The 57,671-nt window shown below is 50.6% G+C and carries 51 protein-coding genes and 1 other RNA gene (2 of these 52 cut by a window edge); 34 read left to right on the top strand and 18 right to left on the bottom strand.

Translation table 11 applies throughout. The features are described from left to right. Positions 1–726: the 5' portion of an MBL fold metallo-hydrolase gene (locus tag FHP88_RS15220; RefSeq protein WP_260843331.1), read on the bottom strand. 228 nt of this gene lie to the left of the window's left edge; only the first 726 of its 954 coding nucleotides appear in the window; its start codon is at positions 724–726; its stop codon lies off the left edge, out of view. 130 nt (positions 727–856) lie between these two features. Here FHP88_RS15220 and FHP88_RS15215 point away from each other — a divergent pair, with 130 nt between their 5' ends. Beyond that, on the top strand, positions 857–1,066 hold the full coding sequence (locus FHP88_RS15215) for a dodecin (protein ID WP_144359944.1): 210 nt from the start codon (positions 857–859) through the stop codon (positions 1,064–1,066). 58 nt (positions 1,067–1,124) lie between these two features. Here FHP88_RS15215 and argF read toward each other — a convergent pair whose 3' ends face one another. Beyond that, on the bottom strand, positions 1,125–2,048 hold the full coding sequence (gene argF / locus FHP88_RS15210; protein ID WP_144359943.1) for an ornithine carbamoyltransferase: 924 nt from the start codon (positions 2,046–2,048) through the stop codon (positions 1,125–1,127). Positions 2,049–2,075: 27 nt separating this feature from the next. Continuing rightward, a complete protein-coding gene (locus FHP88_RS15205; RefSeq protein WP_144359942.1) occupies positions 2,076–3,260 on the bottom strand; it encodes an aspartate aminotransferase family protein in 1,185 nt (394 codons plus the stop codon). Between the two features lie 165 nt (positions 3,261–3,425). On the opposite strand from FHP88_RS15205, the gene rnpB reads away from it, so the two are divergent. The 18 genes from rnpB (at position 3,426) to lpxC (ending at position 23,108) form a co-directional block, all read left to right on the top strand. After that, an RNA gene (gene rnpB, locus FHP88_RS15200) (RNase P RNA component class A) lies at positions 3,426–3,788 on the top strand. A gap of 363 nt (positions 3,789–4,151) precedes the next feature. Beyond that, positions 4,152–4,607, top strand: coding sequence for a division/cell wall cluster transcriptional repressor MraZ (mraZ, locus tag FHP88_RS15195; protein WP_144359941.1), 456 nt, complete (start codon positions 4,152–4,154; stop codon positions 4,605–4,607). Between the two features lie 2 nt (positions 4,608–4,609). Beyond that, positions 4,610–5,545, top strand: a complete 936-nt coding sequence (gene rsmH / locus FHP88_RS15190) for a 16S rRNA (cytosine(1402)-N(4))-methyltransferase RsmH (RefSeq protein ID WP_144359940.1) — start codon at positions 4,610–4,612, stop codon at positions 5,543–5,545. After that, positions 5,542–5,814, top strand: coding sequence for a cell division protein FtsL (ftsL, locus tag FHP88_RS15185; protein WP_260843330.1), 273 nt, complete (start codon positions 5,542–5,544; stop codon positions 5,812–5,814). The genes rsmH and ftsL overlap by 4 nt, the downstream gene beginning before the upstream one ends. Positions 5,815–5,816: 2 nt before the next feature. Beyond that, positions 5,817–7,580, top strand: a complete 1,764-nt coding sequence (locus FHP88_RS15180; protein ID WP_144359938.1) for a peptidoglycan D,D-transpeptidase FtsI family protein — start codon at positions 5,817–5,819, stop codon at positions 7,578–7,580. Then, the gene (locus tag FHP88_RS15175; RefSeq protein ID WP_144359937.1) at positions 7,580–9,103 is read left to right on the top strand and encodes a UDP-N-acetylmuramoyl-L-alanyl-D-glutamate--2,6-diaminopimelate ligase; all 1,524 of its coding nucleotides are present in this window, start codon (positions 7,580–7,582) and stop codon (positions 9,101–9,103) included. Before FHP88_RS15180 ends, FHP88_RS15175 begins: the two co-directional genes overlap by 1 nt. Next, a complete protein-coding gene (locus FHP88_RS15170; protein ID WP_144359936.1) occupies positions 9,100–10,461 on the top strand; it encodes a UDP-N-acetylmuramoyl-tripeptide--D-alanyl-D-alanine ligase in 1,362 nt (453 codons plus the stop codon). The genes FHP88_RS15175 and FHP88_RS15170 overlap by 4 nt, the downstream gene beginning before the upstream one ends. A 1-nt stretch (position 10,462) precedes the next feature. Then, on the top strand, positions 10,463–11,545 hold the full coding sequence (gene mraY / locus FHP88_RS15165; RefSeq protein WP_144359935.1) for a phospho-N-acetylmuramoyl-pentapeptide-transferase: 1,083 nt from the start codon (positions 10,463–10,465) through the stop codon (positions 11,543–11,545). A gap of 20 nt (positions 11,546–11,565) precedes the next feature. Next, complete coding sequence (gene murD / locus FHP88_RS15160; protein WP_144359934.1) at positions 11,566–12,918, top strand: UDP-N-acetylmuramoyl-L-alanine--D-glutamate ligase; 1,353 nt, start codon at positions 11,566–11,568, stop codon at positions 12,916–12,918. A gap of 5 nt (positions 12,919–12,923) precedes the next feature. Next, positions 12,924–14,084, top strand: coding sequence for a putative lipid II flippase FtsW (gene ftsW, locus FHP88_RS15155; RefSeq protein ID WP_144359933.1), 1,161 nt, complete (start codon positions 12,924–12,926; stop codon positions 14,082–14,084). Beyond that, on the top strand, positions 14,081–15,160 hold the full coding sequence (gene murG, locus FHP88_RS15150; RefSeq protein WP_186297747.1) for an undecaprenyldiphospho-muramoylpentapeptide beta-N-acetylglucosaminyltransferase: 1,080 nt from the start codon (positions 14,081–14,083) through the stop codon (positions 15,158–15,160). Before ftsW ends, murG begins: the two co-directional genes overlap by 4 nt. Further along, positions 15,157–16,602, top strand: a complete 1,446-nt coding sequence (murC, locus tag FHP88_RS15145; RefSeq protein ID WP_144359932.1) for a UDP-N-acetylmuramate--L-alanine ligase — start codon at positions 15,157–15,159, stop codon at positions 16,600–16,602. Before murG ends, murC begins: the two co-directional genes overlap by 4 nt. Before the next feature lie 157 nt (positions 16,603–16,759). Next, positions 16,760–17,665, top strand: a complete 906-nt coding sequence (gene murB / locus FHP88_RS15140; protein WP_144359931.1) for a UDP-N-acetylmuramate dehydrogenase — start codon at positions 16,760–16,762, stop codon at positions 17,663–17,665. Beyond that, positions 17,662–18,585 carry a D-alanine--D-alanine ligase gene (locus FHP88_RS15135; protein ID WP_144359930.1) on the top strand — a complete coding sequence of 308 codons (924 nt, stop codon included), beginning with the start codon at positions 17,662–17,664 and terminating at the stop codon, positions 18,583–18,585. The genes murB and FHP88_RS15135 overlap by 4 nt, the downstream gene beginning before the upstream one ends. Continuing rightward, positions 18,585–19,346 (top strand): cell division protein FtsQ/DivIB, encoded by a 762-nt coding sequence (locus tag FHP88_RS15130; RefSeq protein ID WP_144359929.1) that lies wholly within the window; start codon positions 18,585–18,587, stop codon positions 19,344–19,346. Before FHP88_RS15135 ends, FHP88_RS15130 begins: the two co-directional genes overlap by 1 nt. Positions 19,347–19,416: 70 nt before the next feature. After that, positions 19,417–20,652 carry a cell division protein FtsA gene (gene ftsA / locus FHP88_RS15125; RefSeq protein ID WP_144359928.1) on the top strand — a complete coding sequence of 412 codons (1,236 nt, stop codon included), beginning with the start codon at positions 19,417–19,419 and terminating at the stop codon, positions 20,650–20,652. Between the two features lie 68 nt (positions 20,653–20,720). Further along, positions 20,721–21,890 (top strand): cell division protein FtsZ, encoded by a 1,170-nt coding sequence (gene ftsZ, locus FHP88_RS15120; RefSeq protein ID WP_144360129.1) that lies wholly within the window; start codon positions 20,721–20,723, stop codon positions 21,888–21,890. Positions 21,891–22,196: 306 nt separating this feature from the next. Continuing rightward, positions 22,197–23,108 (top strand): UDP-3-O-acyl-N-acetylglucosamine deacetylase, encoded by a 912-nt coding sequence (gene lpxC / locus FHP88_RS15115; RefSeq protein WP_144359927.1) that lies wholly within the window; start codon positions 22,197–22,199, stop codon positions 23,106–23,108. A gap of 2 nt (positions 23,109–23,110) precedes the next feature. On the opposite strand, the gene FHP88_RS15110 is transcribed toward lpxC, so the two are convergent. Continuing rightward, positions 23,111–23,560, bottom strand: coding sequence for a DciA family protein (locus tag FHP88_RS15110; protein ID WP_144359926.1), 450 nt, complete (start codon positions 23,558–23,560; stop codon positions 23,111–23,113). 180 nt (positions 23,561–23,740) lie between these two features. Here FHP88_RS15110 and FHP88_RS15105 point away from each other — a divergent pair, with 180 nt between their 5' ends. From FHP88_RS15105 to FHP88_RS15090, 4 genes are all read left to right on the top strand, one after another. Next, a complete protein-coding gene (locus FHP88_RS15105) occupies positions 23,741–24,571 on the top strand; it encodes a M23 family metallopeptidase (protein ID WP_186297746.1) in 831 nt (276 codons plus the stop codon). Positions 24,572–24,738: 167 nt separating this feature from the next. After that, the gene (gene secA / locus FHP88_RS15100; RefSeq protein WP_144359924.1) at positions 24,739–27,555 is read left to right on the top strand and encodes a preprotein translocase subunit SecA; all 2,817 of its coding nucleotides are present in this window, start codon (positions 24,739–24,741) and stop codon (positions 27,553–27,555) included. After that, positions 27,494–28,816 carry a bifunctional glutamate N-acetyltransferase/amino-acid acetyltransferase ArgJ gene (argJ, locus tag FHP88_RS15095; protein WP_144359923.1) on the top strand — a complete coding sequence of 441 codons (1,323 nt, stop codon included), beginning with the start codon at positions 27,494–27,496 and terminating at the stop codon, positions 28,814–28,816. The genes secA and argJ overlap by 62 nt, the downstream gene beginning before the upstream one ends. Before the next feature lie 37 nt (positions 28,817–28,853). After that, positions 28,854–29,798: a Nudix family hydrolase gene (locus FHP88_RS15090; RefSeq protein WP_144359922.1), complete on the top strand. Its 945-nt coding sequence runs from the start codon at positions 28,854–28,856 to the stop codon at positions 29,796–29,798. Here FHP88_RS15090 and FHP88_RS15085 read toward each other — a convergent pair. From FHP88_RS15085 to FHP88_RS19570, 11 genes are all read right to left on the bottom strand, one after another. Continuing rightward, complete coding sequence (locus FHP88_RS15085) at positions 29,795–29,980, bottom strand: DNA gyrase inhibitor YacG (RefSeq protein WP_260843329.1); 186 nt, start codon at positions 29,978–29,980, stop codon at positions 29,795–29,797. The two genes, FHP88_RS15090 and FHP88_RS15085, sit on opposite strands and share 4 nt — an antisense overlap. Before the next feature lie 18 nt (positions 29,981–29,998). After that, positions 29,999–30,778, bottom strand: a complete 780-nt coding sequence (gene zapD / locus FHP88_RS15080; RefSeq protein WP_144359920.1) for a cell division protein ZapD — start codon at positions 30,776–30,778, stop codon at positions 29,999–30,001. Between the two features lie 98 nt (positions 30,779–30,876). Further along, positions 30,877–31,470, bottom strand: coding sequence for a dephospho-CoA kinase (coaE, locus tag FHP88_RS15075; RefSeq protein WP_144359919.1), 594 nt, complete (start codon positions 31,468–31,470; stop codon positions 30,877–30,879). 3 nt (positions 31,471–31,473) lie between these two features. Then, a complete protein-coding gene (locus FHP88_RS15070; protein ID WP_144359918.1) occupies positions 31,474–32,352 on the bottom strand; it encodes a prepilin peptidase in 879 nt (292 codons plus the stop codon). Between the two features lie 36 nt (positions 32,353–32,388). Next, on the bottom strand, positions 32,389–33,630 hold the full coding sequence (locus FHP88_RS15065; protein WP_144359917.1) for a type II secretion system F family protein: 1,242 nt from the start codon (positions 33,628–33,630) through the stop codon (positions 32,389–32,391). A gap of 5 nt (positions 33,631–33,635) precedes the next feature. Next, the gene (gene pilB, locus FHP88_RS15060) at positions 33,636–35,348 is read right to left on the bottom strand and encodes a type IV-A pilus assembly ATPase PilB (RefSeq protein WP_144359916.1); all 1,713 of its coding nucleotides are present in this window, start codon (positions 35,346–35,348) and stop codon (positions 33,636–33,638) included. Positions 35,349–35,885: 537 nt separating this feature from the next. Beyond that, a complete protein-coding gene (locus FHP88_RS15055; RefSeq protein WP_144359915.1) occupies positions 35,886–37,361 on the bottom strand; it encodes an O-antigen ligase family protein in 1,476 nt (491 codons plus the stop codon). Between the two features lie 72 nt (positions 37,362–37,433). Next, the gene (locus FHP88_RS15050; protein WP_144359914.1) at positions 37,434–37,892 is read right to left on the bottom strand and encodes a pilin; all 459 of its coding nucleotides are present in this window, start codon (positions 37,890–37,892) and stop codon (positions 37,434–37,436) included. Positions 37,893–38,191: 299 nt separating this feature from the next. Next, positions 38,192–39,553 carry a sigma-54-dependent transcriptional regulator gene (locus FHP88_RS15045; RefSeq protein WP_144359913.1) on the bottom strand — a complete coding sequence of 454 codons (1,362 nt, stop codon included), beginning with the start codon at positions 39,551–39,553 and terminating at the stop codon, positions 38,192–38,194. Continuing rightward, positions 39,553–41,202: a sensor histidine kinase gene (locus tag FHP88_RS15040; protein WP_222106675.1), complete on the bottom strand. Its 1,650-nt coding sequence runs from the start codon at positions 41,200–41,202 to the stop codon at positions 39,553–39,555. Before FHP88_RS15040 ends, FHP88_RS15045 begins: the two co-directional genes overlap by 1 nt. Before the next feature lie 41 nt (positions 41,203–41,243). Then, positions 41,244–41,477, bottom strand: coding sequence for a PP0621 family protein (locus FHP88_RS19570; protein WP_420493007.1), 234 nt, complete (start codon positions 41,475–41,477; stop codon positions 41,244–41,246). Between the two features lie 93 nt (positions 41,478–41,570). On the opposite strand from FHP88_RS19570, the gene sucC reads away from it, so the two are divergent. From sucC to FHP88_RS15020, 4 genes are all read left to right on the top strand, one after another. Next, the gene (sucC, locus tag FHP88_RS15035; RefSeq protein WP_144359912.1) at positions 41,571–42,734 is read left to right on the top strand and encodes an ADP-forming succinate--CoA ligase subunit beta; all 1,164 of its coding nucleotides are present in this window, start codon (positions 41,571–41,573) and stop codon (positions 42,732–42,734) included. 66 nt (positions 42,735–42,800) lie between these two features. Continuing rightward, complete coding sequence (sucD, locus tag FHP88_RS15030) at positions 42,801–43,670, top strand: succinate--CoA ligase subunit alpha (protein ID WP_144359911.1); 870 nt, start codon at positions 42,801–42,803, stop codon at positions 43,668–43,670. Between the two features lie 150 nt (positions 43,671–43,820). Beyond that, positions 43,821–45,434, top strand: coding sequence for an NAD+ synthase (locus FHP88_RS15025; RefSeq protein ID WP_144359910.1), 1,614 nt, complete (start codon positions 43,821–43,823; stop codon positions 45,432–45,434). 131 nt (positions 45,435–45,565) lie between these two features. Continuing rightward, positions 45,566–45,904: a P-II family nitrogen regulator gene (locus FHP88_RS15020; protein ID WP_144359909.1), complete on the top strand. Its 339-nt coding sequence runs from the start codon at positions 45,566–45,568 to the stop codon at positions 45,902–45,904. A gap of 131 nt (positions 45,905–46,035) precedes the next feature. On the opposite strand, the gene FHP88_RS15015 is transcribed toward FHP88_RS15020, so the two are convergent. Further along, positions 46,036–46,863 carry an outer membrane protein assembly factor BamD gene (locus FHP88_RS15015; protein WP_144359908.1) on the bottom strand — a complete coding sequence of 276 codons (828 nt, stop codon included), beginning with the start codon at positions 46,861–46,863 and terminating at the stop codon, positions 46,036–46,038. A 169-nt stretch (positions 46,864–47,032) separates the two neighbouring features. Between FHP88_RS15015 and rluD the strand changes: the two genes are divergently transcribed. From rluD to FHP88_RS14980, 7 genes are all read left to right on the top strand, one after another. Beyond that, the gene (gene rluD, locus FHP88_RS15010; protein WP_144359907.1) at positions 47,033–47,992 is read left to right on the top strand and encodes a 23S rRNA pseudouridine(1911/1915/1917) synthase RluD; all 960 of its coding nucleotides are present in this window, start codon (positions 47,033–47,035) and stop codon (positions 47,990–47,992) included. Further along, positions 47,985–48,728, top strand: a complete 744-nt coding sequence (gene pgeF / locus FHP88_RS15005) for a peptidoglycan editing factor PgeF (protein WP_144359906.1) — start codon at positions 47,985–47,987, stop codon at positions 48,726–48,728. The genes rluD and pgeF overlap by 8 nt, the downstream gene beginning before the upstream one ends. Before the next feature lie 74 nt (positions 48,729–48,802). Continuing rightward, complete coding sequence (locus FHP88_RS15000; RefSeq protein WP_144359905.1) at positions 48,803–49,309, top strand: glycine cleavage system protein R; 507 nt, start codon at positions 48,803–48,805, stop codon at positions 49,307–49,309. A 2-nt stretch (positions 49,310–49,311) separates the two neighbouring features. Continuing rightward, complete coding sequence (def, locus tag FHP88_RS14995; RefSeq protein ID WP_144359904.1) at positions 49,312–49,836, top strand: peptide deformylase; 525 nt, start codon at positions 49,312–49,314, stop codon at positions 49,834–49,836. A gap of 24 nt (positions 49,837–49,860) precedes the next feature. Continuing rightward, positions 49,861–50,574 carry a lysophospholipid acyltransferase family protein gene (locus FHP88_RS14990; protein ID WP_144359903.1) on the top strand — a complete coding sequence of 238 codons (714 nt, stop codon included), beginning with the start codon at positions 49,861–49,863 and terminating at the stop codon, positions 50,572–50,574. Between the two features lie 71 nt (positions 50,575–50,645). Then, positions 50,646–53,222: an ATP-dependent chaperone ClpB gene (clpB, locus tag FHP88_RS14985; protein ID WP_144359902.1), complete on the top strand. Its 2,577-nt coding sequence runs from the start codon at positions 50,646–50,648 to the stop codon at positions 53,220–53,222. A gap of 337 nt (positions 53,223–53,559) precedes the next feature. After that, positions 53,560–55,845, top strand: coding sequence for a TonB-dependent receptor plug domain-containing protein (locus tag FHP88_RS14980; RefSeq protein WP_144359901.1), 2,286 nt, complete (start codon positions 53,560–53,562; stop codon positions 55,843–55,845). A gap of 55 nt (positions 55,846–55,900) precedes the next feature. Here FHP88_RS14980 and FHP88_RS14975 read toward each other — a convergent pair whose 3' ends face one another. Together FHP88_RS14975 and FHP88_RS14970 are read right to left on the bottom strand one after the other, a co-directional pair. After that, positions 55,901–56,389, bottom strand: coding sequence for a hydrogenase maturation protease (locus FHP88_RS14975; RefSeq protein WP_144359900.1), 489 nt, complete (start codon positions 56,387–56,389; stop codon positions 55,901–55,903). After that, positions 56,386–57,671, bottom strand: the 3' portion of a protein-coding gene (locus tag FHP88_RS14970) for a Ni/Fe hydrogenase subunit alpha (RefSeq protein ID WP_144359899.1). It continues 220 nt past the right edge of the window; only the last 1,286 of its 1,506 coding nucleotides appear in the window; the start codon falls outside the window, past its right edge; the stop codon is at positions 56,386–56,388. The genes FHP88_RS14975 and FHP88_RS14970 overlap by 4 nt, the downstream gene beginning before the upstream one ends.

Here is a 57,671-nt window from a genome sequence, read left to right as displayed (position 1 = left end):
TGATTGTGCGCGTAGAGCTGGCTGATCCACTCGGCAGAAGTGGGTCAGGAAGAGCTGTTTAGGATTCAAGTCAGTGAGCCTATCAAGGGTCTGGTGCCATGCCTCTGGATCGAAATCGATCGGCGTGGAGGGCAGGAACATGAACGGACCCTGCTCTGTATCCAATTCACGATAGGATATGCCGAACGTATCGCCGGTAAACAGGCCGCGACTCTGCTCGTCCCAGATGCATAGGTGGTGTTTGGCGTGTCCGAGTGTGTGCAGACACTGCAGTCTTCGTCCAGAAAGAAAGAGTTCGAATCCGTCCTCAGCCTCGATTGTGCGCGACTCAGGAACTGGAATGATTGAACCATAGCGTTGCTTAAAGACCTCTTCGCCATAGACGGCAATGGTGCCAGCTATGATTTTTTCAGGATGAATCATGTGTTGCGCCCCAGCAGGGTGTATGACCATCTCTGCATTAGGCAGTGTCGCCATCAGTTGACCAGTCCCGCCGGCATGATCGAGATGTACGTGAGTCGGAATGATATATTTGACCTGTTCAGGTTGAAGCCCCTGTAATGCCAGCAGCTCCAGGACAGCCGGTACAACGTGTGAGGTGCCTGTGTCGATCAATGCCGCTTCATTCCCCTCTTTTATCAGGTAGCAACCGTCCAGTTTGGGTCGATAATAGAAGGTGTCGATGCAGAAGATACCCTGCCCGAGATCTTGGTATGAGAGTTTCACAGTCGTGCTCGCTTTTATGCCCTAATCAGGCGGGGGACTTTGCCACGGATGACAAAATCGGGCAAGGTTGGGTTATCCGTGCAATTATTAGGTTTATAGTGCGGTGATTGATTTGTTAAGGAGATCTTTGATGAGTTCGCATAGTTACAAGAAGATTGAATTGGTGGGTTCATCCACTGAAAGTTCAGATAAGGCCGTGGAGAACGCGCTAGCGCATGCCTCTAAAAGTATCAGGAATATGGATTGGTTTGAGGTGGTGGAGACGCGTGGTCATATTGCCGATGGCAAGGTGGCTCACTGGCAGGTGGTGATCAAGGTGGGATTTAGACTGGAAGATTAGCTCATTTTTCTGCCAGCGCATGAACCACGCTATGCGCTGGCGGGTCATATCGAAATATTCAGGAGCAGAGTAGCATCTCGAGCAGGGCCTTTTGTGAGTGCATCCGATTTTCAGCCTCGTCCCATACCACGCTGTCAGCACGATCAATAACAGAGGCCGTTACTTCCTCGCCACGATGTGCGGGGAGGCAGTGCATGAATAAGGCGTCCGCATGGGCCTCAGCCATCACTTGGTCATTGACCTGATAATCGGCAAAGGTGACTGCTCTCTGCTTCTGCTCCTCTTCCTGGCCCATGCTGGCCCAGACGTCGGTTACCACAAGATCGGACCCACTGGCGGCTTCAACCGGTTTATGAATGATCTGGCAGCGATCACCGGCTGCTTGCAATATATCGGGGTCAGGTTCGTGTCCAACAGGGCAGGCAATATTGAGTTTGAAGTCAAACTGTCGTGCGGCATTGATGTAGGAGTGGCACATATTATTGCCATCGCCTACCCAGGTGACGGTTTTTCCAGCGATATCACCGCGGTGCTCGAAATAGGTCTGCATATCCGCCAGGAGCTGACAGGGGTGCAGCAAATCGGTCAATGCATTGATTACGGGTACTCGGGAATGGGCTGCAAATAGCTGAACTTTCGCATGTTCAAAGGTGCGGATCATTACACAATCGACCATGCGCGAAATGACTCTGGCGCTGTCCTCAATCGGCTCACCACGGCCTAGCTGGGTATCACGGGAAGAGAGAAACAGTGCATGCCCGCCAAGCTGTGTAATGCCAGCCTCAAATGAGATGCGCGTGCGGGTGGAGGATTTCTCAAAGATCATCCCCAGGGTCTGATTTTTCAGTGGCTCATAGATCTCGCCTGAACGCAGAATCTGCTTTAGTTCGGTCGCACGCTTTATCAGAGTGCGCAGCTCGTCGGATGAGAAATCCAATAGCGAGAGAAAGTGTCTGACGGGCTTACTTGCAGTCGTTGTCATAATCTTTACCTTGCGTGGCTAGAGACTCTAGTCGCTGTCTTCACTCAGAAATGCTTTGATCAGTTCTGAAAGTGTGGCCACCAACTGGTCCGCCTGCTCATTTTTCATCACCAGTGGAGGGAGTAGCCTGATCACGTTGTCGGCTGTGACATTGATTAACAGTCCCTTTTCCAGTGCCAGGGTAACCAGTTCACCGCAGGGGCGGTTCAGCTCTATGCCGATCAACAGGCCTTGGCCTCGAATCTCCTCCACACCAATGACATCGGCCAGTGCGTCAGCAAAATCGGCCAATAGCTTGGCGCCCAGCATCTCTGCCCGGGCGCAAAGATCAAGTTTTTCTACGGTATCTAGTACGGTTAGTCCAACCCGGCAAGCTAATGGATTGCCGCCAAAGGTAGTGCCATGATTCCCAGGGCCAAACACATCGGCTGCTTTACCGTTGGTAAGGCAGGCACCGATCGGCATGCCATTGCCTAATGCTTTGGCAAGGGTCATGACATCAGGAACGATCTCTTGGTGCTGGTGTGAGAAGAATTTACCGCTACGTCCGATGCCTGTCTGAATTTCATCCAGCATCATCAACCACTTTCGTTCATCACAAATCTTGCGTATCTGTTTCAGATAGTCATTTGCAGGGATATTGATTCCCCCTTCGCCTTGGATTGGCTCGACTAGCACGGCAACCACATTGGGGCTGTTCTCGGCCACATTTTTCAGACTGTCGATATCACCAAACGGGATGCGCACAAAACCTTGAACCAGCGGTTCAAAGCCGGCCTGAACCTTGCGATTGCCAGTAGCCGAGAGCGTGGCGAGGGTGCGACCGTGAAAGCTTTTCTCCATTACCACAATGGCAGGATTAGTAATGCCTTTTTGGTGGCCGTGCATCCGGGCGATTTTTATCGCGGCCTCATTGGCCTCAGCGCCCGAATTTGAAAAGAAGATCTTCTGCATGCCGGCCAGGGCTACCAGCTTTTCGCCTAATTTTTCCTGCAGCGGGATTTCGTACAGGTTGGATGTGTGCAGTAACTTTCCTGCCTGATCACAAATCGCTTTTTGGATAGCCGGGTGGGCATGGCCCAGACCGCAAACGGCGATGCCGGATAGGGCATCCAGATAGCGCTTGCCTTCTGTGTCCCAAAGCCAGACACCCTCGCCCCGTTCGAAACTCACAGGCAGTCTTTTGTATGTGGCCATTAATGCACTCGACATGGTTGTTATCCTTAAGTCTCCAAACCAGGCAACTGGATATCCGGCAAATCGGCGCAAATATCCAAGAAAACCGTCAATACTATGGAGATTGGTGCTTGATGGCAAGTCCCCCTTCGGCGGTTTTACACTTGCCAATAGTGCTGTATGAGACTACCCTCCACGCCGGGAGTCGGCCGGATGGTCGCTGCTTTGCAAAAAGTGGAGGAAAGTCCGGGCTCCGATGGACAGGGTGCCAGGTAACGCCTGGGAGGTGTGAGCCTACGGAAAGTGCCACAGAAAATATACCGCCCCCGATCTTCGGATTGGGTGGTAAGGGTGAAATGGTGCGGTAAGAGCGCACCGCGCTGCTGGCAACAGCAGTGGCAGGGTAAACCCCACCCGGAGCAAGACCAAATAGGGGGGCAGGCGATTCGATCGCCACGTGTGGTCCGCACGGTCCCCGGGTAGGTCGCTTGAGGTGTACGGTGACGTGCATCCCAGATGAATGGCCATTCAAGACAGAACCCGGCTTATAGGCCGACTCCCAACTTCTTTCATCGTGTCTCGGGTAAGGATACCCCCTCCAGGTTCAGTGCTGCGTTATGTGTGTTTGAAGCATCAATTATTCCCGTTTATTCAGAAAACCTTGAAATGACAGCGATATAGTAATTAAATTCTAATTATCTTGATAAGTTACATTAACTCCACAATTTATCACGCTGTTTTTTCTTGTCTTGTCCTCTATTTTTCGCTTTGTGATGTGTATCTAACTCCCTGTCTTTAAAGGAACTTTCGCCTGTTTTGGTGGGTTGATTTCCTTGACATCCCCTTACTTCAGTACCTATTATGGTGATAAGTGGGTAAAAGTGGATTTTATTGGAAAGCTGGAATTCCAAAAGGGGGATAGGTTCTTTGTTTCGGGGTGTTAACAGACTCAATCTGGATGCCAAGGGTCGTTTGGCAGTGCCGACGCGTTATCGCGAGCGGCTGCAGGAGTGTTGTGCCTCGGAATTGGTGGTGACGATCGATCGTGATCACTGTCTATTGATCTATCCACTGCCAGAGTGGCAGGAGATTGAGCGCAAGCTGATGAAGCTACCCTCCTTTAATAAGGCAGCGCGTAATCTGCAGCGACTTCTGGTAGGGCATGCTACAGAAGTAGAAATGGATGCACAGGGGCGTGTCTTGTTGCCCCCCGCCTTACGTGATTTCGCAAAACTGGAAAAGCATACCGTACTCATCGGCCAGGGTAATAAGTTCGAACTCTGGGATGAAGAGCGCTGGAACAGTCAGCGTGATGGTTGGTTGGATGAGGTGAATCTGGATGACCTTGATCTGCCTGCTGATCTAGAAACGCTCTCAATATAGTTATGGGTAACAAGGACCAACATCTGCCAGTGCTCTTTCGAGAAGCGCTGGAGGCCCTGAATATGATTCCTGGTGGATGCTATATCGATGGCACATTCGGAAGAGGCGGCCACAGTGCGGCGATGTTAAAAGCGCTGGATAAGACAGGACGTTTGTTGGCAATAGATAAAGATCCAGATGCGATTGAGTTCGCCAGCCAGATGTTCTTGGATGATGAGCGTTTCCAGATAAAGCAGGGCTCTTTCGCATCACTTGAACAATTTGCAGAAGAGGCGGGGATTACAGGTCAAGTGAATGGTGTGTTGCTTGATTTGGGTGTCTCATCTCCGCAGCTTGATAGAGCGGAACGGGGTTTCAGTTTTCTCAATGATGGGCCCTTGGATATGCGCATGGACAACTCATCAGGTGTAAGTGCGGCTGATTGGCTGAAGATTGCTGAGGTCGATGAGATGGTTCAGGTATTTAAAACCTATGGTGAAGAGCGCTTTGCTAAGCGCATTGCCCGGGCAATCGCTGAAGCCAGGGATGAGCGCCCAATCGAAACCACCCGTCGTCTGGCAGAGATTGTCTCTGCGGCTAATCCGTCATGGGAGAAGGGTAAGCATCCAGCGACGCGCTGCTTTCAGGCAATCCGTATTCATATCAATAAAGAGCTTGAAGATCTTAAGGCGTGTCTCGATCAATCATTACGGGTGCTCGTCCCTGGTGGGCGACTGGTCGTGATCAGTTTCCACTCGTTGGAAGATCGTATTGTTAAGCGCTTCATGCGTGATGCAGCGCGGGGTGAGCAATTTCCTGTGGGTATTCCTGTGACCGAGCAGCAGCGAAATGCCACGCTTAATTTGATTGGGAAAGCGATCAAGCCGTCGCGACAAGAAGTGGATAAAAACCCTAGGGCGCGTAGTGCTGTGCTGCGTGTGGCGGAGCGGAAATTGTGACCCGGGGTCAGTTGATCGTGTTGCTGTTTTTGACCTTTGGGTTATTGGTAACGGCAACCAGTGTTGTTTATTCAAAATATGCATCAAGAAAAAATTTCGTTGCTTTGCAGTTGTTGCGTGCAGAGCGTGACGCGATGGAAGTGGATTGGGGGCGCTTGCAGCTGGAGCAGAGTACCTGGGCTACCCATGCACGCGTGGAGAAGATGGCACGTAAAAAGTTAAACATGCACATACCAACAGCAGAAGAGGTCGTGGTAGTCAAACCATAACTATGAATGGCAAGACCCGAAATAAGCGTCTGAAACAGGCTCGCAGGCTCGAGCAGGCACTGCCAAGCTATCAAGCTCGGCGGTGGACCATGCTGGGTTTGCTAATGGGTGCTGCTTCCCTGCTTATTTGGCGTGCGGTTGATCAACAGATATTTGAAACAGATTTTCTGCAGAATGAAGGGCAGCGACGTCATCTGCGTGTTGTAGAGATGTCTGCCCATCGCGGCATGATTAAAGATAGGCTGGGTGAGCCGGTTGCCATCAGTACCCCGGTTGATTCCGTCTGGGCTAATCCACGGACACTCTCGCCAGATAGCAGAATCTTAGTGCCTATCGCCAAAATTTTGCAGATGGACCTGGATAGTTTGCGTCAACTCCTGGCGCGGAGAAGCGATCGCTCTTTTGTCTATTTGAAACGTCGGATTAATCCAGATAGGGCCGCTAAGTTGACGGCGTACGTTTCAGATAACGAGATTGCCGGGGTTGGATTGCAGCGTGAATATCGTCGCTATTATCCCGATGGAGAAGTGTTTGCCCATGTAGTTGGTTTCACCAATGTGGATGATGAAGGTCAGGAAGGTTTGGAGCTGGCCTATGATGAATGGCTGCAGGGAACATCTGGGAAAAAACGGGTCATACAGGATGGTCGTGCTCGAGCGGTTAAGGATGTAGAAAATATTCTTGAGCCTGAGGCAGGGAAAGATCTGATTACGTCGATTGACCGTCGCCTGCAGTTTCTGGCCTATCGGGAGTTAAAGGGTGCGGTGCAGCGCAATAAGGCCAAGGCGGGCTCTGCGGTGATTTTGGATGCGCGTAACGGTGAGATTCTGGCGATGGTAAATCAGCCGGCATACAACCCGAATGGCAGCAAGCAAGGAAAGGTGGGGCGTTTTCGTAATCGTGCTGTAACCGATGTATTCGAGCCGGGCTCAACAGTGAAGCCCTTTACAATAGCGGCAGCATTGGAATCTGGGCGCTATACACCGGGGACGGTCATTGATACGGCGCCTGGCACGATGAAAGTAGGGCGGCATCAGGTAAAGGATCATCGGAACTACGGGGCAATTGATCTCAGTCGAGTCATTCTGAAGTCCAGTAATGTGGGTGTAAGTAAGATTGCGCTCGATCTCCCTAAAGAGAAATTTTGGGGTTTCTTTTCCAAGATGGGTTTTGGTGAGGCGACCAGTACGGGATTTCCTGGTGAGGTAACCGGGCAGTTGGCGCCTTACAGGCGTTGGGCGGAAATCGATCAGGCAACCTTGGCATTTGGGTATGGTCTGTCAGTAACGCCCCTGCAGTTAGCGCGTGCCTATGTTGTGCTGGCGAGTGATGGTATGCGTTATCCCACATCGCTGATACGCCAGGATGAGCCGGTGAAAGGTGAGCGGGTCATGAAGGCGAAAACGGCCAAGCTGGTTCGCAAGATGATGGAGGCGGTTGTCACTGAAGAGGGTACGGCCCCTGCAGCTGCAGTGCCGGGTTATCGCGTAGCGGGTAAAACAGGTACGGCTAAAAAAAGTATCTCCGGTGGTTATGCTGACGATCAGTACATCTCTGTTTTTGCCGGAATTGCGCCAGCCAGTGACCCGCGCCTCGTTATGGTTGTGATGATTGATGAGCCGAGTGCCGGCGAGTATTACGGTGGATCTGTAGCTGCCCCGGTTTTTTCATCGGTGATGGCCGGCGCACTTCGTATGCTAAATGTTGCTCCAGATGCGCTGGATGATTCAATGGTCAAGTTGGCGGGCAGTGGAGGAGTCAAGTGATGACGACTCCCGCGAAGCATGCGGACATCAAACTGCGCGAATTGTTGGCGGGTTGGATTAATGCTGAAGAAGCTGATCAAACGATCAAACACCTGACCATGGACAGTCGACAGGTGGAGGCCGATACGCTTTTTATTGCCTGCTCTGGTGTTACCCATCACGGACTTGAGTTTTTACAGCAAGCGATTGATCGCGGAGCGGTTGCCGTTGTATGTGAGCCTGATGAAAATTGGTCGGTGGCAGATATCACAACGTTGGCCGAGAGCGTTTCCATTCCGCTCTATCCACTCGCTGATCTATCCACGCATGTCAGTGCTATCGCTGGACGTTTCTATGGTGACCCGAGTCAGACAGTGTCAGTGGTCGGTATTACTGGCACCAATGGTAAAACCAGCTGTAGTCACTATCTGGCGCAAGTGTTCAGTCCTGAGCATGTATGCGGTGTGATTGGTACCGTAGGGAATGGGTTGTTGGGTTCCCTGGAAGACGCAAGTCACACCACCCCCGATGCAGTGAAACTGCAGGCCCAGTTAAAAGATCTTAAAAGTCGTGGCGCCGATATGGTGGCCATGGAAGTTTCATCTCATGCCCTGGATCAGGGGCGAGCGGCTGCTGTTAGTTTTGATGTTGCCGTGCTGACCAACTTGACACAAGACCACCTTGATTACCATCAAACTATGCAGTCTTACGCAGATGCCAAGAAGCGTTTGTTTTTTACGCCAGGATTAAACTGTGCCGTGCTTAATCTGGACGATCAGTTTAGTGCTCGCATTCTTGAGAGTTTGCCACAGAGTGTACGAAAAATTGGCTATACCGCAACCGCTGCGAACAATGATCAGTTGGATGGATGGATCAATGCGGCCGCAATCATTCCAGATTGTAAGGGCATGTCGCTGAGTATTGAAAGTAGTTGGGGTGCAGGCCATATCACGAGTCGTCTGTTAGGTCGCTTTAATGTGAGCAATATGCTGGCTGTACTCGCTGTCATGTTATATCGAGGAATTGTCTTTGAGGTAGCACTGGAAAAACTGTCTCGGCTTAAAACAGTAGCGGGAAGGATGGAGTGTTTTGGCGGTGGTAATCAGCCCCTTGTGGTGGTTGATTATGCTCATACACCCGACGCGTTGGAACAGGCATTGATTGCACTGCGCGAGCATGTAGGTGGGCGTTTGGTCTGTGTATTTGGTTGTGGTGGTGACCGGGATAGGGCTAAGCGTCCAATCATGGGTGCCATCGCGGAGCGTCTCGCTGATCAAGTGATTGTTACGGACGACAATCCGCGCAGTGAGTCAGGTGAAATGATTATCGAAGATATTCTGTCCGGCATGCAGCATTCCGGAGAGGCCTTAGTGATGAGAAATCGTGCCGATGCCATTGCTAAAAGTATTACGAAAGCGATGTCAGGTGACCTGATTCTGGTTGCAGGTAAAGGGCACGAAGCCTATCAGTTGGTAGGTGATCAGGTCCTTCACTTTAGTGATCGGGAACAGGTGCAGAAGACGCTTGCCGGGGTGAAGGCATGATCGAGCTGAAACTCTCAGAACTGGCAACGCATCTTGATGCACAGGTCGTGGGTGAAGATATTCATTTCTCATCAGTCAGCACAGATTCACGTTCATTGTCCAGCGGGGCTCTGTTTGTTGCCCTGAAAGGCCCGCGCTTTGATGGGCATGATTATCTTGGGAGTGCCGTTGAATCAGGAGCAGTGGCCGTTGTTGTCGATCATAAAACGACGCTTAATTGTCCACAGTTGATCGTTGCAGATACACGAATAGCGTTAGGGCAAATGGCTGCACTTTGGCGACAGAAGAGTGCTGCGGCTGTTGTGGCGGTAACGGGTAGTAATGGCAAGACCACAGTTAAAGAGATGATTGCAGCGATTCTCGGGAATAGGGGATCAGTATTGGCAACCCAGGGTAATCTCAATAACGATATTGGCATGCCTCTTACCTTGTTGCGGTTACAGGAGCATCAGTATGCGGTCATTGAGATGGGTGCCAATCATCCGGGTGAAATTGATTATCTGAGTAAAATTGCTAAACCGGATGTGGCGTTGCTAAATAATGCCTGCCGATCACATCTCGAAGGCTTTGGCTCTCTCGAAGGCGTCGCCAAGGCGAAGAGTGAAATTGTATCGGGTCTCGCAGAAACCGGCTGCTTTGTATTCAATGCTGACGATAATTTTGCACCGTACTGGTTAGGCGTTGCCGGAGGAAGGAGGGTGTGTACCTTTGGTATCAACCAGCCTGCGGATATCACGAGTCCAGGCACGGCGACGCTGCAGTGGGATGCATCAGGTTTTAGTTCACACTTTTCTGTGGTTACTCCATTGGGTGCTTTGACGGTTTCACTTGCATTGGCCGGTGAACATAATCGTCTAAATGCATTGGCCGCCATTGCAGCCGCCTTGCAATTGGGCGCAACCAGTGAAGATGTCGTAACAGGGCTCGCCTCAATAAAACCTGTTAAGGGAAGATTGCAGCCACGGATAGGGCGTGATGGTGTGCTGCTCATCGATGATAGCTACAACGCCAATCCTGATTCGGTTATGGCGGCTATCGATGTTCTCGCAACAGCACCGGGCCGTCGATACGTTCTGCTCGGTGAGCTTGGTGAATTAGGCGAGGGTACCACTGTTTTTTACCAGGAGCTTGGTGCTTATGCGAAAACATCTGGAATTGATCGCCTCTGTACTGTAGGTGCTGCGGGAGAAGCTGTGCGCATTTTTGGGCAGGGTGGAGTGGCCTTCGATACACGTGAACAATTGATAGAGACACTGCAACAGGAGTTGCAGTCGGGTGATCGGGTTCTTGTAAAGGGGTCGCGTCGCGCAGGCATGGAATTGATTGTTAATGCACTTGTCGATCCGGAGACAGTCTGAGATGCTCGTTTATCTTGCCGAATACCTAACCCAATTCAGCAGTGGATTTAGCGTATTCCAGTATCTCACATTACGGGCCATCCTTGGGATCCTCACGGCGTTGATGATCTCTTTCATTGTCGGGCCTGTGATGATTCGTCGCCTGACACATCACCAGATTGGCCAGACAGTACGTAATGATGGTCCGCAGAGTCATCTTTCCAAGGCAGGTACCCCGACTATGGGAGGTACACTGTTACTCGTGGCAGTAGCGGTCAGTACCTTGTTGTGGGCTAACTTGAGTAATCGATATGTCTGGATTGTTGTGCTGGTTACACTGCTGTTCGGTGTAATTGGTTTTTATGACGATTACAAAAAACTCGTACTAAATGATTCACGTGGCCTGTCGGCGCGTTTCAAATATCTCTGGCAGTCCATAGTAGGTGCTGGGGCTGCCTATGTGTTGTTCACTACCGCTTCATTGCCGGCAGAGACTCAGCTGATCATTCCATTTTTTAAACAGATTGTGATTGATATGGGACCCTGGTTTGTGGTGCTGGGTTATTTCGTTATCGTCGGTACCAGTAATGCGGTGAATCTTACCGATGGATTAGATGGCCTTGCCATTATGCCTACCGTTCTCGTGGCGGGTGCATTGGGAATATTTGCTTATGCTTCAGGGCATGCACAAATTGCCAACTATTTGTTGATCCCTCATCTGCCGGGTGTCGGTGAAATGGTGATCTTTTGCGGGGCACTCGTTGGGGCAGGGTTAGGTTTTCTTTGGTTTAACGCTTATCCGGCGCAAGTCTTTATGGGGGATGTGGGTGCCTTGGCGCTTGGCGCCGCGCTCGGTGTGGTTGCCGTAATAGTCCGTCAGGAACTGGTCTTGTTGATTATGGGTGGCGTGTTTGTCATGGAGACGGTTTCGGTCATGTTGCAGGTGGCCTCTTTTAAACTGACCGGCCGGCGTATCTTCCGCATGGCCCCGCTGCACCACCATTTTGAATTGAAGGGGTGGCCCGAGCCTCGAGTGATTGTGCGGTTTTGGATTATCACCGTAATTCTCGTATTGGTGGGATTGGCTAGTCTGAAAATTCGTTAAGCAGAGGCATAGAGAGATTCATGGGAAAAGAAGCGCCACACGATAAGAAGAGCTTGATAGTAGGTCTTGGTAAGACCGGGCTCTCCTGTGCGCGCTATTTATCTGCACGGGGTGTGGCTGTCGCGATCACCGATAGTCGGGAAAGACCGCCCGGCCTTGCCGAGTTGAATCAAGAGTTGCCAGACATTGCACTTTTCCTGGGTGGATTTGATGCGGCGGCATTTGAAGCTGCCGAACAGTTGGTGATCAGTCCCGGTGTACCAATGAGTGAGCCTTTGATACAGCAAGCCATCGCCAGAGGTGTCCCGGTTGTCGGTGATATTGAACTGTTTGCACGTGCAGTAAAGGCACCGATTGCCGCGATAACCGGTTCTAATGGCAAGAGTACAGTGACAACCTTGTTGGGCCAGATGGCTCAGCATGCAGGTCTGCGTGTTGCCGTAGGTGGCAATCTTGGTGATCCGGCGTTGTCGTTATTGGATGATGAAGTAGAGCTGTATGTAATTGAGCTCTCCAGCTTTCAATTAGAGACTACCGAAAGTCTTGCCCCCAAGGTGTCAGTGGTTCTCAATATCTCACCCGATCATCTGGATCGCTATCGTGACTTGCAGGATTACGCCACTACTAAAGCATCCATCTATCAACATGCAGAAGTTGCACTGTTTAATCGTGATGACCCAATGGTTATGGCGATGTGTCGTGATATCCCCTCGGTACGGTTTTTTACACTGCATGAGCCGGACGCCGATGAGTATGGTGTGCGCACAGTTGATGGGAAAGATTGGCTTTGTTGTGGTGACACACGGCTAATTCAAACCGCGGAATTGAAAATTCCAGGCCTGCATAACACAGCCAATGCCTTGGCGGCACTTGCTATGGGTGCGGTGCTGGGGTTATCGCATGACAGTATGGTTGAAACCTTGAAACGTTTTTCCGGGCTCAGTCATCGAACCCAGTTTATAAAAGAATCCAATGATGTGCGTTGGTATAACGATTCTAAAGGTACCAATGTGGGCGCCTGTATAGCGGCATTGGAGGGCCTGTCTTCCGGTGATGATCGAAAAACCATTCTGATTGCTGGTGGCGTTGGAAAGGATGCTGATTTTTCACTGCTAGCCCCAGTTGTCGGTCGTCATGTTCGCACGGTGATTCTGATAGGACAGGATGCACCTCAGATTGCTCAAGCAATAGGTGATGCTGCACCTATGATCAATGCAGTTGATATGGATGATGCCGTTCAATTGGCAGCCAATTGTGCAGAGCCAGGTGATCGAGTACTACTTTCGCCGGCCTGTGCAAGTTTCGATATGTTTAAAAATTATCAACAACGCGGTGACTCTTTTGTTGATGCGGTGGCGAGGTTAATACCTTGAGTGTGATGATTCACAGACAGGCTACAGTGGGAGAGAGTCGGCAACTTGTGCCAGATCTGGACTATCCTTTGATCTTCGCCGCCGTGGGTTTGTTAGGTCTAGGCCTGGTGATGGTGGCGTCGGCATCGATGCATCGTATTACTGATGCGCCCTTCTACTTTATAAACAGACACCTCATAGCGATTGCATTGGGATTTGTCGGTAGCCTGATCATTACGCAGATCCCCGTTGCACAGTGGGAACGGTCCGGCCCAGTACTCTATTTTGTCGGTCTGTTTCTTTTGATGTTGGTGTTAGTTCCTGGGGTCGGGCGTGAGGCGAATGGTGCGACTCGCTGGATTCCGCTTGGCCCTTTTAATCTCCAAAGCTCTGAGTTTATGAAGCTCTTTATGGTGGTTTATATTGCAGGCTATCTTGTGCGCCGTCAGCTTGAAGTGGCATTGAGTGTTTGGGGTTTTATAAAACCCATGCTTCTGTTGGTGGTCGCTTGTTCTCTGATTATGGTCCAACCTGATTTTGGCACTACCACGGTGATCCTTGCGACAGCAATGGGCATGCTGTTTTTAGGCGGAGTGCCTTTATGGCAGTTCGCCATTCTGATCGGTCTTGCCGGAACCTCCCTGGTTGGTTTGGTCTTGCTGTCACCCTATCGTTTGCAGCGTGTAACAGCATTTCTTGATCCTTGGGCTGATGTTGAGAACAGTGGTTATCAATTAGCACAGGCGCTGATTGCTTTTGGGCGAGGCGAGTGGTTTGGGGTTGGCCTGGGAAGTGGCATTCAGAAACAGTTTTACCTGCCAGAGGCGCATACTGATTTTCTAATGGCGGTTATTGGTGAGGAGTTTGGTCTGTTTGGCACCCTGGTGGTTATCGCATTGTTTGCCGTGATCGTATGGAGAGCCTTTAGGACTGGAATGAGAGCGGAGCGTGTTAATCAGAAGTTTGCTGCCTATGTGGCATACGGCCTGGGCCTCTGGTTGGGGATGCAGGCGTTTATCAATATGGGTGTCAATGTAGGTCTGCTCCCGACAAAAGGATTAACCCTGCCTTTGATGAGTTACGGTGGCAACAGCATTATTGTGGCAATGCTCGTCGTGGCGATGCTGGTACGCATTGATTATGAACTGAATAGACCTGATGCGGTTAAGCAAGGGGGTGTTCAGTGAGCGGTGGTGTGATGGTCATGGCAGGGGGTACCGGTGGACACGTCTTTCCTGCGTTGGCGGTAGCGGAAGCGTTACGCGAAAGAGGCGTGTTCGTTTCCTGGCTTGGTAGCCGCGATAGTTTTGAATCCAGAGTCGTTCCGGAGCATGGGTTTGATATTCACTTAATCGATATCAAAGGACTTCGTGGAAAAGGTCTCATGCGTTGGTTGATTGCGCCATTCAAACTGACAACCGCACTGTTTCAAGCAAGAGGCGTGTTGAAGACCAGAAAACCGCAAGTGGTACTTGGTATGGGCGGATTTGTTGCGGGGCCGGGTGGATTAATGGCGAAGCTGCTGGGCATCCCCTTGGTTATACATGAACAGAATGCAGTGCCGGGCATGACCAATAATTGGTTGGCCAAGTTTGCAGTGCGGGTTTTTGAGGCTTTTCCAAATAGCTTTGCGCAAGGTACCGGTGCTGTGGCCTGCGGTAATCCTGTTCGCAGGGATATCGTCGCGTTAGATAATCCTGAATTGCGTATGCGGGACCGACAGGGCCCGGTTCGGCTGCTGGTGATTGGTGGCTCATTGGGCGCACAAGCATTGAATGAGGCTGTCCCCACTATTATTGCTGGAATGGATGCCATAAAACGTCCCGTGATACGTCATCAGGCGGGTCGTGATAAAGCGGATGCCACGCGTGCTGCTTATAGCGCTGCTGGTGTTGATGCCGAAGTGACGCCCTTTATTAAAGACATGGCTGAAGCCTATGGCTGGGCAGACCTGGTGATTTGTCGTTCAGGTGCACTAACCGTTTCTGAACTGGCGGCCGCAGGTGTGGGATCTCTTCTGGTTCCTTATCCCTATGCCGTCGATGATCACCAGACCAAGAACGCGGGTTACCTGGTGAATGTGAATGCAGCCAAACTTGTTCCGCAATCTGAACTGGAACAGAAAGGTCTGTCAGATGAGTTGTTACCGTTGTTTGAAGATCGTGAGCAGTTGATTCAGATGGCCGCTAAGGCGCGCTCAGTGTCAATGCCTGACGCAACAAAGTGTGTCGCTGATTATTGTGAGGAGATCATGGCCCGATGAATAAGGGTGAGAGAAAACAGCGCAGGTTAGCCGCAGCGACGATGGGGCGTATTCGTCATTTGCATTTTGTCGGTATCGGCGGCTCCGGTATGAATGGTATTGCTCAGGTTATGTTGAATCTCGGTTACAAGATCACCGGGTCTGATTTAAAAAGCAATCCAGCTATTAATCGCCTCACTAAACAAGGTGCGACGATCTATATTGGACATGCGGACACCAATATTGCCGGTGCCGATGCAGTGATCATCTCGACTGCCGTGAAAGATGATAACCCCGAAGTAAAAATGGCGCGCGAAAATCGCATTCCGGTAGTGCCCCGTGCGGAGATGCTGGCGGAATTGATGCGTTTTCATTTTGGTATCGCAGTGGCAGGAACCCATGGAAAGACCACAACCACGAGCCTGGTGGCGAGTTTGTTGGCAGAGGGTAATCTTGATCCGACATTTGTGATAGGCGGTCGCCTGAATTCAGCAGGCACCCATGCGCGTCTCGGCGGAGGTGAATATCTGGTAGCAGAGGCGGATGAGAGTGATGCCTCTTTTCTCTATCTTCAACCGATGATGGCCATTGTCACCAATGTCGATGCAGATCATATGACCACTTATGGTGGTGATTTTAATCGGTTACGCCAGACCTTCATTGAGTTTCTGCATCACCTTCCTTTTTATGGTTTGGCCATTCTCTGTATTGATGATGATGAGGTGCGAGGATTACTGCCGCAGGTAACACGTCAGGTGATCACCTATGGTGAGTCGGAGGATGCTGATCTACGTGTGACACAGATAAGGCAGCAAGGACTGCGCACTCATTTCACAGTGAGTGCACAGGGTGAGGCGGATTTTGATGTCACCCTCAACATGCCGGGTCGGCATAATGTGCTGAATGCCTTGGCTGCCATTGCTGTTGCCCGCGAAGTGGGAGTAGGCATTGAAGAGATAAGGCAGGCGTTAGCGAAATTTGAAGGGATTGGTCGCCGCTTCAACGCGACAGAGTGCCAACTCGGTGATGGCCGCCAAATCATGTTGGTGGATGACTACGGGCATCATCCAAGAGAGGTGGCGGCCACTCTGGATGCAGTGCGTGAAGGCTGGCCTGAGAGGCGGCTTGTGCTGGTGTTTCAGCCGCATCGTTATACCCGTACTCAAGAGCAGTTTGATGACTTTGCACAGGTGTTATCACGACCTGATGTACTGGTGTTAGCCGAGGTCTATGCGGCTGGTGAGACACCGATAGCGGGTGCTGACAGTCGTGCACTGAGTCGTGCTATTCGTACTCGGGGAAAAATTGATCCGGTATTTGTTGATCCGATTGGTGAATTACCCCAGCTACTGGACGGCATTATTAAAGACGATGACATTGTTTTAACCCTGGGTGCCGGTGATATAGGACAAGTGGCTGCCTTACTGCCTGATTGGTTCAAGAGGCAAGGGGAGGCTCAATGATTTTTAATATGATGCGCCGACTGCACATGGGGTGTGGGGAATCCCTTAAAGGAAGCTATATGATTCCGGCCAAACAACAGAGTGCAGAAAGTCGAGTGATCCAGGCTGCTCAAAAAAGACCGTTTCCAAGTTTTAAGCAGGGGAAAAAGAGGCCGTGATGGCGGTACAGAACAGTCCTTCATTGCGCGGTGAGCTGCGCTTTAATGAACCGTTAGCGCGCTATACAACGTGGCGCGTTGGAGGGCCTGCTCGTCAATTTTATCAACCTGCGGACAGTGACGACTTGGCGCAGTTTCTGTGTTCGTTGCCAAAAGATGAACCGCTGTTGTGGTTGGGGTTGGGTAGCAATCTATTGATCAGAGATGGGGGCTTCGCCGGTACAGTAATCGCGACCCAGGGAAAGTTAGATGAGATCTCTGTGATCTCAGAAACAACGGTGAGAATTGAGGCGGGTGTTACTTGCGCAAGAGTGGCACGCTTTGCCGCACGGCAAGGGTTGTGCGGTGTTGAGTTTCTTACAGGAATACCCGGTACATTTGGTGGGGCGTTGGCGATGAATGCGGGTGCCTTTGGTGGTGAAACCTGGAGCCATGTTGTTGCGGTTGAAACGGTTGATAGATCGGGACGTGTACATAGCCGACTACCAGAAGATTTTAGCGTGAGCTATCGACATGTTGAGCGTCCCGCAGGTGAATGGTTTCTTGCCGCGACTCTGTCGCTCGAGATTGGTGATGTGACAACGAGTCAGCAACAGATAAGAACTTTACTTGAGCGTCGTAACAGCAGTCAGCCCATTGGTCAGCCCAGTTGTGGTTCAGTGTTTAGAAATCCAAAAGGCGATTTTGCTGCTCGATTAATTGAGGCTTCAGGGTTGAAGGGTCTGACGCTTGGTGGTGCACAGGTATCAGAGAAGCATGCCAATTTTATTATTAATACCGGTACAGCTACGGCGGCAGATATCGAGCAGCTCATCGATGTTGTCAGGCAGCGAGTAAAAGAATCAAGTGGTGTTGATCTGATGACAGAAGTGCATGTCGTTGGGGATTCGGAGGAAATGCAATGACACGGTTAGCAGGAGATTTCGGCAAGGTGGCTGTGTTGATGGGAGGTCTCTCTGCTGAACGCGAGGTTTCGTTGCAAGGTGGCCAGGCTGTGCTTGCGGCGTTGGTGCGACGGGGCGTTGACGCACATGGTGTGGATGCAGGGCAGGATGTTCTGAGCCTATTACAGCAGGAAGAGTATGACCGAGTATTCATCATGCTGCATGGACGGGGTGGTGAAGATGGCGTGATCCAGGGGGCGTTAGAGAGTATCGGCATGCCTTACACCGGAAGTGGTGTTGCTGGATCGGCGCTGGGTATGGATAAGTATCGCTGCAAGTTGCTTTGGCAGGGGCTGGGTTTGCCAACGGCTGACTTTATCATGTTAGAGAGTGAGCAGGATATTGAGCGCGCAGAGTCACTGGGTTTTCCTCTGATGATTAAGCCATCCCATGAAGGATCAAGTATCGGAATGGCAAAGGTTGAGAGTCGTCAAGAATTGAAAGCGGCCTGGCAGCAGGCTGGCGGCTATGACGTTGATGTGATGGCTGAAAAGTGGGTCACAGGAAGTGAATATACCGCCTCAATTCTGGATGACCAGGTACTTCCTCTGATTCGTATTGAGACACCTCATACCTTTTACGACTATGACGCAAAGTACCAGGCAGATTCAACCGGCTATTACTGTCCCTGTGGTCTCGATAGTGATCAAGAGATCGCCTTGAAAGGACTTGCCGAAAAGGCGTTTCGTGCGGTAGGTGCAAAAGGCTGGGGTAGGGTGGATATCATGCTTGATGCAGAGGCTAATCCCTATTTACTTGAAGTTAATACAGTGCCCGGTATGACCAGTCATAGTTTGGTGCCGATGGCTGCCCGTGCCGAGGGAATAGATTTTGATGAGTTGGTGTGGCGCATTTTGTCAGCCAGCATGGTAATTGACTAATGAGTGCAAATGGCCGGACAAAACGGACTGATACGGCTGCGGTGCAGAACAGGCTGAATTGGCGATTGGTCACGCGCTGGTTGTCGCTTACTTCCGTCTTGATGTTGCTTGGTGGCGCGGCTGCTTGGGGCGTGGTTACCCTGCGTGATCCCGCTGTTTTACCGTTGAAGATTGTGCGTATTGATGGCGACTTTAAAAACCTTGATCGTCGCACCCTAGAGCAGGCAGTAAGTCAGGCTATCGTAGGTAACTTTTTTACAGTCGATCTTGACCGTATACGGGCTGAAGCGTTGAAGCTTGCGTGGGTTGATCAGGTGACAGTAAGACGGATCTGGCCTGGAACATTGAACATGTGGGTAGAAGAACAGAAACCTCTGGCACGCTGGGGCGGTAATCAGTTGGTGAATGACAGAGGAGGGGTTTTCACTCCTGATGTCGAATCGATAAAAAAAGATCTCCCTTGGCTGGAGGGTCCCACTGAACATGCAGTGGAAGTAGTAAGCCAGTTTAAACAACTGGGTGACAGGTTCACAGCGCTGGGCCTGGTGATTGCAAAGCTGGCTATGGATGGCAGAGGTGCGTGGACGATCGATTTGGTACAGGGTATCGAGTTGAAGCTGGGTAATAAAAATACGGCAGGAAGGATTGAGCGATTTGTTCAGCTTTATCCCCGCCTTGAGCAGAATGAAAAACACAAGATCAAGCGAGTTGATATGAGATATGCCAATGGTGTGGCTGTGCTTTGGGGAGATGCAAGTTGATTTCGATCAGAGTAAATGCTCAATGCAGTCAACGGGTGGATAACTCCCCTATTGGCGAGGAAAGGCTTTAATGACCAAAAAGACAGAAAGAAATCTGATTGTTGGGTTAGATATTGGCACCTCGAAAGTCGTCGCCATTGTGGGTGAGATTAAACCTGATAAGCAGATTGAGATTATCGGCATTGGCTCCCATCCATCAAGGGGATTGAAGAAAGGTGTGGTCGTGAATATCGAATCGACCGTTCAATCGATTCAGCGCGCACTTGAAGAGGCCGAGCTGATGGCTGGATGTGAGATCCACTCAGTGCATGCGGGGATCGCCGGCAATCACATTCGTAGTCTTAATTCACACGGTATTGTTGCAATCAAAGATCGTGAGGTTACCCACAGTGATGTGGAGCGGGTTATTGATGCTGCCAGAGCTGTTGCTATACCGGCCGACCAGAAGATTCTGCATATCTTGCCACAGGAATTTATCATCGATGAGCAAGAAGGAATACGTGAACCGATCGGTATGTCAGGCGTGCGTTTAGAAGCACGGGTGCACATGGTGACAGGTGCGGTGAGTGCTGCACAGAACATAGTCAAATGTGTTCGGCGTTGTGGCCTTGAAGTGGATGACCTGATTCTTGAACAGCTTAGTTCAAGCTATGCGGTGCTGAGTGATGATGAGAAAGAGTTGGGTGTCTGTATTGTTGATATCGGCGGTGGAACCACGGATATCGCCGTCTTTACCGAGGGATCAATTCGCCATACCGCGGTAATTCCCATTGCGGGTGACCAGGTAACCAATGATATCGCTGTCGCATTGCGTACCCCGACTCAGCATGCCGAAGAGATCAAGATCAAGTATGCCTGTGCGTTGACGCAACTTGCGGCCAGCGATGAAACCATCGAAGTGCCCAGTATTGGCGATCGTCCACCGCGGCGATTAGCACGCCAGACGCTTGCCGAGGTAGTTGAGCCACGGTACGAAGAGTTATTGGGTTTGGTGCAGGCGGAATTGAGGCGCAGTGGTTTTGAAGATTTGATAGCAGGGGGTGTGGTGTTAACGGGGGGCAGTTCAAAAATGGAGGGGCTGATTGAACTGGCAGAGGAGGTTTTTCATATGCCGGTAAGGCTGGGGGTTCCCCAGTACGTAACAGGGCTTGTAGATGTGGTGAGAAATCCGATTTACGCAACAGGTGTGGGTCTGTTGCTATTTGGGCAGCAGAACCAGACGGGGCGATTGCAGGATCTCCCAGGGGGTAACGGGTTTAAGGCAATTTGGGATCGAATGAAGAGCTGGTTTCAAGGCAACTTCTAATACTTTTTGAATAATTAACAGTTTTTCAGGTGGCCGTTGATCAGGGCCTGGATATTGAGGAGAGTGACATGTTTGAGTTGATGGATGCATATAGTCAAAACGCAGTGATTAAGGTCGTTGGCGTCGGCGGTGGCGGCGGTAATGCCGTAAATCATATGTTGAATGCCAGTATCGAAGGAGTAGATTTTATCTGCGCTAACACCGATGCACAGGCCCTTAAAAACAGCCAGGTCAGAACACTGTTGCAACTCGGTTCTAACATCACAAAGGGGTTGGGTGCCGGGGCAAATCCTGATATCGGGCGTGATGCGGCCATGGAAGACCGTGATCGCATTCATGAGGCGTTGCAAGGCAGTGACATGGTGTTTATCACGGCTGGTATGGGTGGTGGCACAGGAACGGGTGCGGCCCCAGTTGTTGCCGAAGTGGCCAGAGAGATGGGTATCCTCACGGTGGCCATTGTGACCAAGCCATTTCCTTTTGAAGGCACCAAGCGGATGCAGATTGCAGAAAAGGGGATTGAAGCACTGAGTCAATATGTTGATTCACTGATCACAATACCCAACGAAAAACTGTTGGCTGTATTAGGTCGCGATATGAGTCTGCTTAACGCATTCAAGTCAGCGAATGATGTATTGCAAGGTGCGGTGCAAGGTATTGCTGAACTGATCACCAGACCCGGCCTTATTAATGTGGATTTCGCGGACGTTCGCACAGTCATGTCCGAAATGGGAACCGCCATGATGGGTTCAGGTTGTGCTAAAGGTGAAAACCGGGCGCGTGATGCTGCCGAGCAGGCCATCAACAGTCCACTTCTTGAGGACGTCAATCTGGCTGGAGCCAAGGGTATTCTGGTCAATATCACGGCGGGCCTTGATCTATCAATCGGTGAGTTTGATGAGGTGGGTAGCACGGTTAAGGAGTTTGCCTGTGATGATGCAACCGTTGTTGTGGGGACGGTGATTGATCCTGAAATGAGCGATGAATTGCGAGTGACGGTGGTAGCAACGGGATTGGGTTCACTTGCCAATGTGGTGATAAAACCGGCCGTGGTAGAAGATGTTGCACCTGTTAGGTTGGTAAATTCTGACGTAGTTGCTCCAGGTCCCGCAGACTATCGTGAAATGGATAGTCCAACCATAGTACGTAAGGCGGCAAAATCCTACGTAGAGGCAGCAAAAGAGCACAACATGGATTACTTGGATATCCCTGCCTTTCTGCGTCGACAGGCTGATTAATCGGTTGATGGGATTATAGTTCGTCACGGAGCGAAAGAAGGATTCTTGTAACGGATCTTTCAAGATTCACATATACGTCAAAAAGGTGAAATAAACTTGCAAAAAGAGGGTGAAACTGGTACTTAATAAGGGATTACCCTAATGGGTACGGGGGCGCAGGTTTCTAAAAGCGATATAACTGGGCCTGGCACTATAACTTTTACACATAAATTGACCTGCTGAGTCATATTTGGCTTGCTGGGATGATTGTGTGATACCATCCGGCCGTTTAATAACAGGGCCGGAATATTGGGGAATACAAGCGACATGATACGGCAGCGTACGCTTAAGAATGTTATTCGTGCTACTGGGGTTGGTCTGCATACGGGAGAGAAGGTTTATCTCACGTTGAGACCTGCTGCTATAGATACTGGCGTCGTCTTCCGGCGAGTTGATCTTGAAGAGCCAGTAGAGATACCCGCCAGGCCTGATAATGTGGGAGACACGCGTCTCTCAACAACATTGGAACAGGGTGGTTTTCGGATCTCGACAGTTGAGCATTTACTCTCCGCTTTTGCGGGTCTCGGTATTGATAACGCCTATGTAGACGTGAGTGCACCAGAAGTGCCCATCATGGATGGTAGTGCGGGTCCTTTCGTTTTCCTGATCCAGTCAGCGGGTGTGGAAGAACAGAACGCGGCCAAGCGCTTTATTCGTATCAAGCGGAAAGTCATGGTTAAAGAGGATGACAAGTACGCCGCCTTCGAACCGTTTGACGGTTTTAAGGTTTCATTTGGTATCGATTTTAACCATCCGGCATTTGCTGAACGAACCAAATCCGCCACCATCGATTTTTCATCCACCTCATTCGTTAAAGAGGTAAGCCGAGCCAGAACATTTGGTTTCTTACGTGATATTGAAATGTTGCGGGAACGCGAACTGGCGCTTGGCGGTAGCATGAGTAATGCGATTGTTGTTGATGATTATCGTGTGCTCAATGAGGATGGATTGCGCTACGAAGATGAGTTCGTAAAGCATAAAATTCTTGATGCAATTGGTGATCTCTATCTGCTTGGTCACAGTCTTATAGGTGCATTCAGTGGCTATAAATCCGGTCATGCACTCAATAATAAGTTACTGAAGGCGCTGATTGCCGATGAATCTGCCTGGGAAGAGGTGACATTTGAAGAGGGCGATAGTGTGCCTATTTCTTATATGAAACCTGTTCAGGCAACCTGATTTTATTTATCAGTAGATTTGATGCCATGTTTTCCCAGCCGCTTTAAGGCGGCCCGTAGTGAAGGATCAGCTATTCCATCGGCTGTCTGATTGATGATGGACGCGTTATCTGGGGTCATTTTTCGAAGGGGACCCCTTTTCGTTACCGCCGCTTTTGTTTTGATTAGCACGCGAACCGTAATTCGCTCAACAGATATGTTTTCGGATTTCAGTTGTTTAGTGAGATCACGAACGGAAAAACGCAAGCGGCTGGCCCAAGTGGATGAATCGACATAGATCACCAGTTGGGTATTTTTTTTGATCGCTGCGGCACAGTGGCTATTGAGTGGCGCAGGAATCAGGCGCCGTACTTGCAGTAGCAGTGCATGTTGTTCCTGGGATTTTGATATCAGATCCCTGAAGGCCTGTTTGCCCTTAAAAAGGTCTGTGATGAGAAGCGGTCGGTGGTTCATGGATGATGAGTGTCACGGAAGTTTCACAGTGGGTGAATTATCTTTCAACTAGGCAATCGTGAGTCTAATACGCAATCCATGAAAATTATACTCCTTTCAAGATTTTGTCATAAAAAAGGGAGTCGTCCGTTATCTCCGTACAAGCTCGCTTTCACAGTGATTCCTTTGTTCGGGGTGCTTATGGGTGGCGCGCTTTGGGCTGGTTACCAGATGGGTGTGAGCGAACAGCCGTCCGCGGTTGTGGTTGAAACCACTGCGGATGCTGTGCATGACTTGATCTTATCTCAACGCGAGGAGATTCTGGATACCAAGGGACGTACTCAGGAGCATCTGGATGCTCTGGCGTTGCGTCTTGGTCAGATGCAGTCCCATATTCTCAGAATCAATGCCCTTGGTGAGCGTTTGGCCAAACTCGGGAAATTGGATGAAGATGAATTCAATTTTGACGAAGAGCCTGCCCGGGGCGGTTTGGATTCTTCAGAGACGGCTCAGTCTGTCAGTCTTACTGATTTGGTTTCAGAGATGGAGCAACTCTCTTTGGTGATCTCGGATCGAGAGCACAAATTGAATTTGTTGGAAGGTCTGATTCGTAATAGCCGTTTGGCTGAGGAGCTAGTCCCGTCCGGTCGGCCAGTGGAGAAAGGCTGGGTCTCTTCAGGTTACGGCTACAGAAATGATCCATTTAGCGGAAAAAAAGCCTTTCATCGTGGTGTTGATGTGGCGGGAAAGAAGAATTCCAATGTAATCGCTGTCGCCTCAGGAATCGTTACCTGGGTTGGTAAAAAGAGTGGATTTGGCCAATTAATAGAGCTTGCGCACTCGAACGGCTACGTTACTCGCTACGGTCACAATAGTACCATCCTCGTAAAGGTGGGCGATCTGGTGACAAAGGGCCAGCCCATAGCGTTAATGGGATCGAGTGGCCGTTCTACCGGTCCCCATGTACATTTTGAGATTGCGCAGAATGGTAAAACGATTGATCCGGCTAAGTATCTCCGTAAAAAACGCTGATTCATTATACTGATTTATCCTTTTCTGTCGGCTCACGAGCCGGCTGACAGGTATGTTTTTCCTGCTATTAATCCCTTTTTTACGGTATCATTCCGTATCGTTTTTTTCTGCTCATCAGCCCCTTTGGGTTTTTATGAGCATCAATTCTAATTAGCAAGAGTTTTTCCATGGTCAGTAAGATTCTCAGGAAGGTCTTCGGTAGTCGAAATGATCGGCTTATCAAACGGATGTACAAGGTGGTTGCGCAGATCAATGGCTTGGAGCCTGAGATGCAGCAACTGTCTGATGAGGAGCTACGGGCTAAGACCGATGTGTTTAAACAGCGGCTTGAGCAGGGAGAGTCGCTTAATAGCCTGATGCCGGAAGCTTTTGCGGTGGTTCGCGAGGCGGGTCTTCGGGTGTTGAAGATGCGTCATTTCGATGTTCAGCTTATCGGCGGCATGGTGCTCAATGATGGCAAGATTGCAGAAATGCGTACTGGTGAAGGTAAGACGCTGGTAGCCACCTTGGCGGTATATCTCAACGCATTGCCTGGAAAAGGGGTGCATGTCGTCACCGTGAATGATTATCTCGCGCGGCGCGATGCCGAGTGGATGGGGCGAATCTATACCTTTCTTGGAATGAGTGTTGGTGTCATTCAGTCATCGGGTGGGGCAGGCGAAGATAACTCTTTCATCTGTGACTATAGTTACGATGGGAAATCCGGTGGCTATCTCCATGTAAAGCCAGCTGATCGTCGAGAGGCATATGCCTGTGATATCACCTACGGCACCAATAATGAATTTGGTTTTGATTATCTGCGCGACAATATGGCCTTCAGTGCAGAGCAGCGTGTTCAGCGGGAGAAATATTTCGCAGTAGTGGACGAAGTCGATTCCATTTTAATCGATGAGGCGCGTACGCCGTTGATTATCTCGGGCCCTGCAGATGGGACCTCAGATCTCTATACCAAGATTGATCAGCTAATACCTAAGCTGACCCGCCAGGACCCTATTGAAGCCGATGAAGATGGCAAGCCCGCATTTGGGCCAGGGGATTTTTCTGTCGATGAGAAGGCCAGACAGGTTTACCTGAGTGAAGAGGGGCATCAACACGTCGAAGATATGTTGGCCGATATGGGATTGCTTGCTGCGGATGCGAGTCTGTATGACACAGGCAATATCAGCCTGATGCATCACGTGACCTGTGCATTGCGGGCTCACGCCCTGTTCCAGAAAAATGTTGATTACATTGTCCGCAATGGTGAGATCGTTATAGTAGACGAGTTTACTGGTCGTACTATGCCTGGAAGAAGATGGTCAGAAGGTCTCCACCAAGCTGTTGAGGCAAAGGAAGGCGTGGAGATCCAGAAAGAGAACCAGACGCTCGCCTCAATTACTTTCCAGAATTACTTTAGGCTGTATAACAAGCTATCCGGCATGACCGGTACCGCCGATACAGAAGCGCCTGAGTTCCTGCAGATCTATGGTCTTGAAGTCGTAGTGATCCCGCCAAATCGTGAAACTGTTCGTGACGATATGGGTGATCTGGTCTATCTCACCTCGGCAGAGAAGTATCAGGCGATTACACAAGATATTCAGGAATGTGTGAAGCGTGGACAGCCTGTTTTGGTTGGTACGGCCTCTATTGAGACATCGGAATTGATCTCCGAATTGTTGAATAAAGCGAAGGTTCCCCATCAAGTACTGAATGCCAAACACCATGAGCGTGAAGCTAACATTGTTGCTGAAGCCGGAAGACCGGGTGCAGTGACTATTGCTACTAATATGGCGGGTCGAGGAACGGATATTGTGCTCGGTGGAAATCCCGAGATGGAGATTTCTGAGCTGGGCGATTCGGTAACCCCTGAAGCGATTGAAAAAATCAACAGTGACTGGAAGATCCGGCATCAGCAAGTGCTGGATGCGGGTGGTCTTCACGTTGTGGGCACAGAGCGCCACGAATCCAGGCGTGTAGACAATCAGTTGCGCGGTCGATCCGGTCGTCAAGGCGACCCCGGTTCCACGCGCTTCTATCTCTCACTCGAAGATAGTCTGATGCGGATTTTTGCCTCTGATCGTGTCTCAGCCATTATGCAGAAACTTGGCATGGAAGAAGGCGAGGCCATTGAGCATCCTTGGGTTACCAAGGCGATTGCCAATGCGCAGAAAAAGGTTGAGGGTCGCAACTTCGATATTCGTAAACAGCTGCTTGAATATGATGATGTGGCCAATGATCAACGTAAAGTGATCTATGAACAGCGTGATGAGCTGATGGAAACCGGTGATGTATCGGCTTCAATTAGCTCTATCAGGCACGATGTCATCAATGCCTTGATTAATCGCTATATACCACCAGAAAGTTTGGATGAGCAGTGGGATGTGGCTGGTCTGACAGAGGCGCTGAAGGCTGATTATGATCTGGATTATCCTATTCAGAAGTGGCTGGATGCTGATCACAGTTTGCATGAAGAGACCTTGCGGCAGCGTATTCTAGATCAGCTGGAAGCGGAATACGCAGAGAAGGAGTCACTGGCGGGTGCAGAAAATCTGCGTATGTATGAGAAAGCGATCATGCTGCAGATTCTGGATGCCAATTGGAAAGAGCATTTGGCCGCAATGGATTATCTGCGCCAGGGCATTCATTTGCGCGGTTATGCACAGAAGAATCCAAAGCAGGAGTACAAACGGGAAGCCTATGAAATGTTCTCAGGCATGCTGGACAGTATTAAACAGGAGATCGTGACTGTACTGACTAAGGTGAAGATTCAGCCACAAGAGACAATGGATATCCCCCATCTTGAGCGGCGTGAGGAAGATTTTCAATTCCAGCATGAAGAGTTTGGCGGCTTTGCTGATCAGGCTGAACAGCCGCTACCCGGTGCGGATGAAGATGATGCGTCCCATCAACCCTTTGTACGTTCTGATCGTAAAGTAGGTCGTAATGAACCTTGTCCCTGCGGTTCAGGGAAAAAATATAAACAGTGTCACGGGAAAATTGAGTAATAGCGACTTGGCGGGTAGGTGTCTATTGGATAAGGTTGACGATACAGGATCCAGCAACGAAGCGTTGGTGTTCCATCCTGTTCCAGGCATTCGCCTGGGCGCTACATGCGCGGGCATTAAATACAACAATCGCAATGACCTGGTTGTTATCGAGCTTGCTGAAGGTGGCAACTGTGCCGCGGTGTTTACGCGAAATGCGTTTTGTGCGGCCCCGGTTACTGTCGCTAGAGAACACCTCTTGACGGCGATGCCGCGCTATCTGTTGATTAATTCCGGCAATGCTAATGCTGGAACCGGAAAGCCCGGTCATAGCGCTGCTGTAGAGTCCTGCAAGACATTGGCCGCTACTCGTGGTTGCGCTATTAATCAGGTGCTTCCATTCTCGACGGGTGTTATTGGTGAGCTTCTCCCTCTGGAGAAAATTGCAGTGGCGATTCCTGATGCTCTGACATCATTGACCGAGCAGGGCTGGGGAACGGCGGCTCGGGCCATCATGACCACGGATACGGTACCCAAAATTTCATCGAAGCAGATTGAGTTGTCTGGGCGAACCGTCACGATCACGGGTATCGCAAAAGGCTCTGGTATGATCCGTCCAGATATGGCGACCATGCTTGCCTATATTGCAACGGATGCGTTGGTTGATCGACATCTGTTGCAACGCTGCCTTGAGTCGGCTGTTAAACCCTCGTTTAATTCGATCACGGTAGATGGTGATACATCGACTAACGACGCCTGTGTCTTAATGGCCTCCGGGGTAAGTGAGTCTTCACCTATCACGGATGAGGATTCCGCTGAGTTTGCTTGTTTTAGTGCTGCAGTAGAGGCCGTCTGTATGGATCTGGCCAGGGCGATCGTCCTGGATGGTGAGGGCGCCACAAAGCTGGTAGAGGTGTTGGTGGAGGATGCCAAAACCGAGTCTGAGGCTCGTGATGTGGCCTATACCATTGCCCACTCTCCGCTGGTAAAGACTGCTTTATTTGCCTCTGATCCCAATTGGGGCAGGATACTCGCTGCGGTGGGACGGGCAGGGCTTGCGGATCTGGATGTTAATGCCATTAAGATCTGGCTGGATGATGTATGTATCGTCAGAGAGGGTGGCCGTGCAAAGGATTACACCGAGGCGGCGGGCCAGCGAGTGATGGATCAGAGTGCGTTGACTATCCGGGTTGCTCTCGGTCGTGGTGATGCCTCAACGCGCATTCTAACCTGTGATCTCTCCTATGATTATGTAAAGATTAATGCCGAGTACCGTTCGTAGTCTGTAACCTTCTCCCTTGCCATCAAAAAACTGAATCATGTTTCCGATCCATGTTGCCGTTGCTGTTATCCAGAATCTCGAGGGAAAGATTCTGCTGACGCGTCGCCAGGAGCATACACACCAGGGTGGTTTGTGGGAGTTCCCGGGGGGTAAGGTGGAGCGCCGTGAAGATCTTGCCCAGGCATTAAGGCGTGAAATCCGTGAAGAACTGGGTATTGAGGTGATTACCCATCAGCCTTTGATCTCCATTACACACGCCTATCCTGAAAAAACCGTGAGGTTGGATGTTCACAGCATACTCAAGTATGCGGGCGTACCATATGGCATGGAAGGACAGCCGCTTGAGTGGGTGTCGATTGAGGCGCTTCATGATTACCCCATGCCAGCGGCCGACAGACCCATCTGCAATGCGCTCAAACTGCCAGATACTTATCTGATAACAGGGCCGGACCCCAAGGCGATGAAGCCTTTCCTTCGGAGCTTGGAGGTCTCATTGGATCAAGATATCAAACTGGTTCAATTGCGAGCACCAGGGCTCTCGGATGATGAATATCGATCACTTGCTGCTGCTGCTTATAAACTTTGCCAGCGGTATGGCGCGAAAATGTTGGCCAATGCGTCGTTAGGTCTGATTGATAAAATAGATACGGATGGTGTTCATCTTACCAGCCTGCAATTGACGAAGCTGTCTGATCGGCCTGTCTCTTCAGGTAAATGGTTAGCAGCTTCTTGCCATAATCAGCGTGAACTTGAGCAGGCCGCGGCTTTGGGGGTGGACTTTTGCGTGCTGTCCCCTGTGTTGGCAACGGCCAGCCATCCTCAAGCGAATCCCCTTGGCTGGGATCAGTTCTCCGAGCACCTGAAGCATGTAAATATGCCGGTTTATGCGTTGGGAGGACTGGATAGAAAGCATATACCGCAGGCTAAAATGGCGGGTGGACAGGGTATCGCGGCAATCAGTGCGCTTTGGGCGCAAGGTTAATACTGATCATCTTCAGGCGGTAAGAATGCTTTAGATCCCGTGTCTTCAGGGATGCGGTGTTTCTCTTCTAGCCAATCGCCCAAATCGATCAGGCGACAGCGCTCGCTACAAAAGGGGCGAGAATCCGGCTTGGTATCCCAATCGAAAGATTTTTTACAGGTTGGGCAGCGTACTGATTTCAAATCTCCTCCAATCCTATCTTAAAGAATACAGCAGTTAAGAAAGAAGGTCGTATCCTGCTTGGTTTGTGTCGCCCGTTCTACTTGGGAAGGTTCTAGAAATCGAATGGTAAAGCGGTGCTTGCCGCCGCTGATCTCTGCAAAAAGATTGCTTTCCCGCGGCAGGCCCACGCGGATCAGCTGTGCGGGTGATTGCGCGTCGAGGCTCTGCTGAAAAAAACCACCTGGAGCAATCTCTCTGGTGGGTGTTGTGCTGCCCCTTATGAGGGAAAGCAGTAGCATCACAGCGGTGTGAACCGTTTCCAGTGTATGCCGCCACGCCACGATCTCTTCGTGCCTCTGCTCGAAGGGTTGCTGCAACCAGAAGTGGAAAAGGGGAAGGTCAAAGGCGCAACTGCCGCCCGGAATGCTGCTGCGTTGAGTAATGCTCTTGAGGAACTCATTTTCCCTGAGTTCCTGACCAAGCTGGCCGCTGAAATTCTGAAGTTTCATGGAAACTCCTCTCAATTCCCGCAATATCTGGTCGAGGCGCTCTTCATTGACCTCGGGATTAGAGCGAATGCCATCCAGCTTGTCCTGGTGCCGCTTTAATTCCTTAATGAGATCAGTCTTGATGTCCGCACGAGAAAATATGGCCACCATGTCCATCAGGCTTGTAATGGCAGCTCTGCTGTCCCAGGTGCTGGATTGGGGGATATGGAAATCAACTTGGCGAAACAGATGCTCCAGGCGCAAAAAGGTTCTGGTCTTCTCGTTGAGCGGATGCTCATAGATGATTTTGTCTGAAGCGGCTGGCTGCATGTTTCTGGTTTGTTGTGATATCAGAACAAATGGCGCCTTTTCGGGGCCGTGTAACGTAAACGACTTATATTATACCGATTCTGAACAATATAAGCTTGTCAGTTGGCAAGTTTAAGATATTTCTGGTGCAGCGTATCAATTTGAGGATGAAGGTGCTCCAGGCTGCCCGAATTATCAATGACATCATCAGCTGAAGCCAGGCGGCTTGTGCGGTCTATTTGCGTGGCGATAATTGCGCGGGTTTGTGTTTCAGATGTCTGATCGCGTTGAGTGACGCGACTGACTTGTATCTCAGTGGGGCAATCTACCACGAGGATGCGATCTACGCTCTTTTCCTGTCCAGTTTCAAACAGCAGTGGGATAGAGAAAATGGCATAGGAGGCATGAACTTCAGATAATTGGCGCCTCATTTCAGCGCGAATAATTGGATGAAGGATGCTTTCCAGCGTTGCCTTGGCGTCGGGATCAGAAAAAATATGTTCCCGCATCCAGGGGCGATTCAGTTCCCCGTCCGTGGTCAATGCGTCTCGGCCAAAATGCGCTGCAATTTTTTCTAAGGCGGGTTTACCCGGGAGAACCACTTCTCTGGCAACGACATCGGCATCAATAATCGGTACGCCCAGTTTAGCAAAGCCGTCGGTTACGGCGGTTTTACCGCAGCCGATACCACCCGTCAGACCGATTATTAACACAGATCAGGCCAATCCTGCCCAGTGGAGATAGGCGGCGTTGATTTGTTCGCCCCAGATCAGACTGATCCAGCCCGCAGCAGCCAAATACGGACCGAAAGGTATCGGTATATTGCGATCCCGACCGCGGACAAGAATCAGGCTAATCCCCACCACGGCACCAACAACGGATGAGAGTAGGATGATCTGAACCAATGACTGCCAACCGAACCAAGCGCCAAAAAGTCCAAGTAATTTAAAATCACCGTAGCCCATCCCTTCCTTTCCGGTGATCAATCTGAACAACTGAAAAACCGTCCACAAAGAGAGGTAGCCTGCTGCAGCGCCTATGATGGATGAGTGGCTGTCCGTGAAAATCGTGAAAAGGCTAAGGATAAGACCCAGCCATAACACCGGCAACACAATGGAATCAGGTAACAGTTGGTGATCAAAGTCGATCAGGGTGAGTGCAATCAACGACCATGTCAGCAGCAGAGCAGCACCCGCTTGCCAGCTAAAGCCGAAGTGCAATGCCACAGCCAGGGAGAGCAATCCGGTTGCGAGTTCGACAATCGGATAGCGCATAGAGATCGGCTGTTTGCAGTCCGAGCAACGGCCACGCAAAAGCAACCAACTAATGATCGGGATATTTTCCCAAGCGCGGATCTTATGGCCGCAGTGGGGGCAGCTTGAGCTGGGGCGACTGAGGGTTAGCGGAGTAGCTTTCTGCTCAACTGCCTCATCTTTCCCAAACAGCTCATTGCACTGTGCTTTCCAGTCGGCTTCCATCATCTTTGGAAGCCGGTAGGCTACTACGTTGATAAAACTGCCAACAAATAGACCCAAAAGTATGCACAATAGGCTAAAGAGCGCGTGGTTATGTTGTAAAACGTCTATAAAATTCATCAATTGAAACTAAAATAGTCGGTCACGTCAGGTTGGTTATACCACCGATGCCATTTTGAAGATGGGTAGGTACATAGCTACGACCAATCCGCCTACAAGTGTGCCAATTACGACCATGATCATGGGTTCCATTAGGCTACTAAGTGCATCAACGGCATTATCTACTTCTTCCTCATAGAAATCGGCTACCTTCGATAGCATATGGTCGAGTGAACCCGATTCCTCACCAATAGCTACCATCTGAATAACCATATGAGGGAATAGTTGTTGTTGCTTCATGGTCAATTGAAGTGACTGGCCGGTAGCGATATCCTCGCGCATTCGGAGTACTGCATTGCTATAGATTATGTTTCCCGTTGCGCCAGCAACCGATTCAAGAGCTTCAACAAGCGGAACGCCCGCAGCGAACATCGTGGCAAGGGTTCGTGAGAAACGGGCGATTGTGGCTTTATGGATAATTGAGCCGATAATGGGAAATTGTAGGAGGGTCTTGTCAAGAATTTCCCGCATTTTTCGGGAGCGCTTGTAACTATACCCAAAGAAATATACAGCAGCGAATGTACCAAGCAGTAACAACCACCAATAGCTGGTCATCCATTCAGATAGGGATATGACCATTTTAGTGAAGGCAGGTAAATCCCCTCCAAAGCTTGCGAAGAGGCTTTGAAACTGAGGAATTACAAAAATCATGATGAGTACAGTTACAAGAATGGCCACGATTATCACGGCTGCAGGATAGAATAGCGCTTTTTTGATTTTGCCTTTGATGGATTCGGTCTTCTCTTTATAAGTGGCAATTTTATCAAGCAGGTTTTCAAGAACACCCGCTGCTTCGCCGGCGCGAACCAAATTGCAAAAAAGATCGTCGAAATAAAGAGGGTGCTTTGCCAGCGCTTCTGCCAGCGCAGTACCGCCTTCTACATCTGCTTTGATTGCGAGAAGTAAATCCTGCATTGAAGGATTATTATGACCTTTGCCCACAATATCAAATGCCTGAACCAATGGCACACCTGCTTCCATCATGGTTGAAAGTTGGCGTGCAAAAATAGCTATATCACCAGCGGTAATTTTCTTCTTGGTATTTAATAAGGCAGTGGCCTTTTTCTTAACTTTTAGTGGGTTAATTCCCTGGCGCCTGAGATCTGCTCTTATGAGCGCTATTGAAGGTGCCCGCGATTCCCCTTTTACTCGCTTACCATGTTTATCAGCACCTTCCCATGAATACACATAGGCTTTTTCGGCCTTAGGGGCCTTTTTGGCAGCAGTTGCAGTAGCCATATCCGTTAATCCTTGGTAACCCTGTTAATATCTTCCAGGCTGGTGATGCCAGCTCGAACCTTGTCTAATCCAGCTTCTCTGAGTGTCAATATACCCTCGGCTTTTGATTGCGCCTCAAGTTGTAATGAGTTGCCCCCTTCCATGACCAGCTTTTCCATTTCAGAGGAGATGGGCATTATCTGAAATATACCAACTCGCCCCTTATAACCATTAGTGCAGCGGTCACATCCTACCGCTTTATATATGGTTAAGTTATCGAGCTCGCCCTCGTTGAAACCCTCTTCAATGAGGGCTTCTTTAGGCAGTTCATCGACCACTTTACAGTGTTCGCACAATCTTCGAGCCAAGCGTTGAGCCATAATAAGTATGACAGAAGAGGCGATATTGAAGGGAGGAATTCCCATATTTGCCAATCGTGTCAATGTTTGGGGGGCATCATTGGTATGCAGAGTTGATAGTACTAAATGTCCAGTTTGTGCGGCCTTTACGGCAATTTCGGCCGTTTCAAGGTCGCGAATCTCGCCGACCATGACAATATCAGGATCCTGGCGCAAAAATGCTCTTAGGGCCGACGCGAAAGTCAGGCCGGTTTTTACATTAACATTGACCTGGTTGATGCCGGCAACTTGAATTTCAACCGGATCCTCTGCGGTGGAGATGTTTACCCCTTCACTATTCAGCATGTTGAGTCCGGTATAGAGCGAGACTGTTTTACCGCTACCAGTGGGGCCTGTGACCAGAATCATGCCATAGGGTTTCTTAAGAGCGGTTTCAAACATCTCTTTTTGCACCGGATCAAAGCCCAGTGCTTCAATCCCCAATTGGGCGCTGGTTGGGTCCAGAATACGCAGTACAACTTTTTCTCCATAGAGGGTTGGGCAGGTATTGACGCGGAAATCAATTGATCGATTCCGTGATAACTTCATTTTGATTCGGCCATCTTGGGGGACGCGTCTTTCAGCAATGTTCATTCTGGACATTACCTTGATACGGGCTGTCAAGCGTGAGGCAATATTGATTGGTGGAGAAGAGACTTCCCGCAGAATGCCGTCTTGTCTCAACCTGACGCGAAAGGTCTTTTCGTAAGGTTCAAAGTGAATGTCAGATGCGCCAGTGTTGATGGCGTCCAGTAGCATCTTATTTACAAATCGAACAACAGGGGCATCGTCAACATCCAGATCGCCCTCTTTTTTATGTGCATCAGGATCCTCAGAGGAGATATCCAGGTTATCGAGGTCGGCATCCAGTAAGTCAGACATACTGGTGTCATTGGCTTCGAGTGATGCCTCAATGGCACGAACCAGTTTATCCTCTTCAACAACAATGGCTTCGATGGCCAGTCCCGTGTGGAACTTGATTTCATCGAGCCCCTGAATATTTGTGGGGTCTGATACCGCCAGAAAGAGCCGATTGCCCCGGCGAAAGATCGGTAGAGCATGGTGAATTCGAATCAGTTTTTCGTCAACCAAACTAATTGGGGCAGTGGATGTGTCGAGCGCTTCAAGCTCAAATAGCGGTACACCGAATTCTTGTGAGGCGGAGAGAGCGATACTTTTACTATCAAGTAGTTTGCTTTCAACTAAATAGGATACGAATTGCTGGCGCTTCTTTGCGGATTCAATAATCGATTTTTGCGCGCTTTCCTCAGATAGCAGATTATCAGCGACAAGACGTCGTGGAAGGCCGCTCAATGCTATGTTCTGGGTTGCTGTTGTCATCTTGATTGGGTTTTCTGGGTTCTGATGTGGTCAGGGTCAGGTGATTATAATGTCCGAAATACAGGTGCAAAATATTTTATCGGCACCTTCTACCAATATTTTACCTTTATATACTGAATATACTGATATATACGGAAAACTATACCCCTTTGAATCTTAATAGCCAATTATGGCTTGTTTTTCAAGTTGTTTATATCATTTACATCACAACATATTGTTTTTTTAATGGTGATGATCTATGAAGGTATTGGCTGTTTACCCGCCAGATGCTGTTGGTGGCTGGTTTGACTCCGACACCTTGCGCACAGCTACACAGCTGAGCCAAGAACCACCGTCACCCCGGTGGAGGTCTGGGTCCAGGGGATTCAACAATTTACTGGGTTATTCGTTTGGCTCACCCTTCTGGTACGACTTTCAGTCGTGCAACGTGCTTCGCGCTTTTGTCCTGCCTGCGCACAGCTACACAGCTAATGCGAACCCAACGGGGTTTATGTGTGTGCCAGGATGTTGGGGTTCGTTCCTCCCCTAACTTGCGCGCTATTGTTCTGGGTGCGGTATCCCGCCCTCCTGCCAGAATCGGGGGCCAAAGGCCACGACATTTTTTGCAGGTACGAGGTTGTCAGTTTCTATTCTCTGCAGTGTATCCGGCAGCAGCGTCCACAACAGGCCTGCCATTGCCGCGCCTGCGACCAGACGCAGCAGTAGGATCTGATGTGCCGAGGCAACAGAAGTGGGGGAGGTCTCGTGATAGAGCCCCAGCATCAGACCAACGATAACAGCAAACAGGGTCTGGCTGAGTGGCATGACGATCACGCCACTGACAAAGGCGTAGGCCATGCCAGCCATCAGGGAACAAAAAAGTGCAATCCAGAGCGGCAGTTCGCCCTTTTTTTCCAGTACGTCCGAGTCTTTAAAATAACGCCGGGGCCAGGCAAGGCTACCCCGGCCGACCAGGATCACCAGGATAGCAGTGGAAGGCAGGCCCCATTCGGCGGCAATCTGCAACAAACCATTGTGGGGGTGGGCGGCGATCGTGTTGGGATAGTAGGCATAGTGCATCGGCCCCACGCCCAGCCAGGGGTTTTCCGTGGCCATTCGTAACGCCTGCTGCCAGAGTTGCAGACGTGCTGGATCCTCCGCCAACTGGGCCAGGCGGGAACTGGTCTCCAGATCTGGGATATAGAAAAACAGAAACAGGTAGAGCAGCCAGCCAGCAGTGGCCGTCAGCAGGGTGAGCTTGACCGGCCTCCAGGCATCCTTTCTGAATACCAGCAGGGTGAGGGTAAGCGCCAGGGTGATGGCCAGTTGGGCGCCACGGCTTTGTGAGGCAAACAGTAATACCCACCATCCTATGGTGAGAATAATTAATAAACCGCGAATAGATGCAAAAAGGCGCGGATAAAGCAAAAGGGGTAAAGCGATAAGTGGCAAGGTCCAGATCTGGAACTGATTGAAGAACCGTATGTTTGAAAATCCACTGAAAGGTTCAGGCAAGAATAAAAGGTTACCTTGAATGAAGATGCCTATATAGCTGGTGAAAAATGTGATTTCATAGCAAAATGCGCTGACAGTGATTGCGACAAACAGGGAACCAATAATGATATGGTTGTAGCGCTGAATTAGGAGTGCCACAGTAAATGAAAAGCCGACTAGCAGTATAAATAGACCAAGCTCTAAGATGGCGTATTTGATTGCTGGGGCCGTTAGTGACGAAATAAGGCCGAGTAAAGTGACAATAGCCAGACCCCATCGACTTAGGCGGGGTAGAGAGAAGAGCATGCGCAGAAAATGTTTTGCGCCAGGTTTTGAGAAAAGTATTTGGCTGGCGGCTAAAAGAACCAGTATTACTTGAACGATACGTTTTTCATCATAACGCTGAGCCCATGAAATAAGATCAAAGCTTGGGGCAAGCGCAATAAAGAGACAGAAACAGAAGAAAATTGCAATGGAATAATGGGAGAAGCTTAGATGAACTGCCTGTTTAAAATAAATAATTGGCTGTTTGAATCTCATGCTGATCTCGGTAAACCAAAAAGCCACGCCATTGTAACGGCGTGGCTTTTTGTTGTTGGCTGAGAAGTGTAATTAGCTTCTGCAGTTTGCAGGTATATACTTATTAATAGTAGTGGCGCTTGGTGAGCAGGCCCAAGTGACACTGTTCGCGGTAAGTGTCCCTGTTAAGACCAAAGATTGGGCGTCTGCAACAGTGCTACCCGTATTCTGGAGTGCGACGGTTATGGTCGTCTGGGTGGCAGCATTGGGGCCAGCACCAACAGTAACGCTTTGAACTATGGGTGAGGTGATATTGGTATTTGTATCAAGCCCTGCTTCAGCGTTGGTGTCGCAATTACTTACCGCAGTACTACTCAGCATACACTCGGAAACCGATGTTTTTGCTGCAGATGCAAAGCCGAGTGCTTCAGTTATTCTGGATCGAATGGTGTAATCCTGATAGGCAGGAATCGCGATTGCCGCCAAGATACCAATGATCGCCACAACGATCATTAATTCAATCAATGTAAAACCAGACTGTGCTTTTTTCATGGGTGACTCCTTAAATATAAACTTATGTATTCTGTGGCAAATGCCTGAGTGTAATCCTTCATCACTTTCATCTTACGGCTCAGCAAATGCCAGCCCCAGATTACTTAATGAAGGATAAAGCAAGGGGTGTGCCAGCTATTCTTTAGTTCGGTGGGTTAAAAGTTAACTTGTTGAAATTAAATGAGATTACTTCTAAAGATGCTGGTGGTGTGTAGTTCGATGTGTGTGATGGATTTCAAGCTAAGCCTTCACTCTTTGTCAAAAAGTGACGTAAATTGTCACTTTTTAAGAATGACTCTTTAGTCTAATCCCAGTTTATCGAGTTTGTAACGCAGGGCTCGAAAAGATATCCCCAATTTTTTTGCGGCGGCGGTTTTGTTCCAGTGTGTCTCTTCCAGTGCTTGCGTGATCAGTTCGCGTTCCACTTTTTCCATGTGGGCATCGAGTGAAGTCTCCGCGCTAAATTCTTGAGTGCTGGTTTGGGTATTGTCTGTCGGTGTTGTATTTGGAATCAACAGATCATCCTGTGTGATAGTGCTGCCTTCACAGAGCGCAACAGCACGCTCCAGCATATTTTCTAATTCTCGAATGTTGCCCGGGAAGTTGTAGCTAAACAGTGACTTGAGTGCGTCACGGTCGATACGGGGTTTTTCAGAGCCCGCTTGACTGGCAATGCGGCTGAGCATTTTATCGGCCAGTAGAGCAATATCATCCTTGCGCGCTCTCAGTGGCGGTATGGTCAACTCAATGACATTGATGCGGTAGAAGAGGTCTTGGCGGAAATCGCCCTGATCGACCAGACTGCTTAGATCTTTGTGCGTGGCACTGACGATACGGACATCCACGGATAGTTCTTTCTGGGCACCGACGGGGCGAATGGATTTCTCCTGGATGGCGCGTAGCAGCTTTACCTGCATATTGAGGGGTAGATCGGCCACTTCATCTAAAAAGAGTGTGCCTCCATCGGCTGCTTGGAACAGCCCCTCTTTGTCGGTCACTGCCCCGGTGAAACTGCCTTTGAGATGCCCAAAGAATTCACTCTCCATGAGTTCCTGAGGAATGGCACCGCAGTTGACGGCGATAAAGTTGTGGTCAGCACGCGGGCCCTGTTTGTGGATCATCCGTGCTGCCAGTTCTTTACCTGTTCCTGATTCCCCGCTGATAAAGACAGGGGCCTGGCTTCTGGCCAGTTTACGGATCATGGTGCGGATTTGCTCTGCTGCGGGTGATTTCCCCAGCAGTTCTGAGTTTTTTTGTGCTTCTGCGATGGGTTTCTCTGTTGTAGCCGGGGCTTGTTCCAGCATAAGTGCGGTACCGACCAGCTTGCGCAACATGGTCAAGTCAACGGGTTTTGAGACGAAATCAAAGGCACCGGCCTTGAGTGCCTGAACGGCGGAATCCATGTTGCCGTGGGCAGTAATAACGGCCACAGGAAGTTGAGGATACTGTTGGTTGATCATTTCAACCAGCTCAATGCCGTTACCATCTGGTAGGCGCATATCAGTTAGGCAGAGATCGAACTGTTCACTCTCTAACAGGGCTCTGGCTGCTCGCAGATCCTCAGCCGAGCGGGTATCGATATTCATTCTTCCCAAGGTGATCTCGAGAAGCTCACGAATATCGGGTTCGTCATCTACTATAAGTGCCAGTGGATTACTCATTATCTAACCGGTTGGTTGCCTCTGCCGGGAAAGGTGATACGGAAACAGCTGCCACCGCTGGGGATGGCAATATAATCAAGTCCGAGGCGGTTGGCCTCACAAAGCTCTTTGGCGATATAAAGCCCCAGTCCCGTACCCGCATTTCGAGTGGTAAAAAAAGGTTCGAACATTTGCCGGGCATTTTCAGGTTCAATGCCTGGGCCATTATCAATAATATCGACAAAGGGACCGCCCGATTCTCGAGTAATTCCACCACTGATCTGGATGCTCAAGGCCTCTGCTTCACGATCAAAGTGCCGCACTGAATTTTCGCACAGGATAACAAAAATCTGACGAAATTGACTTGGATCTGTCCGAATGAGTGTACTGTCTGGATTGATCTGCAGGTGAATGTGCCCTTCAGGGAGATTCAGTGTACGTGTCAATTCCCCCGCAAACTGTTCAAGCCAGGGTTTGAGCAAAAACTCTTTCGGGAGAGAGCGGCCTCGGCGGGAGAGCTGTAGGATGTTCTCGATAATCTCATTGACCCGTTTCGTGTTGGTGCTGATGATATCGATCAGGCGACGATCGGCCTGGGGGATATCCGGTGACTCTTTGAGCAGTTGTTCGGCATGGCTGATGGCGCCGAGAGGGTTACGTATTTCGTGGGCAATACTGGCGGTCAGCCGTCCTAATGAAGCGAGTTTCATCTGCTGGGCCTGCTGGGTAACCGTTGCGGTATCTTCCAGAAAAATGACCGCGCCCCCTTTATTGTTCTCTCCCAGCATAGAGAACCCTGCGGTGAGTTCTCTTCCCCCGGACGTCGGTTTGAAAGGTATCGCCGCTTTATGTTGCTCAGGGTCCCATTCGTGGAGTTGCACGGCCAGTTTATGGCAGGCCTGTTCCAAGGGGCTGCCATTGCCGCATTCCGGCATGCCCAGTAGATACCAGGCCGATTCATTCATCAGTCGAATGGTGCTTTTGGTGTCGACCACAATAATGCCGGTAAGCATGTGCTGAATGACATACTCATTCAACTGCTCCATGTTTGCCAGATCCAGTTTTCGTTGGCTGGAGAGGGCCTCACTGGTTTTTAGCTGACGGGACAGGGCGTGTGCCAGAATGGCGATGGCAAAAAACAGGGTGCCAAGCAGTCCGGCCTGCGTATAGGCAGTTGTTTCGAACGCCTGAGCCATATCCGCATAGACCTGCTCGGTAAGCACCGACAGGCTGGCGAGCGCGGCTTCAAGGCCCGCGTAATTTCCCCGCGTGATCAGGCTGCTGGAGGCGATTGATACGGCCAGTAGCATGCCTAAACCCGTGCTGATGCCTCCGCTGGCATGCATCAGGAGTGTGACGGCGCAGATATCAACGAACACCATCATGAAGGCTTGTTGATTCAAGGATAGGGTGGGGGAGGCGTATAGCAGCAATCCACTTGCTACCACCAGGCCGATATAGATGATGACGGTGAGGGTGTAAAGTCCGGGGTCAGATTGGCCCAGTAGTGAGGGACCCATCTTGCTGAAAAAGAGCAGGCCCAATAGGCAAGCTACTGTCAGGCGATAGTAGAAAAAGATCTGAATAGATCGCTCAGGGGCATTACCGAATAGCGAGGTCTGGGGGCTATCGAGCTCCAGGCTCTGTTGTCTTGGGTCATTGAGGCCCATAGGTGGCTTGGCTTGTTTTGTTAGGTGGAAAGGGGCGCAGGCTAATCTTTATCATGGCGAGCGATCAAATGGGCCTCAGAACAGAAAAAATCACCATCCTTTGTGAGCGCTTCGGCCTCAGGCAGGTAAGTGTTACATACTTTGCACTGAACCATGTTATCTGCGGCGTTATTTTCACGCCTGCGGTCAGATTCACTGAAGCGCGCTAAGTATCTGCGTACTATAATATAAATCCCCCAGAGGGTGAGAATAATAAACAGTAGTCTTATGCCCATAATCTTAGTTTATTAGGGTATTTCCTAGTTTTGCTTATTTTGGCAATTTCGACCAGAATAGCACTCTTTTTATAACGCTGACCGGTTGCGAGAATGAATCTACACGAGTATCAATCAAAACAGTTATTTGCGAAACAGGGTATTCCTGTCCCGGAGGGTAGTCCAGTCACCTCTGTCAAAGAGGCGCGACGTGCTGCTGAGGCGCTGGGTGGTGGACGTTGGGTGGTTAAGGCCCAGGTGCATGCCGGTGGTCGAGGCAAAGTCGGTGGTGTGGTGCTGGTCGACAGTCTGGATAAGGTTGAGGCCGAAGCGAATCGCCTGCTTGGCAGTATGCTGGTTACTAAGCAGACCGGCGAGCCCGGACTGCCCATTAATACCCTACTGATCGAAGCTATTACCGATATTGACCGGGAACTCTATCTGAGCGTTTTGGTTGATCGCGAATCGAAAAAGGTGTTGTTCATGGCCTCGCAGGCCGGTGGCATGAACATTGAGGAAGTGGCAGAAGAGACGCCTGAACAGCTGCATATTATTCGTATCGATCCCGCCGCAGGTCTGCAGGGTTACCAGTGTCGCAAGCTCGCCTTTGCGCTGGCGTTGGAAGGAACCCAAATCCGTGAATTCCAGAAATTCATGTTTGCCCTCTATAACCTGTTCATTCAGAGCGATGCAAGCCTGGTAGAGATCAACCCACTGGTTGTGACCAAGGCCGGCAATCTGATCGCACTGGACGCCAAGATCAACCTGGACAGCAATGCCCTGTATCGTCAGCCCAATCTGCTGGCCATGCGTGATATCAGCCAGGAAGATGAGCGTGAGGCGAAGGCCGCTGAGCATGATCTGAACTACATCACCCTGGATGGCAACATCGGTTGCATGGTCAATGGTGCAGGTCTGGCCATGGCTACCATGGATCTGGTGCAACTGAAAGGCGGTTCACCCGCCAACTTCCTGGATGTGGGCGGTGGTACGACGGCTGAGCGTGTTGCAGAGGCCTTTAAGCTGATCCTTTCTGACGAGAAGGTTGAGGCCGTACTGGTCAATATCTTTGGCGGTATTGTACGCTGCGACCTCATTGCTGAGGGCATTATCGAGGCGGTGAAAGAGGTCGATATCAAGGTGCCGGTAGTGGTGCGCTTGGAAGGCACCAAGGCGGCTGAAGGCCTGGCACTATTGGCCAACAGTGGTCTTGCTATCACCACGGCGGCTGATCTTTCTGAAGGCGCAGAGAAAGTAGTTGCTGCTGCTAAGGGCTGATTATTTGAACCGGAACCGGCGCAGTATTTGCGCTAAACCGGAATCACCAGATACAGGAAAAGAATTGTGAGTATCCTCATAGATAAAAACACCCGAGTGATCTGCCAGGGTTTTACTGGCAAGCAGGGCACCTTCCACACCGAGCAGGCCATTGCCTACGGTACTAACATGGTAGGTGGTGTTACCCCAGGTAAAGGTGGCCAGAAACATCTGGATCTGCCCGTTTTCGATACAGTACATGATGCCGTCAAGGCGACCGGCGCCGATGCCACCATGATCTACGTGCCTGCCGCTTTTGCCGCAGACGCGATCCTGGAAGCCGCCGATGCAGGCATTAAAGTGATTGCTTGCATCACTGAAGGCATTCCTGTCATGGATATGCTCAAGGTCAAGGCTGCACTGGCGCACTCCGACAGTCGTCTGATTGGCCCGAATTGCCCAGGCATTATCACCCCAGGCGCCTGTAAGATTGGCATCATGCCCGGCATGATCCACCAGCCTGGTAAAATCGGTATCGTATCCCGTTCTGGAACCTTGACCTATGAAGCGGTCTTCCAGACCACCTCAACCGGACTGGGTCAGAGCACCTGTGTCGGTATTGGTGGTGACCCGATCCACGGCATGAACTTCATCGATTGTCTGGAGTTGTTCCAGAAAGATCCACAGACGGAAGGTATCGTGATGGTGGGCGAGATCGGTGGATCTGCTGAGGAAGATGCGGCCGCCTTTATCAAAGCCAACGTGACGAAGCCTGTTGTGGGCTATATTGCGGGTGTTACTGCACCTCCAGGCAAGCGCATGGGACATGCTGGCGCTATCGTCAGTGGTGGCAAAGGGACGGCAGACAGCAAGTTTGCTGCCCTGGAAGCGGCCGGTGTAGCGACGGTTCGCTCACCTTCAGAGATCGGCGCCAAGATGCTGGAACTGATGAGCTGATAAAGCCAGGATCCCCGAAATTGGGTATCATAAGCCGCCCCGGTCCTCTGGCCGGTGGCGGCTTTTTCGTCATGGATAGGGTCAGTGGATATCCAGTCGTGTTTTAGAGATAGATGAGGCGCCTGATGGGTGCCATTGGCAGGTAACGCTTTGAGCTTAAAAATATCACTCGCCCAAATCAACCTGAAGGTTGGCGATATTCAGGGTAACGCTGATCGCGTACTTGAGGCGATGCGGATTGCCCGGGATGAGCAGCAGGCTCACGCCGTGGTATTTCCAGAGTTGACCCTGACCGGTTACCCGCCGGAAGATCTGTTGCTTCGACCCGAACTGATTGAGCGGGTGGAGCGTGAGCTGGCCCGGATCTGCTCAGTCTGTAGCGGCATTGACCTTATACTCGGCTATCCTCGCTGTCAGGACGGCAAACTCTATAATGCCGCGGGGGTAATTCGTGAGGGTCAAATTGTCGCGGAATATTTCAAATCACTGCTGCCTAACTACAGCGTTTTTGACGAGAAGCGTTACTTTGAATCGGGTGACAGACCTTGTGTATTTGATTTACAAGGTGTCCCGGTTGGGATCACCATTTGTGAAGATATCTGGTACAAGACCCCTGCGGCTGAGGCTGCTGAAGCGGGTGCAAAAATCCTACTTAACCTGAACGCTTCGCCGTTTCATATGGGTAAGGCTCCAGAGCGTGAGACCTTGTTACAGAAAAGGGCGCAGGAGTCCGGGCTTTCCATCATCTACCTCAATCTGGTGGGTGGACAGGATGAGTTGGTATTTGACGGAGGATCTTTCGTCGTGTCGCCAGAGGGTAAGCTGGTTCAGCGTGCTGAATTTTTTAAAGAGGCCCAACCGGTAGTGGAATTTGAGGAGCAATCCGGACGATTCCTACCAGTCCCTGCTCAGATCAGCCCCATACTCCCGGAAGAGCAAGCCGTCTACAGTGCCCTGGTGACGGGTGTTCGGGACTATGTGCTGAAGAACGGTTTTAAGGGCGCGGTGCTAGGCCTTTCGGGTGGAATTGATTCGGCCTTAACCCTCGCCATCGCGGTGGACGCATTAGGCCCTGAACAGGTGGAGGTGGTGTTGATGCCTTCCCGCTATACCGCTGATATGAGTAATGAAGATGCTATCCTGGAAGCGGAGCTACTGGGAGTTAAGCATCAGACTATCCCGATAGAGCCTGCTTTTAACACCTTCCTGGATATGTTGGCAGGACCCTTTACGGGCACTCAGCCGGATACAACTGAAGAGAATATCCAGGCCCGATGCCGAGGTGTGTTGCTAATGGCCATTAGCAATAAGAGTGGAAAGATTCTGCTTACCACAGGCAATAAGAGCGAAATGTCTGTAGGCTATGCCACCTTGTATGGCGATATGGCCGGCGGTTTTGCGCCGATCAAAGATGTCCCTAAATTGCTGGTCTATCGTTTGGCGGAGTACCGAAATCAAGCCGGGGAAGTGATACCGCGGCGAGTGATAGAGCGGCCACCTTCCGCCGAGTTGGCACCCGATCAAAAAGATTCGGATAGCCTGCCGCCTTATGAGGTCCTGGATTCTATTCTTGCGAGGTACATTGAGCAGGATCAGGGTGTTGCCGAGATTGTGTCGGCGGGCTTCAGTGAACAGGCGGTACGTCAGGTTGTGCGGCTTGTCGATAGGAATGAATACAAACGCCGACAGGCACCGCCCGGTGTGAAAATCACACAACGTGCTTTTGGACGAGATCGACGCTACCCGTTGACGAATGGATTTTGAATTCAGTGAGAAGCTTTGATAGCTATGCTACTTATTGCTGGAGCGCAGTTTTCCGGTAATATGTGAGGTTATCTTAACGAGATAAAAAACTGCCGCTGATGCGGCCAGGTGATAACAGGAGCCAAGCAACAATGAAAAAAGTCGACGCGATAATCAAACCTTTTAAACTGGATGATGTGCGAGAGGCATTGTCTGCTGTCGGTATTACCGGCATGACCGCCAGTGAAGTGAAAGGATTCGGTCGGCAGAAAGGCCACACTGAACTCTATCGTGGGGCGGAGTATGTGGTGGACTTCCTTCCCAAGGTTAAGATTGAAGTGGTGATCAACGAGGGACAGCTTGACGAGTGCATCGAGGCTATTACCAACGCAGCCCGTACCGGCAAGATTGGTGATGGCAAGATCTTCGTTACTTCCGTTGAGAAGGTAGTGCGTATTCGTACCGGTGAAGAAGATGAGACGGCTATCTAACAATTAAGCGCCAGTCATCAAAAAGGGGTGCCCTATGGGCACCCCTTTTTTGTCTGTGAATCATAGGGAGCCCCATGGGCGCCATTGGAGGGCATGGCCCGCCCTATGATGGGGTGCAAACTGCCACCCTTTTAGTTTTTATCCAGTTCAAAGTAATCCCATACTGCCTGACCCAGGGACTTCTCTTCCTCATAATCTCGATCTACCACATCCAGCGATCCGTTCTGTATGTTCGCCGCCAGCACGCGCTTGGCATCTGTAGAAAGCTCTTCAAGGCCCAGTTTGTCATAGGCCTCTATCATGATTTCAAGGGCCTCTTTCACGGCGGGCGTACGCTGATACTTTTCAATAACCGTGACACAACGGTTGGCGGCAGCAAGATAGGCCCCCCGTTTCATGTAATAGCGTGCGACATGAACCTCATGGCTGGCCAGATTGTTGCGCAGATAAAACATTCGCTTGCGAGCGTCATCGGCGTACTGACTTTCCGGAAAACGCCGCACCAGTTCAGCGAAATCATTGAACGAGTCGATGGTTGAGCCGGGGTCCCGCTGGGAGGTGTCTGTTGGAATAAAGCGGGTAATGAAGCTTAAGTTTCGATTGAAATTGACAATGCCCTTGAGGTAGTAGGCGTAGTCTACATGGGGATTGCGAGGGTGCAGTCGAATGAAGCGATCGGCTGCAGCAATAGCCGCCTCATGGTTACCATCCTTATAGTAGGCGTAGGCCACATCGAGCTGAGCCTGCATGGCATAACGGCCAAAAGGATAACGTGACTCCAATCCCTCGAAATATTTAATGGCGGTTTCATAATCATGGTCCGACATGGCGAAGCTGGCTTCGGTGTAAAACTTTTGTGCGCTCCAGCCCAAGGTTTCATCCTTCTCTTTAGGTAGCAGGGAGCATCCAGAGAGCAGAATTAGGGTTAGGGTTATAATTATGATGCGTGTTTTGGTCATTATCGATAGTGACTGGGTGATGAGTTAAGCCAAAAAGTATACCCGAAAGGTTTCTGTTGGGCGATCTTACACAGGACTGTTTTGCAGATAGATTGTTTCAGGGAGCCGTGGAGGGTCAGAATGCGTTAAACTGGCGCTATTTGGCGATTGGTACACAGAGGCGGAAACATTGTCTGAAAGGATAGAGCATCATAGTGCGCGGGTAGGCGTTGATCTGGCGGGAAAGCGACTGGATCAGGCCTTGGCTCAGCTGTTTCCGGATTATTCGAGGAGTCGGCTCCAGCAGTGGGTGAAAGAGGGATTGGTGACGCTGGACGGTGTGGCCTGCCGACCGAGGGATAAAGTCTTGGGGGGTGAGTGGATCACTCTCGAAGCCCGATTGGAGGACCAGGTTGAGTGCCAGCCGGAGGCGATTGAGCTGGATATAGTGTATGAGGATGAGTCACTTCTGGTGATCAACAAGCCAGCGGGGCTCGTGGTCCATCCTGCTGCAGGTAACCCGGACGGGACTTTACAAAATGCTTTGTTGCATCACGACCCTGAACTGATACAGCTACCCCGGGCCGGTATTATTCACCGTCTTGATAAAGAGACAACGGGGCTGCTGGTGATTGCCAAGACACCCGGTGCCCACAGAAATCTGGTTGAGCAGCTTCAGGCCAGAGAGTTTGAGCGTGAATATCGAGCAATCGTTATTGGTGTAATGACAGCGGGTGGATCTGTGGACAAGCCGATTGGCCGTCACCCAACCCAGCGCATCAAAATGGCGGTCAATTATTCCGGGAAAGAGGCCGTGACTCATTATCGTGTAGAAGAGCGTTTTCGCGCTCATACCTATCTGAGAGTGAAGTTGGAAACCGGCCGAACCCACCAGATTCGTGTTCATATGGCGCATATCCGCTACCCGTTGGTAGGCGATCCGGTCTATGCGGGTCGTCTGCGCCAGCCAGCCGGAGCATCTGAGCAGTTGCGTGAAAAACTGCGTCACTTCCACCGTCAGGCCTTGCACGCGAAGCGCCTGGGGTTGGTGCATCCGCTGAGCGGTGAGTGGATGGAGTGGGAGGCCCCTCTGCCCGATGATATGCAGCAGCTGCTTGAGGTACTCCGAGAGGATCTGAAACATGGCTGAACAGCAGCCAGTATTGCTAACCCCAGAATGGCCAGCACCTCGATCGATAAAAGCGGTCATGACCACCCGTCATGGCGGGATGAGTAAGCCGCCCTATGACAGCCTTAATCTGGGTGAGCATGTTGGCGATGACCTGCAATCGGTTCTGGAAAATAGACGATTGCTGGTATCTGTTGCCAACTTGCCGAGTATGCCCCTATGGTTGAATCAGGTGCATGGCACGAACGTTCTGGATTGCGCTGCCGCTATTGGGAGTAACATGGCCGATGCCGTTACGACGGATCGACCGCAACAGGTGTGCGTAGTGATGACGGCAGATTGTCTACCGGTGCTGCTCTGCAATCGGGCGGGTACTCGGGTGGCGGCCGTCCATGCGGGATGGCGGGGGTTGGCCGAAGGCGTGATAGAGGCGGCATTATCCCACTTTGATGATTCGGCTGAGCAGATATTGGCTTGGCTGGGACCCGCCATCGGTCCCGAGACGTTTGAGGTTGGAGCGGAAGTTCGGGAGCGGTTTCTACACGATGATTTGCGTGCAAGTGGGGCTTTTGTTGCAGGCCGACCGGATCACTGGATGGCCGATATTTACCAACTTGCTCGTATCAGGTTGGAGCGGGCCGGTGTCGGTTTTATCGGCGGCGGGGATTACTGTACAGTTACCGACAACAACCGTTTTTTTTCCTATCGAAGAGATGGCGTGACGGGACGTATGGCCTCGCTGATCTGGATTGAATAAGAAACCTAATCTTGGCAGCCAGAATGGTGCTGTAGTTTCAAATAACATCCGTCTAGCCGCGGAGGATTGATTAAATGAGTGACTGGAAAATGCTGACCCTGGTTGGCGAGGATCAGCCTGGAATTGTAGGACAGGTAACGAATGCCCTGTATCAGGGGGGCTGGAACCTAGGTGAGGCCTCCATGATTCGTCTCGGAGGCAATTTCACCATCATGTTGATGGTCAGTGGGAGTGGCGCAGTTGAACCTGTGTTACAACCGGTAGCGACGAAACTCGGCTTGCATATGCATGTGGATGACATCGCGGGCTCCCTTCATCAGCATGTGGTACCCAATATCCAGGTACGTGTGGCAGGGGCCGACCGCGCCGGCATAGTCGCCCAGGTGACAGCGGTCCTGGCTGAAAAAGGTTTCAACATCCTGGAACTAGAGTCGGATGTGGCGGGTTCCAGTAACAGGCCTGTCTATATCATGCACATCCAGGGTTATTCTGAGCTCCCCCTGGAATTGATTGAAGAGGCTCTGGACAACCTCGGTGATATTGATGTGAATGTGTCCCCTATAGAGACACTGATTGGATAAAAATGGCTGTACTGGAAATATTGAAAATACCCGATGAGCGACTCAAGCAGGTCTCTGATCCGGTTGAACAGTTTGATGATGCCTTGCGTACTTTTGTTGCCGATTTGGAAGAGACGCGTCGTGATGGTCCTGCTGCCGTGGGAATTGCGGCCCCTCAGGTCGGTCATTTTCAACGCATTGTCATTGTAGACGTCTCTAATACGCGTAAACCCGTGCCCAATCATGGTCATATGATTCTGGTGAACCCGGAGATTACCCACTGGGAAGGATTCGAGATGGGGCGTGAGGGGTGTCTCTCCGTACCGGATTATACCGGTAACGTCATTCGTGCGACGCACATCAAGATTCGTGCACAGGATCCCTGGGGTAAACTGCTGGAGTATGAGATGGAGGGTTATGAGGCGCGCGCCGTTCAGCATGAGCTCGATCATATTGACGGTATGTTGTTTATCGATCGGGTTGTGAGTCGTCGTACTGATCTGTTTCAGCGCAAGGTATATCAGAAGGGTGGCAAGTCAAAAAAATAAGCCAGGCAGATCCGGGCATTCACCATGACTTCTTTAACCTTAGTTGTTTTCTCGTTGCTGGCCGGCCTGTTGTTATGGCAGTTCTATCGTCTGACTGTCGCCTGTCGTCGTGCTAATCGAGTGGATTGGGGGCGAGGCTGGATGAACCTCCTGGATGGTCTTAACCGACTGTTCTGCTACCGCTATCATCGTCTGAACGTGCTCGGTATGCGTCTGCCTAAACAGGGCCCTGCCATCGTGGTGGCTAATCATGTGTCAGGACTTGATCCCATGCTCTTGCTCGCCTCTGCAAGGCGCCCCCTGCGGTTTATCATTGCTCGCGAAGAGTACCAGCGCTATGGCCTTAACTGGCTGTTTCGGGCGATAGGATGTATCCCTGTCGATCGTGAGAAGAAACCCGAACAAGCACTGCGCGAGGCCTTGCGTTGTCTTCGTAATGGCGAGGTCGTCGCCCTTTTTCCCCATGGCAAGATTCACCTTGATAGCGACCCGCCGCGGCGTATCAAAGCCGGTGCCATACGGCTTTCACAGATAACGGGGGCCCCGATTGTCCCTCATCATATCAGCGGTGTCCGAGGGGAGGGGGGCGTTATTAGCGGAGTGCTGCTTAGAAGTCATGCCAGGATAAAGTCCACATCCCCTATCTATCCGGAAGAGTGGGGACGGGAGCAGTTACAGGCCCTGGTTCAAGCTGTGTTGGACAATAAGAGTGAAGATCTGGAGTCGATAGCGAACTGATATCTCTATTGAATTTTGATATTGAGTGCCCCATCTGCTAGGTAACCTTAAAATTTACCGGAGTAATATCCATGCGAATGGACAGACTTACAAGCAAGTTCCAGATGGCTCTGGCTGATGCACAGAGTCTAGCTGTTGGCCGGGATCATCAATTCATTGAACCGGCTCATATGATGACTTCCCTGCTTGACCAGGAGGGAGGCACTGTTAGACATCTTCTTTCTCAGGCCGATGTGAACGTCAATCAACTGCGTTCCGGCTTGGGTGATATTTTGGATCGGCTGCCCAGCATTGAAGGGGCCGCTGGCGATCTGCATATCTCCAATGATCTGGGGCGGCTGCTCAATCAGAGCGACAAGCTGGCGCAAAAGCGTAAAGATCAGTACATCTCCAGCGAACTGTTTGTCCTGGCAGCCCTGGAGGACAAAGGAGAACTGGGTGATCTGTTGCGCAAGTCAGGTGCGGCGAAACAACCCCTTGAACAGGCCATTGAAAAATTGCGCGGCGGTCAGCAGGTGAATGACCCGAATGCCGAAGATCAACGTCAGGCGTTGGAGAAATACACCATTGATCTTACGGAGCGGGCTGAGCAGGGCAAGTTGGATCCGGTCATTGGGCGGGATGATGAGATCCGTCGGACGATCCAGGTACTACAGCGTCGTACCAAGAATAATCCGGTCCTTATCGGTGAGCCCGGCGTCGGTAAAACCGCCATCGTCGAAGGTTTGGCCCAGCGTATTATCAATGGCGAAGTGCCGGAAGGGCTGAAGAATAAGCGCCTCCTTTCGCTGGATATGGGTTCACTGATTGCGGGTGCGAAATTCCGCGGTGAATTCGAAGAGCGTCTGAAGGCCGTGTTGAATGACCTCTCCAAACAAGAGGGGCAGATCATTCTGTTTATCGATGAACTGCATACCATGGTAGGTGCCGGCAAGGCGGAAGGGGCCATGGATGCGGGTAATATGCTAAAGCCTGCACTGGCTCGGGGTGAATTGCACTGTGTGGGTGCGACCACGTTGGATGAGTATCGCAAATATATTGAAAAAGATGCCGCACTGGAACGCCGCTTCCAGAAAGTGCTGGTAGAAGAGCCCACGGTTGAAGATACCATTGCCATTTTACGCGGTTTGAAAGAGCGCTATGAATTGCATCACGGTGTTGATATTACCGATCCGGCCATTGTGGCAGCGGCCACACTCTCTACGCGCTATATCACTGATAGGCAATTGCCGGATAAGGCGATTGATCTGATTGATGAAGCGGCCTCGCAGATCCGTATGGAGATCGACTCCCTACCGGAAGAGATGGATCGGCTGGAACGGCGTCTGATTCAGTTCAAGATTGAGCGGGAGGCGTTGAAGAAAGAGTCGGATGAGGCCTCTAAAAAGCGTCTGTCTCAGCTGGAAGCCGAGATCGAAAAAGCGGATCGTGAGTTCTCCGATCTGGATGAAATCTGGAAATCGGAGAAAGCGGCCCTGCAGGGCACGGCACACATCAAAGAAGACCTGGAGCGTGCACGACTGGATATGGAGACCGCTCGCCGTGCCGGTGATCTGGGGCGTATGTCCGAGTTGCAATATGGACGTATTCCCGAGTTGGAAAAACAGCTGGATATGGCGTCACAGGCCGAGATGCAGGAGATGAAACTGCTGCGTAACAAGGTCACGGATGAAGAGATCGCCGATGTGATCTCCAAATGGACCGGTATCCCCGTTAGCAAGATGCTGGAGGGTGAGCGGGGCAAACTGCTACGGCTGGAAGATGAGCTGGGCAAGCGAGTGATCGGGCAGACGGAAGGCATTACCGCCGTATCAAATGCCATCAGGCGTTCTCGTGCTGGATTATCTGATCCCAAGCAGCCCAATGGTTCATTCCTGTTCCTCGGCCCAACCGGTGTGGGTAAAACAGAACTTTCAAAGGCTTTGGCTGATTTCCTGTTTGATACAGAAGACGCCATGGTGCGCATCGATATGTCCGAGTTCATGGAGAAACATTCGGTCGCCCGATTGATTGGTGCGCCTCCTGGCTATGTCGGCTACGAAGAGGGGGGCTATCTCACAGAGGCTGTGCGCCGTCGCCCCTACTCAGTGATTCTGCTGGACGAGGTGGAGAAGGCCCATCCCGATGTGTTCAATGTACTACTGCAGGTATTGGATGACGGGCGTTTGACGGATGGTCAGGGCCGAACCGTTGATTTCCGCAATACCGTTATCATTATGACATCGAATCTGGGGTCAGATCTGATTCAGACCATGGCGGGTGAAGAGCAGTATGACAAGATGAAGTCAGCTGTGATGGAGGTGGTTGGGCAACATTTTCGCCCCGAGTTTATTAATCGCGTGGATGATATTGTGGTATTCCATCCATTAGGGCGTGAACAGATTCGCGCCATTACCGTGATCCAGGTGAAGTATCTGGAGAAGCGTCTGAGCGATCATGATATGGGACTGGAATTGACGGAAGCTGCACTGGACAGACTCGGTGAGGCGGGCTTTGATCCGGTTTATGGGGCAAGACCACTGCAGCGGGCGATTCGCCAGCAGCTGGAAAATCCGTTGGCCCAGGAGATTCTGGGAGGACGATTTGGTCCGGGCGATACCATCAAGGTCGATTCCTCTGGCACGGGACTGACTTTCAGTAAGGCATAACTGCCTATATTCTTGCACAGCAATAGCTGTGCAAGAATATCTTAAATCATCCGCTTTTTTATTGTGTTATTTCACCTGACATTTATGCCAAATACCTCTGGCGTGCGTGGATGCGGGCTATCCTTATAGCGTATTGGCCCATTCTACTAAAAGCTCCCTGTGACACTTCTGCTAAAGAGCGTACCTTTCTTCGCCAACAAAAACCGGCTTAATTGAAGCTGTTTAAATTGACCCTACGTTTGCAAGTCAATTTAAACTTAGAAAGTTTTCAAGATGGTTGTGGTTTTTTTAAAGAAAATTACCAATGAAGTGAGAAGTATCCACACCAGGAGCAATCATGAAGTATCACCGGTTCCCACTTAAACGTACCGTTCTAGCAACCCTTGCGACTGCACTTGCTCAAGGTGTGATTGCAGAAGAGACGGTATTACCGAGTATTACAGTCACTGCTGAACCCCTGCAAAAAGAGCAAACGATAAATTCGACCAAAGTAGATGCAAATACCTTGCAGTCCCTGCGACCGGCAACCAGTGATGCGGCTTCACTGCTGAAAAACATTCCAGGCGTCAATCTTTATGGTGCGGGTGGTGTTTCCAGTTTGCCCGTGATTCATGGTCTTGCAGATGATCGTTTGCGTATCAAGGTCGATGGAATGGATCTGATTTCTGCCTGCGGAAATCATATGAATCCCCCCCTCTCCTATATCGACCCGACCAGTGTTGGCAGTGCTGAAGTGTTTGCTGGGATTACGCCGGTCAGTGTAGGTGGTGACAGTATTGGTGGCGCCATTCTGGTAGATTCGGCAGATCCAGAGTTTGCCCAAGCTGGTGAGGGGTTATTGCAGAAGGGTGAGGTTGGTGCTTTTTATCGGAGTAATGGCGATGCCCATGGTGGTAATCTGTCTGCAACGATAGCCAATGAAAAAATCAGTCTTACCTATCGGGGGTCAACGGCCCAGTCCGATGACTACAAGGCGGGAGACGATTTTAAACCTGCGGGTCTCGCAGCAGCCGGCAGAGGGTGGCTGGATGGTGATGAAGTCGGCTCCAGTATGTATAAGTCGACGAATCATTCGCTGGCTTTGGCCATGCGTCATGAAAATCATCTGATGGAGCTAAAGCTGGGGCTGCAGGATATCCCATATCAGGGCTGGCCTAATCAGCGCATGGATATGACAGGCAACGACAGTACCCAAGTGAATCTTCGTTATGAGGGTGAGTTTGATTGGGGTGGGCTGGAGGCACGTGCCTATCGGGAGCACACTCGCCATGTCATGCAGTTTGGTGAAGATAAACTCTTCTGGTACGGCTCTAATAGTGGTGTTCCATTCACTGACGGTGTGCCCTGTACACCTACAGCGGGTATGAACGGATGTGCCGCCGGCATGCCGATGGATACGGAAGGTAAAAACAGTGGTCTGGTCGTAAAGGCTGATCTTCCTCTGTCAGAGCGTGATCTGCTGCGGGTCGGTGGTGAAGCACAGCGCTATAGATTGGATGATTGGTGGGATCCTTCAGGTAAGGGGATGTGGCCGAACACATTCTGGAATATCAATAATGGGGAACGTGATCGACTGGCGGCCTTTGCTGAATGGGAAGCGCAATGGAACCCCAAGTGGTTGACGCAGTTCGGTTTGCGTTATGAAAAAGTAGATATGAATGCCGGTGATGTGCAAGGGTACAATACCACCTCTGCACAGTATGCGGCTGAATCGGCTGCGTTCAATGCCGCCGACCGGGAAAAAACGGATCATAATATCGATCTTACCGCTTTGGCTCGTTTGACACTGGATGATACGCGCTCTCTTGAATTTGGCTATGCCCGAAAGACTCGCTCCCCTAATCTCTATGAACGCTACACCTGGTCAACAGGGGGCATGGCGATGCGCATGATCAACATGGCCGGTGATGGCAATGGCTATGTGGGTAATCTTAATCTGGAGCCCGAAGTGGCACATACCCTTAGTGCTACGTTTGACTGGCATGATCCTGCACAGGATAAATGGGGCCTTAAATTGACCCCATACTATACCTATGTAAATGACTATATTGATGCCCAGCGTTGTGCATCAGCCAATAGTAACTGTGGTGCGGCTAATCAGACGGATACTAACGCCTTTGTCTACTTGCAGTTTGTGAACCAGTCTGCGCATATGTATGGATTGGATGTTTCAGGTCATTATCCGTTGGCGGAGAATACCTCTTATGGTGATTTCACTGCTACAGGTGTGCTGAGTTATGTTCGCGGTAAGAACCGGACTACTGATGACAATCTTTATAACATCATGCCACTGAATGCCAAGCTGGCGGTCGTGCAAAGCACAGGGCATTGGAAAAATACCCTGGAAGTTGAGCTTGTTGATGGGAAGGATGATGTGTCACAAGTGAGAAATGAACTTGAGACCAAGTCGTATGGCCTGCTGCATCTGCGTAGCCGTTATGAATGGAAGCAGGTAGGTATTGATTTTGGCATAGAGAATGTGTTCGACAAGTTCTATAACCATCCACTTGGTGGGGCTTACACGGGTCAGGGTAAGACCATGTCAGGTACTGATGTTCCTTGGGGTGTTCCTGTTCCCGGTGCGGGACGATCGATCTATGCAGGCGTGAACTACAAGTTCTAACCGGATACTTTGTCATCGGAATGATTAACGCCGGCATGCTGCCGGCGTTTTTATTTTAAAGCTGATGCTCCCATGCCTCTTGTCTTGGATCTTTAATGAGCGTGTAAATAAAGTGCTTTGCTTGCTTTAAATGATGGCTTGATTTCTGACTGAGTGGCATGCCGAGATCAAACTGATACCCTGGAATTTTCAGGAGATAGGCCGGAGCCGAGGGTTGTTTGAAGACGGTCTCAAAGATACTCAACAAGGTAGCTGGAGTTAAGCTGTGGCTTGTGTAACTGTGGTCCTGCTCAGGCGTGAGCCTGGAGAATTCAAAAGGCGGTTTTGCAGACAGGGATGCATCGATAAAGAGTAATAAATTTCTCTCTTCAAGATCGGTGACATGCTCGATCTGCAACTGAAAGTCAGTAATTAGTTCATAATCTGATGGGCTATGGATTGCCCGCTCTTCCTGTTCTAGCTCTTCAATCAGCAGAGGCCCAACGGCATCATCACCCCGGGATGGATTGCCGTAGCCAATTATTACGATCGGTGGTCTGTTCACCGTTTCAGTTCACCCTGAGTATCCTTGATCAGTCGGTCAACAATCTGGCCATCGGGTTGTTGCAGTTCAATCACCAACGGCATCTTGCCCAGGGCATGGGTAGCGCAGGAGAGGCAGGGGTCATAGGCGCGTATCGCGACCTCGATATGGTTAAGCATGCCCTCGGTAATCTCCTGGCCATTGAATAGATCCGCCGCTACCGTTCTGACCGACTCATTCATCGCCCGGTTATTGTGGGTGGTTGAGACGATCAGGTTGGCCCGGCTGACCAGCCCGTCATCATCAATTTCATAATCATGTATCAGGGTTCCCCGGGGTGCTTCAATGACACCGATACCCCGTTGGCGCATTTCACCACTCAACTTTAGATCAGTGCCAAGCAGATCAGGGTCATCCAGTAGCTGTTCAATCTTTTCGGCGCAGTGTAGTAGTTCGATCATCCGTGCCCAGTGGTAGGCGAGGGTGGATTGAACCAGGCCCTGATTATTCAGTGAGCGGAACTCTATCCTGCCGGCTTCAGCCAAGGGGGTATCGATGGTGTCACAGTTATTGATGCGGGCCAGTGGTCCAACCCGATAACTGCCCTTCTCTGGTCCGAGGTGTTGCAGATAGGGGAACTTCATATAACTCCAGGATTTGACCTCTTCACGTATGTGCTGGTCATACTCCCGGTAGTCGATCTTATCCATCATGCGACTGCCATCGCTGGCTGTAACTCGCAACCCACCATGATAGAGCTCCAGCGCACCATCATCCTGGCAGAGACTCATCATGTGCGTATCGATTCGGGCAAACTGTTGATTTGTTTCCAGCGCCTCCATGAAGAGCTTCCTGGCCAGCTCCAGTGCGCCCTGCCCCCAAGTGATTATCTGATGGATATCCTGCTGCAGATAATCACGCTCACTGCTGTCCAGTGCCTTGTTCACGCCACCAGGTATGGCGCAGGTGCCATGTATGCGTTTGCCTGCGGTAACTCGAATGACCTCCTGACCAAACTTGCGCAGCAACACGCCCTGTTTTGCCAGATCAGGATGAGCATTGATCAAACCGACGATGTTGCGTTGACTGATCTCACTGTCAAAACCAAACAGCAGGTCTGGTGAAGAGAGGTGAAAAAAGTGCAGGGCGTGAGACTGAAGCATCTGACCGTAATGCATCAGACGGCGGACTTTCTCGGCTGTTGGCGTGAGTTGTTCAACGCCCACTAGCTGATCAATCGCCTTGCCCGCCGCCAGATGGTGACTGACCGGGCAGATGCCGCAGAGTCGTTGAACCAGTACCG

The sequence above is a fragment of the Sedimenticola selenatireducens genome (genome assembly GCF_007625115.1).
Classification (GTDB): Bacteria; Pseudomonadota; Gammaproteobacteria; order Chromatiales; family Chromatiaceae; genus Sedimenticola; species Sedimenticola selenatireducens_A.
Note: the sequence above shows the minus strand (reverse complement) of the source record. Positions and strands in the feature narration are given on the sequence as shown.

Excerpts from the sequence above, each read along its gene's own strand:
- FHP88_RS15215 (WP_144359944.1), top strand. The coding sequence starts at position 857 with ATGAGTTCGCATAGTTACAAGAAGATTGAATTGGTGGGTTCATCCACT.
- argF (WP_144359943.1), bottom strand. The coding sequence starts at position 2,048 with ATGACAACGACTGCAAGTAAGCCCGTCAGACACTTTCTCTCGCTATTG.
- FHP88_RS15205 (WP_144359942.1), bottom strand. The coding sequence starts at position 3,260 with ATGTCGAGTGCATTAATGGCCACATACAAAAGACTGCCTGTGAGTTTC.
- rsmH (WP_144359940.1), top strand. The coding sequence starts at position 4,610 with ATGGGTAACAAGGACCAACATCTGCCAGTGCTCTTTCGAGAAGCGCTG.
- FHP88_RS15180 (WP_144359938.1), top strand. The coding sequence starts at position 5,817 with ATGAATGGCAAGACCCGAAATAAGCGTCTGAAACAGGCTCGCAGGCTC.
- FHP88_RS15175 (WP_144359937.1), top strand. The coding sequence starts at position 7,580 with ATGACGACTCCCGCGAAGCATGCGGACATCAAACTGCGCGAATTGTTG.
- FHP88_RS15170 (WP_144359936.1), top strand. The coding sequence starts at position 9,100 with ATGATCGAGCTGAAACTCTCAGAACTGGCAACGCATCTTGATGCACAG.
- mraY (WP_144359935.1), top strand. The coding sequence starts at position 10,463 with ATGCTCGTTTATCTTGCCGAATACCTAACCCAATTCAGCAGTGGATTT.
- murD (WP_144359934.1), top strand. The coding sequence starts at position 11,566 with ATGGGAAAAGAAGCGCCACACGATAAGAAGAGCTTGATAGTAGGTCTT.
- ftsW (WP_144359933.1), top strand. The coding sequence starts at position 12,924 with ATGATTCACAGACAGGCTACAGTGGGAGAGAGTCGGCAACTTGTGCCA.
- murC (WP_144359932.1), top strand. The coding sequence starts at position 15,157 with ATGAATAAGGGTGAGAGAAAACAGCGCAGGTTAGCCGCAGCGACGATG.
- murB (WP_144359931.1), top strand. The coding sequence starts at position 16,760 with ATGGCGGTACAGAACAGTCCTTCATTGCGCGGTGAGCTGCGCTTTAAT.
- FHP88_RS15135 (WP_144359930.1), top strand. The coding sequence starts at position 17,662 with ATGACACGGTTAGCAGGAGATTTCGGCAAGGTGGCTGTGTTGATGGGA.
- FHP88_RS15130 (WP_144359929.1), top strand. The coding sequence starts at position 18,585 with ATGAGTGCAAATGGCCGGACAAAACGGACTGATACGGCTGCGGTGCAG.
- ftsA (WP_144359928.1), top strand. The coding sequence starts at position 19,417 with ATGACCAAAAAGACAGAAAGAAATCTGATTGTTGGGTTAGATATTGGC.
- ftsZ (WP_144360129.1), top strand. The coding sequence starts at position 20,721 with ATGTTTGAGTTGATGGATGCATATAGTCAAAACGCAGTGATTAAGGTC.
- lpxC (WP_144359927.1), top strand. The coding sequence starts at position 22,197 with ATGATACGGCAGCGTACGCTTAAGAATGTTATTCGTGCTACTGGGGTT.
- FHP88_RS15110 (WP_144359926.1), bottom strand. The coding sequence starts at position 23,560 with ATGAACCACCGACCGCTTCTCATCACAGACCTTTTTAAGGGCAAACAG.
- FHP88_RS15105 (WP_186297746.1), top strand. The coding sequence starts at position 23,741 with ATGGGTGGCGCGCTTTGGGCTGGTTACCAGATGGGTGTGAGCGAACAG.
- secA (WP_144359924.1), top strand. The coding sequence starts at position 24,739 with ATGGTCAGTAAGATTCTCAGGAAGGTCTTCGGTAGTCGAAATGATCGG.
- argJ (WP_144359923.1), top strand. The coding sequence starts at position 27,494 with ATGAACCTTGTCCCTGCGGTTCAGGGAAAAAATATAAACAGTGTCACG.
- FHP88_RS15090 (WP_144359922.1), top strand. The coding sequence starts at position 28,854 with ATGTTTCCGATCCATGTTGCCGTTGCTGTTATCCAGAATCTCGAGGGA.
- zapD (WP_144359920.1), bottom strand. The coding sequence starts at position 30,778 with ATGCAGCCAGCCGCTTCAGACAAAATCATCTATGAGCATCCGCTCAAC.
- FHP88_RS15070 (WP_144359918.1), bottom strand. The coding sequence starts at position 32,352 with ATGAATTTTATAGACGTTTTACAACATAACCACGCGCTCTTTAGCCTA.
- FHP88_RS15065 (WP_144359917.1), bottom strand. The coding sequence starts at position 33,630 with ATGGCTACTGCAACTGCTGCCAAAAAGGCCCCTAAGGCCGAAAAAGCC.
- pilB (WP_144359916.1), bottom strand. The coding sequence starts at position 35,348 with ATGACAACAGCAACCCAGAACATAGCATTGAGCGGCCTTCCACGACGT.
- FHP88_RS15055 (WP_144359915.1), bottom strand. The coding sequence starts at position 37,361 with ATGAGATTCAAACAGCCAATTATTTATTTTAAACAGGCAGTTCATCTA.
- FHP88_RS15050 (WP_144359914.1), bottom strand. The coding sequence starts at position 37,892 with ATGAAAAAAGCACAGTCTGGTTTTACATTGATTGAATTAATGATCGTT.
- FHP88_RS15045 (WP_144359913.1), bottom strand. The coding sequence starts at position 39,553 with ATGAGTAATCCACTGGCACTTATAGTAGATGACGAACCCGATATTCGT.
- FHP88_RS15040 (WP_222106675.1), bottom strand. The coding sequence starts at position 41,202 with ATGGGCCTCAATGACCCAAGACAACAGAGCCTGGAGCTCGATAGCCCC.
- FHP88_RS19570 (WP_420493007.1), bottom strand. The coding sequence starts at position 41,477 with ATGGGCATAAGACTACTGTTTATTATTCTCACCCTCTGGGGGATTTAT.
- sucC (WP_144359912.1), top strand. The coding sequence starts at position 41,571 with ATGAATCTACACGAGTATCAATCAAAACAGTTATTTGCGAAACAGGGT.
- FHP88_RS15020 (WP_144359909.1), top strand. The coding sequence starts at position 45,566 with ATGAAAAAAGTCGACGCGATAATCAAACCTTTTAAACTGGATGATGTG.
- FHP88_RS15015 (WP_144359908.1), bottom strand. The coding sequence starts at position 46,863 with ATGACCAAAACACGCATCATAATTATAACCCTAACCCTAATTCTGCTC.
- pgeF (WP_144359906.1), top strand. The coding sequence starts at position 47,985 with ATGGCTGAACAGCAGCCAGTATTGCTAACCCCAGAATGGCCAGCACCT.
- FHP88_RS15000 (WP_144359905.1), top strand. The coding sequence starts at position 48,803 with ATGAGTGACTGGAAAATGCTGACCCTGGTTGGCGAGGATCAGCCTGGA.
- def (WP_144359904.1), top strand. The coding sequence starts at position 49,312 with ATGGCTGTACTGGAAATATTGAAAATACCCGATGAGCGACTCAAGCAG.
- FHP88_RS14990 (WP_144359903.1), top strand. The coding sequence starts at position 49,861 with ATGACTTCTTTAACCTTAGTTGTTTTCTCGTTGCTGGCCGGCCTGTTG.
- clpB (WP_144359902.1), top strand. The coding sequence starts at position 50,646 with ATGCGAATGGACAGACTTACAAGCAAGTTCCAGATGGCTCTGGCTGAT.
- FHP88_RS14980 (WP_144359901.1), top strand. The coding sequence starts at position 53,560 with ATGAAGTATCACCGGTTCCCACTTAAACGTACCGTTCTAGCAACCCTT.